Annotated in this window: 46 protein-coding genes, 4 tRNA genes, 1 other RNA gene and 7 pseudogenes (2 of these 58 running past the window's edge); 14 read left to right on the top strand and 44 right to left on the bottom strand. The window is 60.1% G+C overall.

Features of this window, described 5'->3' with window-relative positions; translation table 11 throughout:
• Window positions 1–16, bottom strand: partial view of an MtnX-like HAD-IB family phosphatase gene (locus tag XalbCFBP2523_RS02305; RefSeq protein WP_012916279.1) — the beginning only. The gene continues 677 nt to the left of window position 1, outside the view; 16 of the gene's 693 nt are visible here — the first part of the coding sequence; its start codon is at window positions 14–16; the stop codon falls past the left edge of the window.
• A gap of 199 nt (window positions 17–215) precedes the next feature.
• Here XalbCFBP2523_RS02305 and XalbCFBP2523_RS02300 point away from each other — a divergent pair.
• Together XalbCFBP2523_RS02300 and XalbCFBP2523_RS02295 are read left to right on the top strand one after the other, a co-directional pair.
• Window positions 216–401 (top strand): annotated as a pseudogene (locus XalbCFBP2523_RS02300) (hypothetical protein); the annotation flags it as partial.
• A 948-nt stretch (window positions 402–1,349) separates the two neighbouring features.
• Window positions 1,350–1,425: transfer RNA gene (locus XalbCFBP2523_RS02295), tRNA-Gly, on the top strand.
• Between the two features lie 363 nt (window positions 1,426–1,788).
• On the opposite strand, the gene XalbCFBP2523_RS02290 is transcribed toward XalbCFBP2523_RS02295, so the two are convergent.
• From XalbCFBP2523_RS02290 to XalbCFBP2523_RS02185, 22 genes and pseudogenes are all read right to left on the bottom strand, one after another.
• Window positions 1,789–1,862, bottom strand: a tRNA-Cys gene (locus tag XalbCFBP2523_RS02290).
• Between the two features lie 634 nt (window positions 1,863–2,496).
• Window positions 2,497–2,572 (bottom strand) — tRNA-Gly (locus tag XalbCFBP2523_RS02285).
• A gap of 36 nt (window positions 2,573–2,608) precedes the next feature.
• On the bottom strand, window positions 2,609–3,244 hold the full coding sequence (pgsA, locus tag XalbCFBP2523_RS02280) for a CDP-diacylglycerol--glycerol-3-phosphate 3-phosphatidyltransferase (RefSeq protein ID WP_012916300.1): 636 nt from the start codon (window positions 3,242–3,244) through the stop codon (window positions 2,609–2,611).
• Between the two features lie 9 nt (window positions 3,245–3,253).
• Window positions 3,254–5,113, bottom strand: coding sequence for an excinuclease ABC subunit UvrC (gene uvrC / locus XalbCFBP2523_RS02275; protein WP_045765883.1), 1,860 nt, complete (start codon window positions 5,111–5,113; stop codon window positions 3,254–3,256).
• Window positions 5,110–6,531, bottom strand: a complete 1,422-nt coding sequence (locus XalbCFBP2523_RS02270; RefSeq protein WP_045765884.1) for a nhl repeat protein — start codon at window positions 6,529–6,531, stop codon at window positions 5,110–5,112. The genes uvrC and XalbCFBP2523_RS02270 overlap by 4 nt, the downstream gene beginning before the upstream one ends.
• Window positions 6,528–7,016 carry a low molecular weight protein-tyrosine-phosphatase gene (locus tag XalbCFBP2523_RS02265; RefSeq protein WP_012916303.1) on the bottom strand — a complete coding sequence of 163 codons (489 nt, stop codon included), beginning with the start codon at window positions 7,014–7,016 and terminating at the stop codon, window positions 6,528–6,530. The genes XalbCFBP2523_RS02270 and XalbCFBP2523_RS02265 overlap by 4 nt, the downstream gene beginning before the upstream one ends.
• On the bottom strand, window positions 7,013–7,798 hold the full coding sequence (gene kdsB / locus XalbCFBP2523_RS02260; RefSeq protein ID WP_045765885.1) for a 3-deoxy-manno-octulosonate cytidylyltransferase: 786 nt from the start codon (window positions 7,796–7,798) through the stop codon (window positions 7,013–7,015). Before kdsB ends, XalbCFBP2523_RS02265 begins: the two co-directional genes overlap by 4 nt.
• Window positions 7,799–8,073: 275 nt before the next feature.
• Complete coding sequence (lpxK, locus tag XalbCFBP2523_RS02255; protein WP_045765886.1) at window positions 8,074–9,111, bottom strand: tetraacyldisaccharide 4'-kinase; 1,038 nt, start codon at window positions 9,109–9,111, stop codon at window positions 8,074–8,076.
• Window positions 9,108–10,880: a lipid A export permease/ATP-binding protein MsbA gene (gene msbA / locus XalbCFBP2523_RS02250; RefSeq protein ID WP_045765887.1), complete on the bottom strand. Its 1,773-nt coding sequence runs from the start codon at window positions 10,878–10,880 to the stop codon at window positions 9,108–9,110. The genes lpxK and msbA overlap by 4 nt, the downstream gene beginning before the upstream one ends.
• A complete protein-coding gene (locus XalbCFBP2523_RS02245) occupies window positions 10,877–11,314 on the bottom strand; it encodes an ExbD/TolR family protein (protein WP_045765888.1) in 438 nt (145 codons plus the stop codon). Before XalbCFBP2523_RS02245 ends, msbA begins: the two co-directional genes overlap by 4 nt.
• Window positions 11,315–11,318: 4 nt before the next feature.
• Window positions 11,319–11,990, bottom strand: coding sequence for a MotA/TolQ/ExbB proton channel family protein (locus XalbCFBP2523_RS02240; protein ID WP_045767603.1), 672 nt, complete (start codon window positions 11,988–11,990; stop codon window positions 11,319–11,321).
• Window positions 11,884–14,412, bottom strand: a pseudogene (locus XalbCFBP2523_RS02235) (DNA internalization-related competence protein ComEC/Rec2). Before XalbCFBP2523_RS02235 ends, XalbCFBP2523_RS02240 begins: the two are co-directional and overlap by 107 nt.
• Window positions 14,413–14,691: 279 nt before the next feature.
• On the bottom strand, window positions 14,692–15,417 hold the full coding sequence (gene lolD, locus XalbCFBP2523_RS02230) for a lipoprotein-releasing ABC transporter ATP-binding protein LolD (protein ID WP_045766733.1): 726 nt from the start codon (window positions 15,415–15,417) through the stop codon (window positions 14,692–14,694).
• Between the two features lie 16 nt (window positions 15,418–15,433).
• Entirely contained in the window at window positions 15,434–16,678 is a 1,245-nt protein-coding gene (locus XalbCFBP2523_RS02225; protein WP_045765890.1) for a lipoprotein-releasing ABC transporter permease subunit, read from the bottom strand.
• A 23-nt stretch (window positions 16,679–16,701) separates the two neighbouring features.
• Window positions 16,702–17,154 (bottom strand): hypothetical protein, encoded by a 453-nt coding sequence (locus tag XalbCFBP2523_RS02220; RefSeq protein WP_045765891.1) that lies wholly within the window; start codon window positions 17,152–17,154, stop codon window positions 16,702–16,704.
• Window positions 17,105–17,353, bottom strand: a complete 249-nt coding sequence (locus XalbCFBP2523_RS02215; RefSeq protein ID WP_045766734.1) for an FAD assembly factor SdhE — start codon at window positions 17,351–17,353, stop codon at window positions 17,105–17,107. Before XalbCFBP2523_RS02215 ends, XalbCFBP2523_RS02220 begins: the two co-directional genes overlap by 50 nt.
• Before the next feature lie 133 nt (window positions 17,354–17,486).
• Window positions 17,487–18,269 (bottom strand): succinate dehydrogenase iron-sulfur subunit, encoded by a 783-nt coding sequence (locus tag XalbCFBP2523_RS02210; protein ID WP_045758162.1) that lies wholly within the window; start codon window positions 18,267–18,269, stop codon window positions 17,487–17,489.
• Between the two features lie 16 nt (window positions 18,270–18,285).
• Window positions 18,286–18,483 (bottom strand): hypothetical protein, encoded by a 198-nt coding sequence (locus XalbCFBP2523_RS02205; protein WP_045758163.1) that lies wholly within the window; start codon window positions 18,481–18,483, stop codon window positions 18,286–18,288.
• Window positions 18,484–18,502: 19 nt separating this feature from the next.
• Window positions 18,503–20,293, bottom strand: a complete 1,791-nt coding sequence (gene sdhA / locus XalbCFBP2523_RS02200) for a succinate dehydrogenase flavoprotein subunit (protein ID WP_012916315.1) — start codon at window positions 20,291–20,293, stop codon at window positions 18,503–18,505.
• A 29-nt stretch (window positions 20,294–20,322) separates the two neighbouring features.
• Entirely contained in the window at window positions 20,323–20,709 is a 387-nt protein-coding gene (gene sdhD / locus XalbCFBP2523_RS02195) for a succinate dehydrogenase, hydrophobic membrane anchor protein (RefSeq protein WP_012916316.1), read from the bottom strand.
• Window positions 20,706–21,098: a succinate dehydrogenase, cytochrome b556 subunit gene (sdhC, locus tag XalbCFBP2523_RS02190; protein ID WP_045765892.1), complete on the bottom strand. Its 393-nt coding sequence runs from the start codon at window positions 21,096–21,098 to the stop codon at window positions 20,706–20,708. Before sdhC ends, sdhD begins: the two co-directional genes overlap by 4 nt.
• 60 nt (window positions 21,099–21,158) lie before the next feature.
• Window positions 21,159–21,329 carry a DUF1674 domain-containing protein gene (locus XalbCFBP2523_RS02185; protein ID WP_080928110.1) on the bottom strand — a complete coding sequence of 57 codons (171 nt, stop codon included), beginning with the start codon at window positions 21,327–21,329 and terminating at the stop codon, window positions 21,159–21,161.
• Between the two features lie 39 nt (window positions 21,330–21,368).
• Between XalbCFBP2523_RS02185 and ygfZ the strand changes: the two genes are divergently transcribed.
• Window positions 21,369–22,235 carry a CAF17-like 4Fe-4S cluster assembly/insertion protein YgfZ gene (ygfZ, locus tag XalbCFBP2523_RS02180; protein WP_045765893.1) on the top strand — a complete coding sequence of 289 codons (867 nt, stop codon included), beginning with the start codon at window positions 21,369–21,371 and terminating at the stop codon, window positions 22,233–22,235.
• A gap of 19 nt (window positions 22,236–22,254) precedes the next feature.
• Here ygfZ and XalbCFBP2523_RS02175 read toward each other — a convergent pair whose 3' ends face one another.
• A complete protein-coding gene (locus XalbCFBP2523_RS02175; RefSeq protein ID WP_045765894.1) occupies window positions 22,255–23,343 on the bottom strand; it encodes an ABC transporter ATP-binding protein in 1,089 nt (362 codons plus the stop codon).
• 455 nt (window positions 23,344–23,798) lie between these two features.
• On the opposite strand from XalbCFBP2523_RS02175, the gene zwf reads away from it, so the two are divergent.
• From zwf to XalbCFBP2523_RS02150, 5 genes are all read left to right on the top strand, one after another.
• Complete coding sequence (zwf, locus tag XalbCFBP2523_RS02170; protein ID WP_045757302.1) at window positions 23,799–25,235, top strand: glucose-6-phosphate dehydrogenase; 1,437 nt, start codon at window positions 23,799–23,801, stop codon at window positions 25,233–25,235.
• Window positions 25,232–26,239, top strand: coding sequence for a glucokinase (gene glk / locus XalbCFBP2523_RS02165; RefSeq protein WP_045765895.1), 1,008 nt, complete (start codon window positions 25,232–25,234; stop codon window positions 26,237–26,239). Before zwf ends, glk begins: the two co-directional genes overlap by 4 nt.
• A complete protein-coding gene (gene pgl / locus XalbCFBP2523_RS02160; protein WP_045760792.1) occupies window positions 26,236–26,955 on the top strand; it encodes a 6-phosphogluconolactonase in 720 nt (239 codons plus the stop codon). Before glk ends, pgl begins: the two co-directional genes overlap by 4 nt.
• Before the next feature lie 110 nt (window positions 26,956–27,065).
• Window positions 27,066–28,982, top strand: a complete 1,917-nt coding sequence (gene edd / locus XalbCFBP2523_RS02155) for a phosphogluconate dehydratase (RefSeq protein ID WP_045765896.1) — start codon at window positions 27,066–27,068, stop codon at window positions 28,980–28,982.
• 82 nt (window positions 28,983–29,064) lie between these two features.
• Complete coding sequence (locus XalbCFBP2523_RS02150; protein WP_045760794.1) at window positions 29,065–29,718, top strand: bifunctional 4-hydroxy-2-oxoglutarate aldolase/2-dehydro-3-deoxy-phosphogluconate aldolase; 654 nt, start codon at window positions 29,065–29,067, stop codon at window positions 29,716–29,718.
• 167 nt (window positions 29,719–29,885) lie between these two features.
• Here XalbCFBP2523_RS02150 and XalbCFBP2523_RS02145 read toward each other — a convergent pair whose 3' ends face one another.
• From XalbCFBP2523_RS02145 to XalbCFBP2523_RS02105, 9 genes are all read right to left on the bottom strand, one after another.
• Window positions 29,886–32,357 (bottom strand): VirB4 family type IV secretion/conjugal transfer ATPase, encoded by a 2,472-nt coding sequence (locus tag XalbCFBP2523_RS02145; protein ID WP_045765897.1) that lies wholly within the window; start codon window positions 32,355–32,357, stop codon window positions 29,886–29,888.
• Window positions 32,358–32,525: 168 nt separating this feature from the next.
• Window positions 32,526–32,837 carry a VirB3 family type IV secretion system protein gene (locus tag XalbCFBP2523_RS02140; RefSeq protein ID WP_012916327.1) on the bottom strand — a complete coding sequence of 104 codons (312 nt, stop codon included), beginning with the start codon at window positions 32,835–32,837 and terminating at the stop codon, window positions 32,526–32,528.
• The gene (locus XalbCFBP2523_RS02135; protein WP_049887213.1) at window positions 32,830–33,231 is read right to left on the bottom strand and encodes a TrbC/VirB2 family protein; all 402 of its coding nucleotides are present in this window, start codon (window positions 33,229–33,231) and stop codon (window positions 32,830–32,832) included. The genes XalbCFBP2523_RS02140 and XalbCFBP2523_RS02135 overlap by 8 nt, the downstream gene beginning before the upstream one ends.
• A 73-nt stretch (window positions 33,232–33,304) precedes the next feature.
• Window positions 33,305–34,192 carry a lytic transglycosylase domain-containing protein gene (locus XalbCFBP2523_RS02130; protein ID WP_080928111.1) on the bottom strand — a complete coding sequence of 296 codons (888 nt, stop codon included), beginning with the start codon at window positions 34,190–34,192 and terminating at the stop codon, window positions 33,305–33,307.
• A 111-nt stretch (window positions 34,193–34,303) separates the two neighbouring features.
• Window positions 34,304–35,359 carry a P-type DNA transfer ATPase VirB11 gene (gene virB11, locus XalbCFBP2523_RS02125; RefSeq protein ID WP_045765898.1) on the bottom strand — a complete coding sequence of 352 codons (1,056 nt, stop codon included), beginning with the start codon at window positions 35,357–35,359 and terminating at the stop codon, window positions 34,304–34,306.
• An 18-nt stretch (window positions 35,360–35,377) separates the two neighbouring features.
• Window positions 35,378–36,565, bottom strand: a complete 1,188-nt coding sequence (locus XalbCFBP2523_RS02120) for a TrbI/VirB10 family protein (RefSeq protein WP_045756897.1) — start codon at window positions 36,563–36,565, stop codon at window positions 35,378–35,380.
• Window positions 36,562–37,323, bottom strand: coding sequence for a TrbG/VirB9 family P-type conjugative transfer protein (locus tag XalbCFBP2523_RS02115; RefSeq protein ID WP_012916332.1), 762 nt, complete (start codon window positions 37,321–37,323; stop codon window positions 36,562–36,564). The genes XalbCFBP2523_RS02120 and XalbCFBP2523_RS02115 overlap by 4 nt, the downstream gene beginning before the upstream one ends.
• Entirely contained in the window at window positions 37,320–38,294 is a 975-nt protein-coding gene (locus tag XalbCFBP2523_RS02110) for a VirB8 family type IV secretion system protein (protein ID WP_045765899.1), read from the bottom strand. Before XalbCFBP2523_RS02110 ends, XalbCFBP2523_RS02115 begins: the two co-directional genes overlap by 4 nt.
• Before the next feature lie 58 nt (window positions 38,295–38,352).
• Window positions 38,353–38,796: a hypothetical protein gene (locus XalbCFBP2523_RS02105; protein WP_012916334.1), complete on the bottom strand. Its 444-nt coding sequence runs from the start codon at window positions 38,794–38,796 to the stop codon at window positions 38,353–38,355.
• A gap of 518 nt (window positions 38,797–39,314) precedes the next feature.
• On the opposite strand from XalbCFBP2523_RS02105, the gene XalbCFBP2523_RS02100 reads away from it, so the two are divergent.
• Window positions 39,315–39,390: non-coding RNA, sX9 sRNA (locus XalbCFBP2523_RS02100), on the top strand.
• A 117-nt stretch (window positions 39,391–39,507) separates the two neighbouring features.
• On the opposite strand, the pseudogene XalbCFBP2523_RS02095 reads toward XalbCFBP2523_RS02100, so the two are convergent.
• The 5 genes and pseudogenes from XalbCFBP2523_RS02095 to XalbCFBP2523_RS02075 all read right to left on the bottom strand — a co-directional run.
• Window positions 39,508–40,271: pseudogene (locus XalbCFBP2523_RS02095) on the bottom strand (transposase); the annotation flags it as partial.
• Between the two features lie 165 nt (window positions 40,272–40,436).
• Window positions 40,437–42,974, bottom strand: coding sequence for an amino acid adenylation domain-containing protein (locus tag XalbCFBP2523_RS02090; protein ID WP_080928112.1), 2,538 nt, complete (start codon window positions 42,972–42,974; stop codon window positions 40,437–40,439).
• Window positions 42,971–43,615, bottom strand: coding sequence for an alpha/beta fold hydrolase (locus tag XalbCFBP2523_RS02085; protein ID WP_158250769.1), 645 nt, complete (start codon window positions 43,613–43,615; stop codon window positions 42,971–42,973). The genes XalbCFBP2523_RS02090 and XalbCFBP2523_RS02085 overlap by 4 nt, the downstream gene beginning before the upstream one ends.
• A gap of 266 nt (window positions 43,616–43,881) precedes the next feature.
• On the bottom strand, window positions 43,882–44,709 hold the full coding sequence (locus XalbCFBP2523_RS02080) for an alpha/beta fold hydrolase (protein WP_146084021.1): 828 nt from the start codon (window positions 44,707–44,709) through the stop codon (window positions 43,882–43,884).
• The gene (locus XalbCFBP2523_RS02075) at window positions 44,706–45,965 is read right to left on the bottom strand and encodes a cytochrome P450 (protein WP_146084020.1); all 1,260 of its coding nucleotides are present in this window, start codon (window positions 45,963–45,965) and stop codon (window positions 44,706–44,708) included. Before XalbCFBP2523_RS02075 ends, XalbCFBP2523_RS02080 begins: the two co-directional genes overlap by 4 nt.
• A gap of 461 nt (window positions 45,966–46,426) precedes the next feature.
• On the opposite strand from XalbCFBP2523_RS02075, the pseudogene XalbCFBP2523_RS02070 reads away from it, so the two are divergent.
• Both XalbCFBP2523_RS02070 and XalbCFBP2523_RS02060 read left to right on the top strand, forming a co-directional pair.
• A pseudogene (locus XalbCFBP2523_RS02070) lies at window positions 46,427–46,666 on the top strand (IS3 family transposase); the annotation flags it as partial.
• Between the two features lie 122 nt (window positions 46,667–46,788).
• Window positions 46,789–47,774, top strand: a pseudogene (locus tag XalbCFBP2523_RS02060) (IS3 family transposase).
• Window positions 47,775–48,221: 447 nt separating this feature from the next.
• Here the strand turns inward: XalbCFBP2523_RS02060 and XalbCFBP2523_RS02055 are convergent.
• Both XalbCFBP2523_RS02055 and uvrB read right to left on the bottom strand, forming a co-directional pair.
• Window positions 48,222–48,296, bottom strand: a tRNA-Val gene (locus tag XalbCFBP2523_RS02055).
• A 96-nt stretch (window positions 48,297–48,392) separates the two neighbouring features.
• Complete coding sequence (uvrB, locus tag XalbCFBP2523_RS02050; protein WP_045765904.1) at window positions 48,393–50,411, bottom strand: excinuclease ABC subunit UvrB; 2,019 nt, start codon at window positions 50,409–50,411, stop codon at window positions 48,393–48,395.
• Between the two features lie 147 nt (window positions 50,412–50,558).
• On the opposite strand from uvrB, the gene XalbCFBP2523_RS02045 reads away from it, so the two are divergent.
• On the top strand, window positions 50,559–51,095 hold the full coding sequence (locus XalbCFBP2523_RS02045) for a GspH/FimT family pseudopilin (protein ID WP_012916361.1): 537 nt from the start codon (window positions 50,559–50,561) through the stop codon (window positions 51,093–51,095).
• Window positions 51,077–51,316, top strand: coding sequence for a hypothetical protein (locus XalbCFBP2523_RS16745; RefSeq protein ID WP_162484471.1), 240 nt, complete (start codon window positions 51,077–51,079; stop codon window positions 51,314–51,316). Before XalbCFBP2523_RS02045 ends, XalbCFBP2523_RS16745 begins: the two co-directional genes overlap by 19 nt.
• Before the next feature lie 13 nt (window positions 51,317–51,329).
• Here XalbCFBP2523_RS16745 and XalbCFBP2523_RS02040 read toward each other — a convergent pair.
• Both XalbCFBP2523_RS02040 and hmpA read right to left on the bottom strand, forming a co-directional pair.
• Window positions 51,330–51,737 (bottom strand): annotated as a pseudogene (locus XalbCFBP2523_RS02040) (transposase); the annotation flags it as partial.
• A 212-nt stretch (window positions 51,738–51,949) separates the two neighbouring features.
• On the bottom strand, window positions 51,950–53,143 hold the full coding sequence (hmpA, locus tag XalbCFBP2523_RS02035; RefSeq protein ID WP_045760797.1) for an NO-inducible flavohemoprotein: 1,194 nt from the start codon (window positions 53,141–53,143) through the stop codon (window positions 51,950–51,952).
• Between the two features lie 141 nt (window positions 53,144–53,284).
• On the opposite strand from hmpA, the gene norR reads away from it, so the two are divergent.
• Entirely contained in the window at window positions 53,285–54,835 is a 1,551-nt protein-coding gene (gene norR, locus XalbCFBP2523_RS02030) for a nitric oxide reductase transcriptional regulator NorR (RefSeq protein ID WP_045765905.1), read from the top strand.
• Between the two features lie 124 nt (window positions 54,836–54,959).
• Here the strand turns inward: norR and XalbCFBP2523_RS02025 are convergent.
• Window positions 54,960–55,647 (bottom strand): annotated as a pseudogene (locus XalbCFBP2523_RS02025) (IS3 family transposase); the annotation flags it as partial.
• 156 nt (window positions 55,648–55,803) lie between these two features.
• On the bottom strand, window positions 55,804–57,671 hold the 3' end of the coding sequence (locus XalbCFBP2523_RS02020; RefSeq protein WP_158250768.1) for a YadA-like family protein. The gene runs 2,248 nt beyond the window's last position; only the last 1,868 of its 4,116 coding nucleotides appear in the window; its start codon lies off the right edge, out of view; it ends in the stop codon at window positions 55,804–55,806.

Raw genomic sequence — 57,671 nt, 5'->3', positions numbered from 1 at the left:
TCCACTGGACGTGCAAATCGACTCTCCTGCTAGTGGATGGAGAGCCTAGAGCGACAGTCTTTCACAGTCCTTTCGCAACAATGGAAGTACGTGGAGAAAACTGAACCGCCCCGGTTTACCGTCACGCCCCCCCCAAGCACACATGTCCGCTAGTGCGGCCGGCGAAGCAGACGGCACCAGCCACCGGCATCATCGCAGCGCCCAGCCACAAATAACGGACCAAGCGCCGGATCTACCCGAGCGGAGAAACGGCAAGAACCGATGCGTTCGAACAAATCGAGATGCTCGACAACCCAGTTCGCCGGCATTGTTCCTCTGGCGACTTGTCACCTGCAGAGTTTGAACGACGTGTGCGCACGCGATTAACGCAGAGCCACCTGAAGACGAAGACCGGCAACTGACAGCGTTCGAAGAGGCCGCGGCAACCACGGAAGATGAACAGAAGCCGTCCCTGCAGACACAGGAGCGGCCTCCAAATTGGTGCCCGAGGCCGGAATCGAACCGGCACGCCTTTCGGCGAGGGATTTTCTTACCACTTCGGCTTTCGCCGCCAGCGCATGCGCTGTTCGTGGTCTGGAGCACGCCTTCACCATAGCCTTGCGACCGTAGGTGCCCGCCGTCTGCTCTCTACACCTTCCCAGACGTTGAGTCTGGACTTGGCTCGGCATTGGCTCGGACACCAAGGCATCCAGGGCTTTCGCCGACTTTGACGGGCTTCACTTCGGGCGTTTCCACCCGAAGGCTCAAATTGTTTAAGTCCCTTGTGTCTACCGATTTCACCACTCGGGCAGTACATGGTGCGCTTGTGCACACCATTCCCACTGCTGACTCACGCTTGGCTCCTGCCAAGCCACGAAGCTATATCTTGAATGCTCACAGACCACTGTCAACCCCGGATCTTTTGCATCTACAGCAAAAGCTCGGAAAACTTGACAAAACGGATCTCAAGTCCAATACGTCCACCAAGTTCGCCATCTTGGCCTAGTGACGTTAGCGTGCCTGATCGCGTGCAAATTGAAAACTAGTCCGCGCTCATCCATGGCGTCAAATGCAGCACTCATCACGCAGCCATTGAATAACCCGGTCACGGCGCGCAATCAATGGGGTACGCGACACTGACGCTGTGGACCGGGGCAGCCATCGTTGAGACGTCGTGCCAATCGCCATCGCCGACGGGACAACCGACCATCTGAACCAATGCAAACACGATCGCCGCATCACAGGGCCGAGGACAGGTCACCGCAATGACGTACCATCCTCGCCAACGCCAGCAGACATAGCCGCGACATGTCGTTGCAAAGAGAGCTAGCGCGATGCCTCGGAGGGCTGTAGAATCGATGGCCTAAAATGCGGGAATAGCTCAGTTGGTAGAGCGCAACCTTGCCAAGGTTGAGGTCGCGAGTTCGAGTCTCGTTTCCCGCTCCATATTCAGCCCAATCGACATCCATCGATAGCGGCCAACTTTTCAGATCAAAAACCTTGCTCCTTTTCGCCCCCGCCTAGATCCACTCGGCAATGGCGTTCTACGCATTCAGAACCATATCGACACACGCACCGCTGCTATAGATGCCGAACTAATGGCATCAGGCAATGGATGGGCATGAAAGTGGAGTCTGGCTGCCGCAAGCAATAAGTGCCAACCGGCATGGGCGACAAAAACCAACGATGATCGATCCTCTCACCTGCAAGGCACGATGCAGGCAATCGCCTGCCGCACCAAAGTGACTCCTAATGGAATTGCGGAAAAAATCAGGGACGCAGAAACAGATCTAAGTCGTTGAATCGAGATGGAGGCCTGGGTCGGAATTGAACCGGCGTACGCGGATTTGCAGTCCGCTGCATAACCACTCTGCCACCAGGCCGATGGACTAATAATTTCACGTCGGAGCGCTATCGCCACGCTCGACAAAAACAAAGCCCCGCTGCCGGGGCCTCTGTCGCAGAAGTTCCACACCCTCTGCACTTGCAACCCAAGAACCTGATTCGAAAGAGTTTTTCAAATCGAACCGATATGCAAGGGAATGCATTGTGGACCAAGCTCCACAGGTTGGCAACCCCGCCTTTACCAAGACCGACACCGCTGTCGCACACCGCGAGTTTTACCAGCGACAGCGTTGGCCTGGCATGAGCAAGGTGAATGTGTGTGACACCACCAGAGCAGCGCGATGTTGTCTGGACCGATCCAGGCTAGGTGCATACGTTACGACGCCGCCAAGCATTCGACAGGCCTGTGATCCATACGCAATCATCGCTGCTCAGACCAGCAGGCGCGTCGCGTAGTTACAGGCATTGCGGCACACATCCGAGGGCATCCTCGAAATCCGTCACAGCGCTCCAGATGCGGCATAGACCCTACGCACCGCCGCCCCATTGGACCGTACAACGCCAATGAGCCTCGACGCAACGCTACATATATCGCCAGACACAAAAAAAGGGCTTCCGCCCCTTTTTGTTTTATCGCAACAGGACTTACGGCAACACTATAAATCCTGAATATGGAGCGGGAAACGAGACTCGAACTCGCGACCTCAACCTTGGCAAGGTTGCGCTCTACCAACTGAGCTATTCCCGCTTGAGGCCGCGCATTCTACCCGGAACACAGAAGCTGTCAACCATTGCCTTCGATTTTTTTGGCGCCCTTCTCCGCCATCGCCGCACGCTCGTCGGCACGCAGGCTCGGCCACGCAGCATGCAGGTACTGGATCCCCGACAGCAGGGTCAGGATCGCGGCAATCGCCAGCGTCCAATCACCGACGTGGAAGATGAACAAGCCCATCCACACGCTCTGCGGCGGCGAACCATCGGGCATCACCGAATACAGCAGGCATAACAACGCGACCATCTGTGCGGTGGTCTTGATCTTGCCGATCATCGCCACCCGCACCTTGGCGCGCTGGCCGATTTCGGCCATCCATTCGCGCAACGCCGACACCGCGATCTCACGGCCAACGATCACCGCGGCCCAGAACGCCATCCATGGGGTCGGATGGCCCTGCACGATCAAGAACAGCGCCACTGCCACCATCAGCTTGTCGGCAACCGGGTCGAGAAACGCACCGAATGCCGAATATTGGTGGTAGCGCCGCGCCACCCAGCCGTCCAGCCAATCGGTGAATGCCGCCAGGCCGAAGATCGCTGCGGAAGCGAAGTTGGTCCAGGTGTACGGCAAATAAAACACCAGCACCAAGACAGGGATCATCACGATCCGCAGCAGCGTGAGCCAGGTAGGGATGGTCAACTTCATTGCGCTGCTCTACTCGCCTGCCGGGTCGGGGACCGGCAGTCCATGCAGGTTAGCGTAGATTCGCGCGGCCAGTGCGTCGTTGATGCCGTCCACCCGCGCGATCTCCGCTTCACCGGCGGCCTTGAGTCCAGCCAGTCCTCCAAAATGCTTCAGCAGGCTGGCGCGGCGGCGTGGGCCAATGCCCGGAATGTCTTCGAGTTTGCTGGTCATACGGGCCTTCTGGCGACGACCGCGATGGCCAGTGATGGCGAAGCGATGCGCCTCGTCTCGCACCTGCTGGATGAACTGTAGCGCCGGCGACGCCGCGCCAGGACGCAACTCGCGCCCGTCCGGCATCACCAGGGTCTCGTGACCGGCGCGGCGTTCCACGCCTTTGGCAACGCCGATCAGCCGCACGCCTTCCACGCCCAGCGCGATCAGCGCCGCGCTGGCTTGCGCCAACTGACCGGCACCGCCGTCGATCAGCAGCACATCCGGTAGCACTGGCTCCGTCTTGACCTCGCCTTCCAATGCACGCCGGAAGCGGCGCTCGATCGCCTGACGCATCGCCGCATAGTCGTCGCCCGGCTCAATGCCGCTGATGTTGTACCGCCGATATTGACTTCGCACCGGGCCACTGGCGTCGAAGACCACGCACGACGCCACCGTCGCCTCGCCCATGGTGTGGCTGATGTCGAAACATTCCACGCGTTTGACCGGCTCCTCCAGCTCCAGCATTTCGCGCAACGCCTCGCTGCGAGCATGCTGCGCTTGATGGCTGCTCAGTTCGCTCACCAGCGATGCCTGCGCATTGCGGCTGGCCAGTTCCAGATAGCCGGCACGCTCACCGCGCACGTTCCATTTCAGTTGAATCTTACGCTCGGCAGCCGAACTCAATGCCGCTTCGATCAGGGCGGCGTCGGCAATCTCGCGGTCCAACAACACCTCGCGCGGCGGCGGGTGTTCGGCGTAGTACTGCGACACGAACGCACCCAGCACTTCAGCCGCACTGTCCTCGCCATTGGTCTTGGGAAAAAACGTGCGCGTCCCCAGGTTGCGGCCATCGCGGAAGGCCAACAACAGCACACAGGCATGGGCGCCCTGGGTGGCACAGGCGAGTACATCCAAATCTGCCGCGCGACCATCGACATATTGCCGGGTCTGCATGCTACGCAGCGCGCTGAGCAGATCACGCAAGCGGGCGGCGCGCTCGAACTCAAGCCGCTCGCTGGCCATTTGCATCGCCTGCACCAGCTCCTCGCCGAGCTGGTCGCTGCGCCCATCTAGGAACAGCATCGAGCGGCGCACCGCTTCGGCGTATTCGTCGGCGGCCACCAACGCCACGCATGGCGCGCTGCAACGGCCGATCTGGTATTGCAGACACGGCCGCGAACGATTACGGAATACGCTGTCCTCGCAGCTGCGTAGCTTAAACAGCTTATGCATCAGGTTGAGCGTCTCGCGCACGGCGGTCACGCCGGGATATGGGCCGAAATAGCGCCCGGGCACCGCGCGCGGCCCGCGATGCAAGGCGATCCGCGGCCAGTCCTCGCGGGTCAACAGCACATAGGGATAGCTTTTGTCGTCGCGCAACGACACGTTGTAGCGCGGCGACAACGATTTGATCAGTTGATTTTCCAGCAATAACGCTTCGCCCTCGCTACGGGTGACGGTAACGTCCATGCGCGCCACCTGCGCCAACATGGTCATGGTCCGTGCGTTTTTCGGCGAGCCGCTGAAGTAACTGGATACGCGCTTGCGCAGCGCGCCGGCCTTACCGACGTACAACAACGTGTCGTCGGCGGCATACATGCGATACACACCCGGCGCAGTACTGAGGTTGGCGGCAAACGCCTTACCGTCGAACGCGGGTAATGCCGAGGCGCTCATTCGCTGATCGGCACCTCGCTCAGTTCACCGCTACCGAGGTCGTAACGCAACACGGCATGCGCATCGGCCTCGGCGATCCACACCGCCCCGGCACTGACCGCCAGCCCGGCCGGACCGTGCAGACGCCGCGGCAACGCCACCGTGGACAGTTCACCGCCGCCCAGACGCAGGCTGCGCAGACTGCCGTTGCCGCTATCGGCGATCCACAAATGCAGCGCGTCCGGACTCAGTGCAATCGCTTGCGGGAATTGCAGCCTGGCACGGCTGCGCGGGCCGTCCTCATGACCGAAATCCCATACTCCCTGCCCGCCGAGCAAGGTCTGCACCAAGTCGCCACGCAGCTGCATCGAACGCACCGACGATCCCAAGGCATCGCAGACATACATCACCTGATTCACCACAGCCAGGCTGCACGGTTGCGCGAACGCGGCCAGATGGGCACTGCCGTCACGCAACTCCAACGTGCCCGAACCGGCACACCGACGCAGGCTGCGGCTACCCAGGTTGTAGCTCCAGATGCAGTTGTCGCCGGCCATCGCCAAGTACACTTGATTGTCAGCAACCACCAGATCCTGCGGGTGGTTCAACGACACCAGCAGCGGCTGCTCCACCAGTCCTTCGACCGGCTCGCCAGCACGACCGTTACCGCATAGCGTATCGACCTGGCCAGTCAACAGGTGGATACGGCGCAGTGCGTGGTTGCCGGTGTCGGCGACGTACAGCACGCCACGCTGCAAGGCCAACCCCTGCGGGCGATGGAACGCCGCCTGACCGAGCTCACCGTCGATGAAATCCGCGGTACCGGTGCCGAACTGGCGCAGCAAACGGCCACTGGTGGTGCATTCGAGAATGCGATGGTGACCGCTGTCGGCGATATAGAGGCGATCTTCATCCAAAGCCAAACCTGCCGGGAAACGCAACATCAAGCGCGGCTCGGGCTGAGTCTCAGGAACCTCGGGCAACTCGTCGTCCAGCGACAACGGCTGCTCTGCGCACAACGCGTGCAGCGCCCTGTCCAACTCGGCACCGCCGATCCCGACCAAGCGCTCGCACTCCAAGCCAGCGGCATCGAGCAGCACCAACGTCGGCCAGGATTGGATGTTAAAGCGCTGCCAAATCGCCCAATCCGCATCGAGCACGATCGGCGCCGAAATACCCTGGCGACGCAGCAACTTCAGCGCGCCCTGCGGCGCGCGTTCGTTGTCGAAGCGCGGCACCTGTACCACGATCATCTGCAACCGGCCGGGATTGCGCACCTGCCAGTGGCTCACTTCGGCCAAACGCTGCATGCACCACACCGAGGCAGCGTTGACGAAAGCCAAGACGACAGCGCGCCCCTGCTGTTCGCGCAGCGCGGTCGGCGCCACATTCAGCCAGACACTGGACGACGGCAGTCCCAAATCGACAATGGAATTCATCGGTCAATTATGCCGGAGTCGAGGGTAACGAACAGCCGCGCCAAACTACCGACTGCGGCTTCGTCTACCAAGCGCCAAACACGCTCGAAGTGCGCGCTGCTGCCGGTGTAAGGATCCGGAATTTCCTCACCTGCAGCGACTCCGGCCCAAGGCAACCACAGCGCCATCTGCGCACGCGCCGCGACCGGCGCGCGCCGACGCACGTCTTGCAGATTGCTGGCATCGGCGCACAAGATCCAGTCGAACGCAGCGAAATCGGCATCGCACAGCGACCGCGCACGCAGCCGCGAAATATCCACGCCGTGGCGACGGGCACAAGCGATCGCACGCGGGTCTGGCGGCTCGCCGCGATGCCAATCTCCGGTGCCGGCGGAATCCACCTGTACCTGCGCAGCCAGTGGCGAGTGCTGCAAGTGATGACGCAACACGCCTTCGGCCATTGGCGAGCGGCAGATATTGCCCAGACAGACCATCAACAACTTCATGCCAAGGCCTGCAGACGTGCCTCGGCACGGGCCAGATCTTCCGGGGTATCGACCCCGGGCGGGAACGGAGCCGGCGACAACGCCACCGCGATACGGAAGCCGGCCTCAAGCACACGCAACTGCTCCAACGATTCGATCTGCTCCAGTTGGCCCGGCGACATCGCCGCAAACCTGCGCAAGAAAGCGGCGCGATACGCGTAGATGCCGATATGACGCAGCCATGGACCGGGCAGGGACAGGTGCGTGCGGGAAGTGGTAAACGCCTCGCGGTGCCAGGGAATCGGCGCGCGGCTGAAATACAGCGCGTCGCCCTGCGCGTTGCGCACCAACTTGACGACGTTCGGATCGAACAGGTGGTCGGCCGCGTCCACCGGCGTGCCCAGGGTCGCCATTTCGGCGCCACTGTCGGCCAGTGCCTGCGCCACTGCCACGATGCCTGCGGCAGGCGCGAACGGCTCGTCGCCTTGCAAGTTGACGACCAGGGTCGCATCGTCCCAGCCGGCGATATCGGCGCATTCGGCCAGGCGATCGGTGCCCGAGGCGTGCTCGGCCGAGGTCGCCGCCACATGCACGCCGTGCAGATCCGCCACCGCCTCGGCAATGCGCGCATCGTCGGCCGCCACCCATACCTGCTGCGCGCCAGCGGCCAGCGCGCGGCGCGCCACATGCCGGATCAACGGCTCATCGCCGAGCACGCGCAACGGCTTGCCCGGCAACCGCGAGGCCGCGTAGCGGGCAGGAATGGCGACCACGAACGACGGCGGCGAAACAGCGTCGCTCATACGGCAGCGGTGCCGGCAGCGGCAGGCGAACGCAGGAAATATCGCGATACGAACATCATTGATGGTCTCTCCGCAGGGTTGTCCTGAATGGCCAAATAAGACGCGACCCGGATACACACGCCGCGTGCGATCGCAGCCTCGCGGCGCTGCATACCGCATTGTATCGGCGACAGCCGAAGCACCACCGAGGCTGGCGACACCATGCGTCTACCAGGATTCTATCGCGCTGTGCCAGCGGACACCGCGCAAGTCATATTCCTCTGCACGCGGGCACCTCACTCAGCGACATTGCCGGCACGGCCACGCAGCTTGTCCAGCCGATCCAGCAGGGCAACCCAAAATGCCGCTGGCAATTCGGCGACCAGCGGCACGCTGAAGCACCAATCATCGACAAGCGCGGCACACTTGACCGCATCCTTCTCGGTCATCAACACCGGCAACTCGCTGCCAAAGGCCAGGTCTGCGGCACTGTAACGATGATGGTCGGGAAACGCATGTGGCACCACACCGATGCCATGCGCGCGCAACATGGCGAAGAAGCGCTGCGGATGCGCGATGCCCGCCACGGCATGCACACGCTGGCCGGCAAAACTTTGCAACGACCGCCCGCGACCACCGCGCATGGGCTGCGCACTTTCGATGCGCAACCGCATGGCCCACTCGCCGAAACCGACCTGGACCTCTCCACTGTCGCTGGCCTGGCCCAGGTTGACGACCCGAAAGTCGCATTCGCCGCCGCGTGCGACCGGCTCGCGCAGTGGCCCGGCCGGGAGCAGACGCGCATTGCCGTAACGACGCTGGCCGTCCACCACCTCGATCTCAACGTCGCGCTGCAACCGATAGTGCTGCAATCCATCGTCGCAGACCACGATGTCGCAACCGGCCTGCAGCAGTGCGCGTGCCGCGGCAACGCGGTCGCGATCCACCCGCACCGGCACGCCGGTCTTGTGCGCGATCAGCACCGGCTCATCGCCACCGAGCTCGGCGCCTGTGCCTGGCTCGATCCAGCGCGCGACCTGATCCTGACGACGACCGTAGCCACGCGAAGCCACCCCCGGCGTCCAGCCTGCTTCTTGCAGACGCCGCACCAACGCGATGGTCAACGGTGTTTTGCCGGTGCCGCCAGCGGTGAGATTGCCCACCACCACCACGGGCACAGGGAGACTGTGACGCGCGCGCCAGCCACGACGATACAGGGCGCGGCGCAGCGCGATCACGCCCGCGTACAACGGCATCAGCGCGCGCGCCCACAGCGGCGCGGTGCCGGCGCCGTACCAATAGGCTGGGGTCTGCCGCCCGCGTTCTTCGCTCATTCGAACGGCCTTTCGCGAAATTGCATGCGGTGCAGATGCGCGTAGACGCCGCCCAGCGCCAGCAGTTCGCGATGAGTACCGCGTTCGACGATGCGGCCCTGGTCCATCACCAACACCTGGTCGGCGTGTTCGATGGTGGACAGGCGGTGCGCGATGACCAGCGTGGTGCGCTCGGGCATCAACCGATGCAGCGCGTCCTGCACCAACCGTTCCGATTCGTTGTCCAGCGCTGCGGTAGCCTCATCGAGGATCAAAATCGGGGCATCCTTGAGCATCGCGCGGGCAATCGCCAGACGCTGGCGCTGGCCGCCGGACAAGCGGCTCCCCTTGGCACCGACCTGCGCCTGCATCCCCTCGGGTAACTGCTGAACGAACTCCATGGCATTGGCACTGGCAATGGCATGTCGCAGTTGCGCCGCATCAGCTTCGCGCATCTCGCCGTAGGCAACGTTCTCGGCGATGCTGCCATCGAACAGCATCACCTGCTGCCCGACCAGCGCAATCTGCCGACGCAGATCGGCCAGACGGTAATCTTGCAACGGCTGGCCATCGAGCAGGATCTGGCCGGACTGCGGGTCATAAAAGCGTGGGATCAGCTTGACCAGGCTCGATTTACCACTACCGGAACGACCAACGATGGCGGTCACGGTTCCAGGTGCAGCAACGAAACTGACCTCCGCCAAGGCCGGGCGGACCTGCCCCGGATAGGTGGCCGTCACCTGCCGGAATTCGATCCGCCCCTGCGCACGGTCGATGCGACAGATGCCGCTGTCCTGCTCTTCCGGCGCATCCAACACCATGAACAGCCGCTGCGCCGAGGCCACACCGCGTTGCAGCATGTTCTGTACGTTGGTGAGATTCTTCAATGCCGGGATGATCGCCATCATCGCGGTCATCAGCGAGACGAACTCGCCTGCGGTCAGGCGCCCGGCCAAGGCCTCGTGACCAGCGATCAGCAACAGCGCAGCCAGACCGATCGCACCAAGCAGTTGCACCGCAGCCGAGGAGATGCCACGGGTGGACTCGACCTTCATCGCCAGACGCAGGTTGGTATCGGCCAGATCCTGGTAGCGTTGCATCTCGCTGTTACGCGCGCCGTAGACCTTGACCTCCTGACTGCCGGACAGCGCCTGCTCGGCGGCCTGCATCAATTCCGCATTGCTTTCCTGGATGCGGTGACTGACCCGACGGTAGCGCTTGGCCACCCGATCCATAACCCAGGCCAGCGGCGGCGCCACCAGCAAAATGGTCACCGTCACCGTCCAGCTGTACCACAGCATCACTGCCAACGCGCCGACGATCTGCAGGGTCTGCTGCACCATCACCTTCATCGCATCGACCGCCGCCTGCGCCACCTGGTCGCTGTCCGAGCCCAGCCGCACCAACATCGAGGTCACCGGTTCGGCGTCAAAGCGACTACCCGGCAGGCGCAGATACTTGTCCAGCACGTTGACGCGGAAATCGCGGGCGATGCTGCGCGCCGCGCGCCCCATCGCCATATCGGTGAGGTAACCGGCCAGACCACGCAATACGAATAAGCCGACGATCTGCAGCGGCAGCCACATCGCCACCTCGCGGTTGCGGGCAATGAAGGTCTCGTCGGTGATCGGCTTCATCAGCGCCAGAAAACCGGAGCCGGCCACCGCTTCCAGCAACGCTCCAACCACGGCGATCAATAACAAGCCACGGTAGCCACCGGCATACGATAAGAGACGGCGATAGGTCCGCCAGGGCGAATCCTGGTGGGGCGGGGCGAATGCTGCGTTCACTTGGAGCTTCCGTCCCTGTTGACGTCGGGCGCAGTGGCGATGGCGATGCGGCGGAAACCAAGCTGGCCCAGCGCATCCTGTACGGTGACCACCGCCTGATACGGGGTACGCGCATCGGCGCGCAGCAGTACCGGCTGCATGCGGTCGTCGCCAGCAATCTGGGCGATGCTGCGCTTGACCGATTCCACATCAGTGCGCAGCACTTCTTGATCGTTGACGAAGTAATGGCCATCGGCATTGATCAACACGCTCAGCGTGCGCGGCAGCACCGGTGTGTGCTGGTCGCTGGCGTTGGGTAGCTGCAATTGCAGCGTGGAGCGAGCATCGAAGGTCGTGGTCACGACAAAAAAGATGATCAGCACCAAGATGACGTCGATCAGCGGCACCAGATCGATATGCGGCTCGTCCTGGCCGCGCTCGTCGCGAATCCGCATCGGCTCAGCCCTTGGCCGCAGCGGCGGCACTCTGCGCAGCCGGTCGTGCGGATGCCGCCGGTACGCCAGTACGGCCGTGGCCCTCCAACGCGTCGGTCAACGCGGTGGCCTCCTGCTCCATCTCGATGATGTAGCCAGCGATACGACTTTTGAAATGACGATGGAAGATCAATGCAGGCACCGCGATGATCATGCCGGTCGCCGTGCACACCAGCGCCTTGCCGATACCGCCAGCAAGCTGGTTCACGTCACCGACACCATGGTCGAGGATGCCAAGGAACATCTGGATCATGCCGACCACCGTGCCGAGCAGACCCAACAGCGGTCCGGCCGAGGCCACCGTGCCCAAGGCATTCAGAAAACGTTCCATCCGATGTACGACATGACGGCCCGTATCTTCGATGCGCTCGCGCACGATCTCGCGCGAACGGTGGCGCACATCCAGGCCAGCGGCCAGCAGCGCGCCCAACGGCGAATTGCGCCGCAACGATTCGATGTGGGTCGGATCGAGCTTGCCACGGGTGGCCCAATTGCGCACTTCCTGACCCAGCCCCGGCGGCAAGACTTCACTACGGCGCAGGCTCCAGAACCGCTCCAGGACAATCGCCAGCGCGACCACGCCCAACAGCAGCAATGGCACCATCGGCCAGCCACCGGCCTTGACCAGTTCCAACACGTCGCACCCCTCCGGCACGTTAGGCCGTTCTTTCACAGGCCGATAGGATAGCAGCCGTCCGCGCCCGCTCCGCCGCATCCCACAACCGCGCCCGCCATGCCCGCCGCTGGCGCAGTTGCACGCCGGCATGGCCCAGCCAGACGCGCAACGCGCCTCCCTGGGCGGTGCACGCGACCTGCGCACCGGCGGCTTGCCAACGTGCGACCACCTCCGGCCGCGGATGGCCGAAACGGTTTCCCTCGCCCGCCGAGATCAGCACCAGCCGCGCGCCGGTGGCGGCGATGAAAGCAGGTTGCGAAGCATGCGCACTGCCATGATGCGGGGCCAGCACCACCTCGGCACGCAGGTCTTGTGGTGCCTGACGCAGCAGCCGACGTTCGATCACATCGCTAATATCTCCGGTGAGCAGCACCGCACCATCGCCACTTTCGACGCGCAAGACACAACTCGATTCATTGTCGAGATAGGGAAAGCCGGAAGGTGGATGCAGAAAGCGGAAGCGCACGCCGTCCCACTCCCAGCCGGTTCCCGCCACACATGGCCGATCCACCCGTACCGGCGCACCGGCCGGCGCCTGCGCCAAACCAATCGGCAAGGCAGCGCGGACGGCTTCGAAACCGCCAGCATGATCGTTGTCGCCATGGCTAATCACCACCCGCTGTAACCGCGCCACGCCAAGCGCATGCAGCGCCGGCACCACTGCTCGCTCGCCAGCGTCGTACCCATCCTTGACCGCAGGGCCGGTGTCGTACAGCAATTGATGCCGCGCGGTACGCACCAGCACCGACAATCCCTGCCCCACATCGATCATCACCAATTCCACCTCGCCAGGCGCCGGCAGCTCCAATGGCGGCCAGAACAACGGCAACCACAACAATGCCGCCAACGGCTTGCCCGGCACCGCACGCGGCAACAACAACCAGAACGCACCAAGCAGTGCCAGGGGCAGCGCCCAGTCGCGCGCCTCCGGCAACCACCACAAAGCAAAGCGGCTCTCTCCCAGCATGGTGAACACAGGCCAGGTCAGATCGAAGCAGAACGCTGCCACACGCCACACCCAAATGCCGGCTCCGACGTGAACCGTGTCCAGCGCAGTCCCGAGCAACGCCAACGGCACCACGACCAGACTCCACCATGGGATCGCCAGCAGGTTGGCCAATGGCCCGACCGCCGAAGCCTGGCCGAAGAGCATCGTGCTCAACGGCAATAAACCCAGCGTGGCAACGCCCTGCGCCGACAAGAACTCGCGCAATTTATCGCGCCAACCACTGCCGGCCTTCTGCATACACCAGACCAACCAGGCGACACCGAAGAAACTCAGCCAGAAACCGGCCGACAGTACCGCCAGCGGATCGGCGACCAGCATCACGATCGCCGCCAGCGCCAACGCATCGACCACTCGCACCGGACGCCGCCACAAGCGCGCGACTAACACCACCGCGATCATCAACGCGGTGCGGACCGTGGGCAGCGCCATGCCCGATAGCACGGTATAGCCTGCTGCGCCGAACATCGCCAGCATGGCCGTCGCCTGGTGGCGTGGACATGATCGTCCCAGACGCGGCCACAGCCGCCACAAGCCACCCGCAAGCAAAGCACAGCCACCCGCGACCAACCCAACATGGAAGCCGGAAATGGCGATCAGATGAGTCAGCCCTGCCGCGCGCAGGATGCGCCAGTCACGATCGTCCAGGCGCCGAGTGTCGCCCAAGGCCAACGCCTGCACGTAGCGCGACGATGCGCTCGGCACGGTCGCAGCAATGCGTGCCGACACGCGCTCACGCCAAGCATCAATGCCCTGCCCGGGCGCCAATTGCACTGCGGCGCGCGGCGCGACCACATAGCCGCTGGCCGCGATCCGTTGCGCGAGCGCATATGCCTCGGCATCGAAACCGCCAGGGTTACTGAGACCGCGCGGCGCACGCAGGCGCAAACTCAAGCGCCAGTGCGCACCGGCACGCAAGGCCGTGCGCGGCCCTGGCAACCGCGTACCGAAGTCGTCGTACCAGGCCAGTTGCAGCAGGCGTCCACGCAGCGGTGCCGGTTGTGCCGCATCGGCATCCACCCGGATCAGGAAACGGGTGCGCCGCGGCTGCGCCTGCGGCAACTCAACCACCTGGCCACTGAGGGTGGTCACGCGGTTTTCCCAATCCGGGGGTAACTGCTGTGCCAGTACCCTCCCAGCGATCAATCCCAACCAGCCGGCACCGAACGCAAATGCGCCCAACCAGCGCCAGCGCGGGGATAAACAAAACAGTAGCAGGCCGCCAAATAGCGCCACCAGCGACAGCGGCCATGGCAGCAAACGCGGCAGCCACAGCGCGGCCAGCACGCCTGCGGCGAGACTGACCGCAATGGCGATGCCGAACGGTGCGACCGCCACACCCTGCGGGGCCAGATTCGCTCGCACCGTGATGCGCATGGACTGAAGACAACACGGCATGCGACCGCCCCTCCCTGGCATGGATGCAGACACCGGTGTGGATGCGTCGCCAGCGCACGTCGCTCGATGCCAGGCTCAGCCTCGCGCAGCCGGCACCGCTTGGCTATCGGACAAACACCTCGCAAAGCATCGGAGTTTGCTGGTCGCCGCCTGCGCGACGCCGTGCAGGCGACAACGCGTATACACGGTGCATAGGGCGCCAAGGACAGCAAAGACGCGCCGCGCCGCACGCGATGCCGCAGCATCGGCGGCGGCGAATCAGACCTCGGCGAGCGCGAGTTCGCGCAGCTTGCCCTGGTGCAGTTCCAGCACACGGTCGAGCTTGCGCGCCAGACTGCGATCGTGGGTGACCAGCACCAGGCTGGTCCCATGTGCGCGATTGAGTTCGAGCATCAGCGCGAACACGTTGGCGGCGGTCTTGTCGTCGAGATTGCCGGTGGGCTCGTCGCCGAGCACACAGGCCGGACGGTTGACCAGGGCACGCGCCACCGCGGCACGCTGGCGTTCGCCACCGGACAATTCACCCGGCTTGTGCTCCAGGCGATGCCCCAGACCCACCGATTCCAGCAAGGCGCGCGCGCGCGCATCGGCTTCGTTCACCTGCGCTCCACTCAGCAATACCGGCATCATCACGTTTTCCAACGCGGTGAATTCGGGCAACAAATGATGGAACTGATAGACGAAACCCAGCGAGCGGTTGCGCAGCTGCCCACGTGCCGCGTCGGTCAGCGCCGACATGCGCTGCCCGGCGACGTAGACCTCGCCTGAGGTAGGCACGTCGAGGCCGCCAAGCAGGTGCAACAAAGTACTTTTGCCTGCACCGGAGGCGCCGACGATGGCCACCGTCTCACCCGGGGCCACGCTCAGGTCCAGTGCGTCGAACACCGGCGTGCGCATCTTGCCTTCGGCGTAAGTCTTGGCCAACGCTTCGGCGCGAACGGCCTCCCCGCCCAACGGCGACACCGCAGGTTGACGATTCGCCATCTCCGATTGCGGTTGCTTACTCATAGCGCAGCGCCTCCGCAGGTTGCGTGCGGGCCGCGCGCCACGCCGGATACAGCGTGGCAAGAAAACTCATCAACAACGCGACGACGGTGATCACGACGACGTCGCGCGGTTGCATGTCGGTCGGCAAGCCGGTGATGTAGTACACATCCTCGGGTAGCAACTTGATATTGAACACCGCTTCGATGGCGGCCAGGATCCGCTCCAGGTTCAAGGTCAGCACGACGCCACCGATCACTCCGGCGACGGTGCCGATCACGCCGATCAGCGTGCCCTGCACCATGAACACCTGCATCACCCCGCCGGGACTCAACCCGAGCGTGCGCAGGATCGCGATGTCGGCCTGCTTGTCGGTCACCAGCATCACCTGCGAGGACACCAGGTTGAACGCGCCCATCGCGATGATCAGCGACAACAAGATGCCCATTACGGTCTTTTCCATCTTCAACGATTGATAGAGGTTGGCGTTCTCGCGGGTCCAGTCACTGACCATGTATGGCCCACGCAGCTTCAACGCCAGGTCGCGGGCCACGTTCCAGGCCAGATCCATGTCGTGCAATTTCAGCCGCACGCCGGTGACGCCGTCGCCCATGCGCAGCACCCGCTGCAGATCCGCCATGCTGGTCACCGCCAGACCGCGATCGACCTCGTTGTAGCCGGCCTCGAAGATACCGCTGACGGTGAAGCGCTTGTAACGCGGCACCATGCCCATCGGGCTGGCCTGCGGTTCGCCGAGCATCACCACCACCTTGTCGCCCACGGCCACGCCCAGCCACAACGCCAGTTCCTGGCCAAGCACGATGTTGTAAGAGCCGGGGACCAAGCTGTCGACCGACCCCTGCTTCATCTTCTGCGCCAGCACCGAGACCTTGGCTTCCTGCGCAGGCACAATGCCGCGCACGATCGCCGGCTGGTTACGCAGACCAGTCAACAGCGCCTCTTCCTCGACATAGGGCGCGGCGCCGGCCACGCGCGGATCGCCCATGGCCACGTCCACCGCGTGCCGCCAATCCTGCATCGGCGCGCCCTGCGCGCTGACCGTGGCATGGGCCGCCATTTGCAGGAGTCGGTCGCGTATCTCCTTCTGGAAGCCGCTCATCACCGCCAGCGTGGTGATCAGCACCGTCACACCCAGGGCGATGCCGAGGATCGAGGCCATGGAGATGAAGGAGATGAAGTTGTTGCGGCGTTTGGCACGCAGATAACGCAGGCCGATGGCCACGGGTATAGGTTTGAACATGCGCAGCCACCATCCAGGGAGCGCTATGGTGCCATTTGCGGCGGCGCAGACGAAGCGGCATGGGCCTGTGCGGCCAGACGCAGTTCACGTCGTGCCGGCGCCGGCAGCGTATCCGGCCACCACGCCAGGTGCCGCAACCGCCCTTGCGCATCACGCCAGCGCAAGAATGCCAACGGCCCACGCCAGTGGACCTGCAGCGCGGTCACCGGCGTGCCGTCCACTGTGGCAGTACCAGCCCCTGCCGGGATCAGCACGATGCGAGGCAGACGCCCAGCTTCGCGGCGCAATAGCACCAGCGCATAGAACAAGGCGAGCAGTGCCGCCGACCACGCCACGCCACGCGGCAGGTCCGAACCGAGGATGGACAGCGGCGCCAGAACGCCCAGCAAGCTCAACGCGGCCAGCAGCCAGCGCGAGGGACGCCATTCAAGCCGGCATGGCGCGGATGGTGGCGATGAGATCGGCGGCACGCGCATCGGGACAAGCCTCATACCCCATGAACCAACGCCATAATTTATCGTCCTCGCAATCGAGCAGGGATAGGAAAACCCCGCGTTCGACTGCCGGCGCCTGTGCCCAACGCTGGTCCAGGTATCGGCCAAACAGTTGGTCCAGCTCGCGCATGCCGCGCCGGCAGCGCCAGCGCAGCTTTTTCAGTTCGGTGGTGTCGTCCATCGTATCGCCCCTTGCCTGGTGACGGCGCGCGGCAGCGGTCGCCGCAACGAACGCGGCACCGAATCGCAGCATCGGTGCCGCGCGGTCGGCGGGCAGGCCCGCCGCAGTGAAACCGCTCGCAGAGCCGATCCGATCAGGCGCGACGCGCCATCATCAGCTTCTTGATTTCGGCGATCGCCAGCGCCGGGTTCAGCCCCTTCGGGCAGGTCCGCGCGCAATTCATGATGGTATGGCAGCGATATAGCTTGAACGGGTCTTCCAGATCATCCAGGCGCGCACCGGTGTCCTCGTCGCGCGAATCGATGATCCAGCGATAGGCCTGCAACAGGATGGCCGGCCCCAGATAGCGCTCGCCGTTCCACCAGTAGCTCGGGCAACTGGTCGAGCAGCAGGCGCACAGGATGCATTCGTACAGGCCGTCGAGCTTCTTGCGATCCTCCGGCGATTGCAGTCGCTCGCGATCCGGCGGCGGCGGGGTCTGAGTGCGAATCCAAGGCTTGATCGAAGCGTACTGGGCGTAGAAATGGGTCAGATCGGGGACCAGATCCTTGACCACGCTCATGTGCGGCAGCGGGTAAATCGGCACTTCCCGCTTGCCGCAATCGGCAATCGCCTTGGTGCAGGCCAGCGTATTGGTGCCATCGATATTCATCGCGCACGAACCACAGATTCCCTCGCGGCAAGACCGGCGGAAGGTCAGGGTCGGGTCGATTTCGTTTTTGATCTTGATCAGCGCGTCCAGGACCATCGGACCGCACGCGTCCAGATCCACCTCGTAGGTGTCGGTGCGCGGATTGCTGTCGTCGTCCGGATTCCAGCGGTAGATCTTGAAGGTGCGCACATTCTTCGCGCCCTTGGCGGGATAGTGCTTGCCCTTGCCGATCGTGGAATTCTTGGGGAGGGTGAACTCTGCCATGGCTGTTCTCGTTGGCTCAGGCTTGCATGCGCGGGAAGGAGATCCGCACCGCACGCATGTTTAGGAAAAAAATGTCGCTGACGATAGAGAGGGCGGCGCAGACCAAGGCCCAAGCCCCTCTCTCGGTACGCAGCATCAACCGTTCAAACAGGAGACGCAATGCAAACCGCAGCCCAAGCGCGATCACGGTCAGCGACAGCATGTTGGATTGCATCGCCGATCCTGCCCTCGGATCAATACACGCGCGGCTTCGGCGGCACCACGTCCACGTCATTGCTGAGCGTGTACATATGCACCGGGCGATAGTCGAAGCTGCATCGGCCCTTGTCGTCGACGGTGACCAGGGTGTGCTTCTGCCAGTTGGCGTCGTCGCGGTCCGGGAAATCCTCGTGTGCATGCGCGCCGCGGCTTTCCTTGCGCTGTTCGGCCGAGTTGATCGTCGCCACCGCATTGAGCAGTAGGTTGTTCAATTCGTAGGTCTCGATCAAGTCGGAATTCCACACCAGCGAGCGGTCGGACACCTTCACGTCCTCGAAGCTGGCGAAGATCTCCGCCATCTTGTCCACACCTTCCTTCAGCGTCTTGCTGGTGCGGAATACAGCTGCATCCGACTGCATGGTGCGCTGCATCTTGTCGCGAATCACCGAGGTCGGGGTGCTGCCGTTGGCGTGGCGCAGCTTGTCCAGCATGCCCAGTGCCTTGTCGCAGGCGTCGCCCGGCAGGTCCTTGTGCGGCGCGCCGGTCTTGATTGTCTCGGCACAGCGGTTGGCCACCGCGCGACCGAACACCACCAAGTCCAGCAACGAGTTGGACCCAAGACGATTGGCGCCATGGACCGACACGCAAGCGGCCTCGCCGATGGAGTACAGACCAGGCACCACCGCATCGGGATTGTCGCCGTCCTTGCGCACCACTTCGCCGTGGTAGTTGGTGGGGATACCACCCATGTTGTAATGCACGGTCGGCAGCACCGGAATCGGTTGTTTATGCACATCGACGCCGGCGAAGATGCGCGCGCTCTCGGCGATGCCGGGCAATTTCTCGTCGATCACGCCCGGGCCCAGGTGGGTCAAGTCGAGCAAGATATGGTCCTTGTGTACGCCGACACCGCGACCTTCGCGGATCTCGATGGTCATCGAACGCGACACCACGTCGCGCGAGGCCAGGTCCTTGTAGTGCGGCGCATAGCGCTCCATGAAACGCTCGCCGCTGCTGTTGCGCAGAATGCCACCTTCGCCACGCACGCCCTCGGTAATCAGGCAGCCGGCGCCATAGATACCGGTTGGGTGGAACTGCACAAACTCCATGTCCTGCATCGGCAAGCCGGCGCGCATCACCAAGCCACCGCCATCGCCGGTGCAGGTGTGCGCGGAGGTGGCGCTGAAGTAGGCGCGACCGTAGCCGCCGGTGGCCAACACCACGCCATGGGCGCGGAACAGATGCAACGATCCTTCGGCCATGTCCAGCGCCAGCACGCCACGGCACACGCCCTCTTCGTCGAAGATCAGGTCGAGCGCGAAGTACTCCACCATGAAGCGCGCATTGTGCGCTAGCGACTGCTGGTACAGCGTGTGCAGCATGGCATGGCCGGTGCGGTCGGCGGCAGCGCAGGTGCGCTGCGCCGACGGGCCTTCGCCGTATTTGGTGGTCATGCCGCCGAACGGACGCTGATAGATCTTGCCATCCTCGGTACGGCTGAACGGCACGCCATAGTGTTCGAGCTCGATGATCGCCGGGATCGCCTCGCGGCACATGTACTCGATCGCATCCTGGTCGCCCAGCCAGTCCGACCCCTTGATGGTGTCGTAGAAGTGGTAGCGCCAGTCGTCCTCGCCCATGTTGCCGAGCGCGGCGGAGATGCCGCCCTGCGCGGCCACGGTGTGCGAACGGGTCGGGAAGACCTTGGTCAGGCAAACCGTCTGCAGGCCCTTCTGGGCCAGGCCGAAGGTCGCACGCAAGCCAGCGCCGCCGGCGCCGACGACGACCATGTCGTACTTGTGTTCGGTGATCTTGTAAGCGGACATCGAGTCTGAATTCCTGTTACCGGCGCCGATCAGGCGCTGCCCAGCGCAATGCGGGCGACCGCGAATACACCGACGATTGCGCCGAGCACGGCGATGAACTTCACCGTGGTCTGCAGCGCCAGGGCCAGCAGCGAGTTGTGCACGTAGTCTTCGAGAATCACCTGCAGTCCGATCTGCGCATGCCAGAACATCGCGATCAAAAAGCCGACCAGCAGCACGGCATTCCACGGTTTGGCGACCGCCTGGGTCGCGGTGACATAGTCGGCACCGAGCAAGCTCAGCACCAACGTCAGGAACCAAATGGTCAAGCCGACCAGGGCGGTGGCGGTGAGCCGTTGCAGCACGAAGTGTTCGGTGCCGGACTTGGCCGCGCCCAAGCCGCGGACGTTCTTCAGCGGGGTACGGTAGCGACTCATGCGGCAGCTCCGGTGAGGACGTCCACCCAGATCAGCGCCACGATGACCAGACTGCCGATCACCGACAACCAGCTGCTGCGCAAAAACGCGGGAATGCTGAAGCCGTGACCGAAGTCCTGCACGATGTGGCGCAGGCCGTTGCACAGGTGGTAGGCAAACGCCCAACTCCAGGCGAACAGGAACACCTGGCCGTACCAGGCGCCGGCCAATGCACGGAAGCAGTCCCATGAGGCCTGCCCGCACATCAGCTGCAACAGCGCAGCGACGATGAGCAACGCACCGAACGCCAGCACGATACCGGTGGCGCGGTGGACGATGGACGTGACCATCTGGATCTGCCAGCGATAGACCTGCAGATGGGGGGAGAGAGGACGTTCACGGGTCGCCATGCGCTTGGCTCGTTATCTCGGCTGGGCGGCGTGCTTAAGGCCGCGTTGGCTCACAACTGCTCAGAAATCGATGCAGCGTCCGTTTTTTTCCCAGTCGCCGTAGCGCGTCGGCTCGAGGCCGCCGCGACCGCCGATCTCCGGTGGCGCAGGCGCTGGACGCGGAGGGGTCTCCTCGGCAGGCCGCTGCGTTTCGGGGTCGGACTCGGGTATGGGGGTTGGTTGGACTATCATACGGGTCTCACAACGGCTGAATTTTAGTCCTCCCCTCCCGTGCCTGACAACCTGAATCTGGATTCCGGCGGTTTTTCCGCCCTGCCACACCTGGAATACGTTGCATTGCGCGGTCCGGATGCAGTCGCCTTCGCCCAGGCGCAGTTCGCCAACGACGTGCAAGCGCTGCGAGTGGGCCAGTGGCAGTGGAACGCCTGGCTCAACGTAAAAGGCCGGGTGATCGCCCTGTTCGCGCTGTTACGGCAAGCCGACGACACGCTGCTGGCATTGCTGCCCGATGGCGGCGCCAGCGAACTGGCCGCGGCGCTGGGCCGCTTCGTGTTCAGGCGCAAACTGCGCATCGACGCCGAAGACGACCTGCGCGCCCATGGCCGACTGAGCCTGCCGGCGCAGGCACAAGGCGCGCTGTCGGCAACCGGCAAGGACGGGGCGATCGAGCTGGACATGGGCGGCGACGGCCTGTCGCGCACACTGCGTCTGATGCCGGCGCAGGCCACGCTTGCGGCCGATCCGGGCATGCTGGATGCCTGGCGTGAGGCCGACCTACGCCTGGGTCTGGCCCGGCTGGCCCCGGACCAGCGCGAGCAATGGACCCCGCAGCAACTCGGGCTGGACCGACTGCACGCCTTCAGCGTCAAAAAAGGCTGCTACCCAGGCCAGGAAATCGTCGCCCGCACCCATTTCCTGGGCAAGGCCAAACGTGCGTTGCAATTATTGGAACTGGAGGCCCCGGTCGCGACCGGGGCACCGGTCCTGCGCGAGGGCGAGCCGATCGGCAGCGTCATCAGCATCGCCGGCACGCTGGCGCTGGCGGTACTTCCGCTGGAAGAGACGCCGCCCAGCGGACTACAGGTCGAAACACGCGCGGCGCACTGGCAGCCGCTGCGCGAGGGCTTGGCACGCTGAGCACGCCCCCGATGCGGGGTCAGCCCACCGCCAACCGATTGCCGCTGTCGGCATCGAAAAAATGCAGCGCAGCGCCGCGTACCGCCACCGACAGATGCTCGCCCAGACCGGGCAGCGCGCGCGGCGCCACCCGCATCACCAACGGCTGCGCACCATGGCGAAGGTTGACGAAAATCTCGTTGCCGACCGGCTCCACCACATCAACGACCGCATCGAATCCTCCCTGCGCATCCACGCTCGGCTGCAGATGCTCCGGACGCACGCCGATCGCAATCTGCCGACCAATCCACTGCGACGCGACCTGCGCACCCGGCAGCGGTATCCGGCTGGCGTCGGCCAGTTGCAATTGCAAACCGTCGTCTTCGCACAATTGCCCGCGCAGCACATTCATTGCCGGGCTGCCGAGGAAACCGGCCACGAACAGGTTGGCCGGGCGCTCGTACAGTGCCATCGGCGCGTCGATCTGCTGGATGACGCCATCCTTGAGCACGACGATACGCTGGCCCAGCGTCATCGCCTCGACTTGATCGTGGGTGACGTAAATCATGGTGGTGCCAAGTTTGCGATGCAGCTGCGCGATCTCGGTGCGCACCGTGTGGCGCAGTTTGGCATCCAGGTTGGACAGCGGCTCGTCGAGCAGGAACACCGCCGGCTCGCGCACCAGCGCACGCCCCAGTGCCACGCGCTGACGCTGGCCACCGGACATGGCGCGCGGCAACTTATCCAGCATCGGCGTCAGGCCCAGGGTCTGCGCGGCGGCGGCCACGCGTTGACGGATGACCGCCTTGCTCTCCCCGCGCAGCTTGAGCCCGAATGCCAGGTTCTCGGCCACGGTCATGTGCGGATACAAGGCATAGCTCTGAAACACCATGGCGATGTCGCGATCCTTCGGCGCCACCTCGTTGACCACACGCTCGCCGATACGCAATTGGCCGCTGCTGATCTCTTCCAGCCCGGCAATCATCCGCAACAACGTGGACTTACCGCAGCCCGACGGCCCAACCAGTACCATCAACTCGCCGTCGGCTACGTCGAAACTGGCCCCCTCCACGGCCACCTGACCGTTGTCGTAGACCTTGCGGATGTTGTCCAGTCGTACTTTCGCCATGGTGCGGATCCGGTTTCCGGCAAGAGGAACGGGCTGCCGCCGGTCCCTCCCGAAGGCAGCGCAGAAGGCAGCGCATGTACATGCACATGCGGGTCGCATCGTGCCGGCACACCGGCAACAATGACGCACGATACGGTATTCTGACATGTAACCGTTTCCACGATCCGAGCTTGCGCCGGAGTAGGGCCTGCAATGCGATCCGCTCACCGCCGATCCGATGCGTGTCGCATCTGGATGCTGCTGCTTGAGGCATTAGAGAGGTATCCTCAGAGGTCTTGCAGTCGTATTGCTCTCTCGCACCGTGCGCCCGCGCCTGACGGCCATTCCCCGTCGCGCCTTCGCCCAGGCCGCAGAACAGATACAGTCTGCGTCCGCCACCCGCTTTACCAACGCCACGCAACTAAAACCCGCCACTAGTGATTGACGACATGTCACCCGAAACCGAAATCCGGTCGATGCACGATACCTTCCTGTTGTTCGGCGCCACCGGCGACCTGGCCCAGCGCTACCTGTTTCCATCGCTGCTGCGCATGCTCGACGATGGCTTCCTGCCTGAGGATTTCCGCATCCGCGCGCTGGCATTGTCGCCGCACGATACCGCCAAGTTCCACGCGCTGCTCAAGCCGCGCCTGCACGCGGCGATGCCGCAGATCGGCGAGTCCATCGTCCAGGCACTGCTGGCCCGCATCGACTACCGCTCGGTGGACCTGCGCAACCCCGAATCGGTGGCCGAGGCAGTGCGCGACCTGAGCGCGCGCAAGTGCGTGAGTTACCTGGCGATCCCGCCGGGGCTGTACATCAGCACATGCCAGGGCCTGGCCCTGGGCGGCGCGCTGGCCGCGCCGAACCGGTTGATGCTGGAAAAGCCGATCGGCCACGATTCGGACAGCGCGCATGAGATCCTGCAATCGATCGGCGCGCTGATCGACGAAGACCGCGTGTTCCGCCTGGATCACTACCTGGGCAAGGCGGCGGTGCAGAACCTGATCGCCCTGCGCTTCGGCAACACGCTGCTAGAGGCAGTGTGGAACCGCAACTACATCGAGTCGGTGGATATCCTAGTCGCCGAAAGTGAAGGCGTGGACGGCCGCGACGCCTACTACGCGCGCTCCGGCGCGCTGCGCGACATGGTGCAAAGCCATATCCTACAGTTGTTGTGCCTGGTGGCGATGGAGCCACCGGCCTCGCTGGAAGCGGACCGCATCCGCGACGAGAAGGTCAAGGTACTGCGCGCGTTGCGTCCGCTGCAGGCGGCGCACGCCGCGCGCGACAGCGTGCGCGGGCGCTACACCGCCGGCACCGTCAACGGCCAGCCGGCGCAGGCCTACCAACCGCCGGAAGGTAGCGACGTGGAAACCTTCGTCGCGGTCACCGCCTACATCGACAACTGGCGCTGGGCCGGGGTGCCGTTCCGGCTATGTACCGGCAAACGCCTGGCCGAACGCTCCACCCGCGTGGTGGTCACGCTCAAACCGGTCACTCATTGGCTGTTCGAGCGGCCGGCTGCACAGCAGGTGGCGCCGAACCGACTGACCTTCCAGTTGCAGCCGCAGGAAAATATCGAACTGGACCTGATGAGCAGCCTGGCCGGCCCGGAATGGGGGGCGCTGGAACTGCAGCCGCTGGAACTGGAACTATCGGTACCGACCGGGCTACACCGGCGCATCGCCTACGAACGGCTGATGCTCGACGCACTCAACGGCAACCACGCGCTGTTCGTGCGCGACGACGAAGTGCGCGCCGCCTGGGCCTGGATCGACAGCGTCAGCGAGGCTTGGGCGCAAGCGCGATTGCCGTTGCAACTCTACCCGGCCGGCAGTTGGGGGCCGCAGGAAGCACAAGCTTACGTCTCCGCCACCCCGCCCAACCCAGCGCGGCGAGACACACCATGAGCACACCGCAGCGACCGGTGTTGGTCGCAGACATCGGCGGCACCAACGCCCGCTTCGCCCTCGCCGACCTGGACGCTTCCACCCCGCTGCTCGAAGACAGCACCCAAACCTACGCGGTGGTGGAATTTCCATCGCTAGGCGATGCCGCCCGTCACTATCTGGCACAAACCGGCGTGGACGCGCGCAGCGGCGTGTTCGCGGTGGCCGGGCGGGTGGACGGGGACGAAGCACGAATCACCAACCATCCCTGGGTAATCTCGCGTTCGCGCACCGGCAGCATGCTCGGCTTCGACGTCCTGCACCTGATCAACGACTTCGCCGCGCAGGCGATGGCGATCAACCTGCTGCAACCGCAGGACGTGGTCCAGGTCGGCGGCGCGAGCTGGACCCCGGCGGCAATCGAGGTGCCGCGCAACTACGGCGTGATCGGTCCTGGGACCGGCCTGGGCGTCGGCGGCCTGCTGGTCCGCGGCGGCCGCAGCTATCCGCTGGAAACCGAGGGCGGGCACGTCAGCTTTCCGCCGGGCACGCCAGAAGAAATCCGCATCCTGGAACTGCTCTCGCAGCAGTTTGGCCGCGTCTCCAACGAACGCCTGGTGTGCGGCCCCGGCCTGGTCAACATCCACCGCGCCCTCAGCGAGATGGCCGGCGACGATCCCGGCCCACTGAAACCGGAAGACATCTCCGCGCGCGCCGCCCAGGGCGATTACCGCGCCATGCGCACCATTCAGGTATTTTGCGCGGTCTTCGGCGCCATCGCCGGAGATCTGGTCCTGATGCAGGGCGCCTGGGACGGGGTCTTCCTGACCGGCGGGCTGGTGCCGAGGATGCTCGACGCGATCCAGCACTCCGGCTTCCGCCAGCGCTTCGAGCATAAGGGCCGCTTTTCGTCGATCATGGCGCGGGTACCATCGCTGGCGGTGATCCACCCACGTCCCGGCCTGCTCGGCGCCGCTGCCTATGCAGTGGATGTCGCGCGGCAATCTCCAGGAGCCATGGCATGAGCGCCACGTTGTCCGACCGCATCACCCTGGTCCGCTACGACGATCCAGACGAATGGATCGACGCGGTTGCGGCCGAAATCGGCAACGCATTGGCAGAGGAAATCCAGCGCCGCGGCAGTGCGCGCCTGCTACTGTCCGGGGGCACCACACCAGCGCCGGTGTACCAGGCCCTGGCCGAACTGCCGCTGGACTGGTCCAAACTGGAGGTCGGTCTGGTCGACGAGCGCTGGCTGTCGCCGCAGGACAGCGACAGCAATGCCTATCTGATCCGACACAGTCTGCTGGACCGCGCCGAGGAGGCACGCTTCGAACCGCTGGTGCGGGTCGGCAAGCCGTTGCAGGACTGCGTGCATGCCGCCAACCTGCACGCCCAACACGCGCCGCCCGCATGTATGGCGGTGCTGGGCATGGGCGGCGATGGCCACACGGCCTCACTATTCCCGGGCGCCACCGACCTGAACAAGGCACTGACCACCCCGCTCCCCTACGCCGCGCTCGATGCCACCGGCTGCCCTGGCGCCAATGCCTGGCTGCGACGCATCACCCTGACCCCGGCCGGCCTGGCACCAATCGGTCAGCGCTTGTTGCTGTTGCGCGGCAAGCAGAAACTGCAGGTGCTCGAACATGCGCTGGCGGGCACCGATCCGCACGAATTCCCGATCCGCGTCGCGTTCGATACGCCGGGGGCGCATTTGCGCGTGCACTGGTGCGAGTAGTCGAGCCAGTGCCTGGGACCCGATACCCGTGCCCCGGAACAGCCCTGCTGTGCGACTTCTGCTGCTTTTCCTGGGTCTCCGGACCCCACCCCATACTTAGCCTTTAGCCAATGACCCTGCATCCCAAACTTCATGCGATCACCGAACGTATCCGCGTGCGCAGTGCGCCATCGCGGTACGCCTACCTGGCCGGCATCGACGCCGCACTGCGCGACGGCCCGTTCCGCAGCCGCCTGAGTTGCGGCAACCTCGCCCACGGTTTCGCCGCCTGCGGCCCCACCGACAAGAGTCGCCTCGAAGGCGGGATCACCCCGAACCTCGGCATCATCACCGCCTACAACGACATGCTCTCGGCCCACCAGCCGTTCGAGCACTACCCAGAACTCATCCGCAACACCGCCCGCACGCTCGGCGCCACCGCGCAGGTGGCCGGCGGCGTACCGGCGATGTGCGACGGCGTGACTCAAGGCCGACCGGGCATGGAACTGTCGCTGTTCTCGCGCGACGTGATCGCGCAGGCCACCGCGATCGGCCTGAGCCACGACATGTTCGACACCAGCCTCTATCTGGGCGTGTGCGACAAGATCGTGCCGGGCCTGTTGATTGGCGCACTGGCCTTCGGTCACCTGCCGGCGATATTCGTTCCCGCCGGGCCGATGCCGCCCGGTATTCCCAACAAACAGAAAGCCGAAGTGCGCGAGCGTTACGCCGCCGGCCAGGCCACCCGCGAGGAGTTGCTGGCTGCCGAATCGGCCTCCTACCATGCCCCCGGCACCTGCACCTTCTACGGTACCGCCAACTCCAACCAGGTGCTGCTGGAAGCGATGGGCGTGCAGCTCCCCGGCGCTTCATTCGTCAATCCCGGCACCCCGCTGCGCGAGGCGCTGACCCAGCAGGCGACCGAACGCGCGCTGCGCATCACCGCACTGGGCAAGGACTTCCGCCCGCTTGGCCGGCTCATCGACGAACGTGCCATCGTCAACGCCGTGGTCGCGCTGATGGCTACCGGTGGTTCCACCAACCACACCATCCACTGGCTGGCGGTGGCGCGTGCGGCCGGCATCGTATTGACCTGGGACGACCTGGACGCACTGTCGCAAATGGTGCCGCTGCTGACCCGCGTGTATCCGAACGGCGACGCCGATGTGAACCACTTCGCCGCGGCGGGCGGCATCGGCTTCGTGTTCCGCGAACTGATGGACGCCGGACTGATGCACGACGACCTGCCAACCGTGGTCCCTGGCGGCATGCGCGCCTACGCCGACGAGCCATGCCTGCGGGACGGCGCACTGGCCTACGTGCCGAGTCCGGCCAAGAGCGGCGATGAAACCGTCGTGCGCCCGGCCGCCGCCCCGTTCGAAGCGCAAGGCGGCTTGCGCCTATTACGTGGCAACCTCGGTCGCTCACTGATCAAGTTGTCGGCGGTGAAACCGCAGTTCCGCACCATCGAGGCACCAGCGGTCGTCATCGATGCGCCGCAAGCGCTGAACAAACTGCACGCCGCTGGCGCGCTGCCGCACGATTTCGTGGTCGTGCTGCGCTACCAGGGGCCGCGCGCCAACGGCATGCCCGAACTGCACTCGCTGGCGCCACTGCTGGGCCTGTTGCAGAACCAAGGCCGGCGTGTGGCACTGGTCACCGACGGGCGCCTGTCTGGCGCCTCGGGCAAGTTCCCGGCGGCCATCCACGTCACCCCGGAAGCGGCGCGCGGCGGCCCCATCGCCTGCGTGCGCGAAGGCGATATCGTGCGCCTGGACGGCGAAGCCGGCACCCTGGAAGTGTTAGTGGACACCGCCGAATGGGCCGCACGCACGCCGGCGCCGAACACCGCGCCAGCCGCGCACGACATCGGTCGCAATCTGTTCGGAATCAACCGCCGCGTGGTCGGCCCCGCCGACCAAGGTGCGCTATCGATCTCCTGTGGCCCACCTGCGGCCGACGGCGACCTGTGGAACTACGACGCAGAGTACGAGCTTGGCCACGACCCGGAGGCTGCTTCCGCGCCACACGAGGCCAAGGACGCCTGAGCGGCTTCGTATCGCCCTACCCCACCCTGTCCCAGGCCATTGGCGGCCTGGGCCTTGACCCGCACTTCAACCTGAGGCCCTCATGAGCATCGCCGAACATCAGACCAAGGCCGAGCAATTGCTACGCGCAGCCGGCATCCTGCCCGTCGTCACCGTGCACAGCCTGGAAGAAGCCCGCCGTGTTTCTGCCGCGCTGCTGGAAGGCGGACTGCCTGCAATCGAACTGACACTGCGCACGCCCGTTGCCTTGGAAGCACTCGCAATGCTCAAACGCGAATTGCCGGATATCGTCATCGGCGCCGGCACCATACTCAACGCGAGTCAGTTGCAGCAATCGATCGATGCCGGTGCCGATTTCATCGTGACACCGGGAACCACGCCGATGCTGACCGAGGCATTGGCACGGGCGCCACTACCGGTGGTACCGGGTGCTGGCACCCCGAGCGAACTGATGGCGCTGATGGAGCGTGGCTTCCGCGTGTGTAAGCTATTCCCCGCCTCGGCGGTCGGCGGCCTGGCGATGCTGAAGGGACTGGCCGGTCCACTGGCCGACTTGAAGCTATGCCCCACTGGAGGAATCGGCGAGAACACTGCTGCCGAATATCTGACGCAACCGAACGTGGTCTGCATCGGTGGCTCGTGGATGGTGCCGAAAGAGTGGCTAGCCAACGGCCATTGGGACAAGGTCCGCGAGAGCTCAGCCAAGGCGGCGGCGATCGTTGCCGGAACCCGGTAAAGTCAACAAGCTCGAATCGCAACCGCACTACAGTGCGGAACGGCCAGAATTATATAGACACTCCGTCGCCGCTCTGCATGCGGCGCTGTTCAAACGACGCCCGCACTAATCACTGAGAGCCGACGCCAATCAAGAAAAACTGGCCATCCCAATCTAGATGGGCACCGTCAAGGAAGTGTTGCGGTGCCACGGCTATCCGAAGACGACGACCTCCCGGATGCCGATTTCCCGGATCCCTTACGCCTTGCATAGAATTCGCTCAACCACTGCTCGGGCTTTAAATCGCCCGGGGCCACGCCATGTTCCTGGGCCTTACGATTCAACACATGATGCATGATATCGATGTTGTCGGTCGAAGCGGAAATTACAGATAGCGCATCGTCCATACCGCGTAGGTTGAGCTGGCACACCGACGACCCGTGCCCCTGCTTGACCAGAAAGCAACGCGAACGTTCATCCAGGCCCACGACGACTTGATATTCAGCCTCGGTGAGCTTGAGGCCCTCCATGTAGTCCTCTTTGCTGGCATTTGGATTGGGCAGCAGGATCATGGTCGCAGTCTGCTCGACCAGCGAGGCAGAGATATCACTGGCCAACGCATCCTCCGGGCTCTGAGTCGCGAAGATACCCAGACCGTTCTGCTTACGGATGGTCTTCTGCTTGTTCTTGGCAAATTCTTTCAGCCCCCCCTTCCCGTCGAGGATCTTCCAGAACTCGTCCATCACGTAGATCAACGGCCGGCCATCAATCAATGCCTCCAAACGATGCAATAGATAGTTGATGACCGGGACGCGGACTTCCGGATTGTCGATCACGTCGGTGTAGTCGAAACCGATGATGCTGGCCTTTTCAAAATCGATCGTATCGACCGGATTGTCGAATACCCAGCCATGCGAGTTTCCTGCAGTCCACTTGCGAATGCGCGCATACAAGCCATCATCGCCCATGTTCGGCAAGCTTTTGCGGAAGTTAGTCATACTCCGTAATTTCATGGGTGTATCCAGCATGCCCTCCACTCCACGGAAGATGTCCTCTTCCTCACGCGAGGTGTATTCGGGCTTTCCAGCCAGGACCTTAATCAGATCGGACAAGAACTGAACATTTGCTTCCGTACGTTCGCATTGGAACGGATTGAATCCAGTGGGCTGGCCATTTTTCAGTGCAAGATAGTTACCACCACATGCACGCACGAAAATCTCAGCACCATGATCTTTGTCGAAGAAAAAAATGGTCGGAACGGGATCGAATTTCTGCACTTGGCTGAGCAGGAAGTTGATAAGCGCGGTCTTACCTGTACCTGACTTACCGATAACCATCGTATTGGCAATGGCTTTTTCGCCCAACGAATTCTCCGCCGGATGCGTAGCATGAAAATTGAAATAATAAGGCTGGCCGTTGGTGGCCTGTAGGGTGGTGACACACTGGCCCCACGGATTGTTATCGCGCTTTCCCTGTGCGAAGTTGTGCAAGGGTGAAAGTCCGAGAAAATTCAACGAGCTGAGATTGGCCAATCGCGTCCGGTAGCGCCAATTACCCGGTAACTGCGCATAAAAGGATGAGACAATCGCCAGATCTTCTTTTGTCGAAACGAAACCAGCGTTGGACAGTTCTGCACGCGTTGTGGCGACTTGCTGCGACAACTTCTCCTGGGTATCGGCATAGACAGCGACCGTAAAATGGTACTCACCAAGCACGAAATTGCCCGACGACAACTGATCCATCGCCAAGTCGAGCTCATGAATTTGGCTAACCGCTTTATCACCCGAGGACACCATCATGCCCTTGGTCCGATCCAACACCTTCAGTGCGTCGTGACGCCCCATAGGGCTGAAGGAATGCGTCATGACATATTCGAAATCCAGATATTTTATACCATTAAGAATACCCGGATAAGTACCATCGGCATATTCTTTAATATTCAAAATTGCGCCAAAATGATTAATACCTTCCGGGGTCTTAATCACATAGTCACCCGTCTTATTGGCGAACATGTGTTTGCTGACAGGAAGATAAGCAGATACCGGTGCCTGCAACACTGGCACCGGCTCGTCGATGCGATTGATGAGGTAACCAAAAAACTCAAGTGCTTCGGAGAAAACCACACCATTGCTCGCCTCGTACATGCTCAACCGGTAAGGCGAATAATCCTTGAGAACGGCCTCGACATTGCCCACAAGTTCCAGAAGCTTAGCGATCGCCTGATCCTGTTCGGACTGCAGCTGCACGATGCTAGAGGATTTGTTCATCAATCGCTTACCAGTCACAACCGGGCGATAGATGATGGTCATGTAGAGTTCGTTTTGCATGATCTTTTGCGAAGAAAGCGCACTGTAATACTGATCGGAAAGTTCCTGATTGAAGGCTTGTCGAAACTCGCCACTGGCATTGATTCGACGGCGACGACGCACGTCATGAACCCAGAACGCCACGTTTGCGAAATCCGGTGCACGCAAAGTCTGTAACATCCGATTGAATGTGTTATGACGATGTTCGATCTCCCACTCTTCTCGCCCCACGAACGGCAAGCCACCAAAATGCCAAGTCAACATGAAATCCCCTCCCGTCGTCTTGAGCACGGACGGCGCCACGTGCGTTGAGATGGAAATGAATTCACTGATCGAAGTATCTGGGATGAACATAATAGTGGATAACTCGAAATACGTTTCACATTAAAAATAACCGACTCAAACGAGTCGGGAAAAGTTGAATTCATTACACGAAAGCATCGCACACAAGCAGATAATAAAATAAGGCCAGTGCACGATATAAATGCTCGTGCACTGGATTGAACCTGGCATCAAAGAAATTTAACGCTTTGTACCTGGCGCATCTTTCCGGTATTCGTTGGGAGAGAATACCCACATTCCAGAGTAACGCTGCTGGTTACGCACACGCATTCTGAACATCCAACGCAACCCAAGCATTCTAAAGATCATCTCATCACGCTTAGTCATTTGTTGCATAACAAAAACAATGACCGGAATTAGAAGCAGAAAACGCATGTCGAAATAGACCCCCATCAGGAAGCCACCTCCTGCCCCGATGAAAAACGGAATGTAAGGCACCCCGAAGAACATCGCAGGCCGGGTACAGCCTCGAAAAAGTACGTTCTTATGCATACTGCAGCGCGTGCTGGATGAGGTCGATACTCGCCTGGCAAGCTGTCTGACCTGTTTCGCCGATCAGCATCTTCGCCAACTGTCCGGCCCCACCGATTAGCACGCCCCCCAAGAGAACTGGCGCGACTTCGGAAACACGCTTGTGTGCAAAGGCAATCTGGTAACCCGAAAAGACCGTCGCGATGGTGACGACTACGACCGAGGCCATATTCAGGATGTTGTTCGTCTTACCGAGAAAGCCACAGACTTTCTGATCAGCGCCTGCATAGTCAGCACTTCCGCCCGCCGCCATGGCAACACCGGAAGCAAATACGGCGGCAGTGAAAATCGCAGCCTTCAACGCGGCCATACCAATGGCATTGGCGTTCGATTTGATATGGTTATTATTGAACATCATGGGTATCTCCTTGAATTGAAAAACGGGGTAAATCTTTTAATAATTCACATCTCAGTGCCACTTGAACTGGCTAAAATACGAAAGCTCCATCATCAGAAATCGATGGTGGTGCAGTTGTGCCAGTAACGGTCGCCCCTGTAACAACCGACGATCTATTCGCGGAAGTCTCCGAAGCTGAATTTACTCCACTGCCCGCAGGAACAGCCACTCCTTTGCCGCCACCTGTTGACTGTATTATATAAAGGCCGGCATCTTTTGCTTCTGTGGGCGCGAGCGTGGGTGCAGTCGCGCTAGCCGGTGACTTCCCTTGTTCCGACGTATTCACCGCAGTGCGGTATTGCGTTGAGACTTGCGCCTTCTGGATCAAACCATCGGCCAGTTGATTGTTAGATGCCGCGATGCGACGCGCGATGATTGAATCGACCTCATGCACTACCGCAGCTTTTGCAGTTCCGCTCACGGGGCGGCGTATGCCGACCGGAATTACCGGAATCGCCGCTATCGGAGTTGCAGCCTGCGCGCGCTCTTGATTGATGGACGCATAGATTTTCTGCACATAGCCATACCTGTACCCGGCCTCAAAATTCCCGGAATAGTAGCAACTGAAGGATTTACCCCAATTTCCGCCAGAGCGGCCATAACATTCCGCGAGAATTCTGGAAGCCACCTGAAGATTTGGACAGATCCGAAATGCCTTTTCATAGGAATCCAATCCATACTTCATCAAATTATAGCGATTGACTTGCCCTAGCCCGAGAGAAAAGTTGTAGCCCTTCTGCTCCAACATGCGTGCAGTAGCGACCGCTTCGGAGATATTATTCGGCTGCCGGATCAAACGCCCGCCAACCACACCAATCGCGAGCGGATTTCGTGAAGACTCCACCCGCACAACGTGCTGCATGACTTCGGCCGAAACCGCCATTTCAGGACAACTCAGTAGTTCCATGCCTGGTAACATGCAGCCTTTACTCCGTATGTATAAACTCCATAGCCAAATACCTAGGAGTCACAGATGAGACATCGTTGAAGAAAAATGTAAAGCCAATCAACATTCAAGAAAATTATAGCCTCAATGAAAATCACTCATCCCGCCGGAGAGCGTACGTTCCGGATCGAAATCGATACCAGTGATATAGCGCCGCCCAGCATGCGACTTGATATGCACCACAATGTCGATGGTCATCATCAACAAGCGTTTGATGACCGAGAACTCCAATCCCGAACCTTCGGCCGACGCCTTGACCATCAGAGCCAACTGATCCCAAGTCTGCCCGATGCTACCGGCATGGCAACTGGTGATGGAACCAGGATGGCCTGAAGCGCAATTACGGATGAAATAAAACGATTCGTCACCACGCAACTCAGCCAGAATAATGCGATCCGGCTTCATTCGCAGGCAGGCTTCCATGCAACTCTTCGCCGTCACATTACTCGTACTTTGCCCACCTTTCGAGTAAAGCAAATGCACCGCATTTGGTTGCGTGATAAACAGTTCGCGCGCATCCTCGATCGTTACCAGGCGTTCTTCATTGGGAATGTGATTAACCAGCGACTTCATGAACGTCGTCTTGCCGCTACCGGTAGCACCTGCGACGACAATGTTCTTCTTGAACAAGACAGCTTTCTTGAAGAACTCGGCATAATCGCGCTGGCGCCGCAATTCAAGCAACTCAAGATCCTGTTCGCTGATTCCTACCTGCATTTCCAGGATCTCCTGGAAAAACCCGTCTTGCTGATACTGCTCTAAGGTCTTGGTATGCTTGGACGGAAGACGAATCGTGATCGATATTTTCCCCGCATCACAAGCGGGAGGAATGACGAACTGGGCACGCTGCCCGGTCGGGAAGGTCAGCGACACGACTGGATCTACATCGGTGATGCGCTGACCGGTGTTGCTCTCGTTGACCACCGAAGTGCAGAACTGCCGCGCACGTTCGAAGGTCAACGACGGTATTTCCATTCGCTGCCAGCCACGCAGCGTCTCCAGGTACAACTCACCAGGACGGTTGATGCAGATTTCCGTCACGTCTGGAGAATTGAGATAATCTAGGATTCCCAGCACCGAATACTGGTAATCCAGAAAATCCGTCGAAATCTGTGCGGTCGGAGATTCTTCGAAAGTCACATCAGATTCCTCAGGCGGTCATCGCGGCAACACCGCAGTGAAATCGACATCCTTGGCAACATACACATTGATTACGGTGCCTTGATTGATGGTGACAGTCGCTGGGTGGCGATGATCCAACGCTTGGTCCGCCAGACGTTGTATAGATTGCGCTGTATTACTCTCATAAGGCTGTTGGGTGACGACGCCGGAATTGAGACCGACCGACGTCGTCTTCGGGCCGTGTTCAGCCGCCTCCCATTTGAACGCATCGCTGAGAAGACTGATCATCAGAGCGGACGAGATACGGCTTGGCCAATGTGCGTTGTACTGGCCGGGATGACCTGCACTGCCAAGATTGTCGACACCAGGCCCCACCATAGTGACGTCGATCCCAGTCGGGGTCGTGATGCGATCCCAGACCACCTGCATGCGCGGACCTGTCGGCTCTACTGCACCATACTGACCCAACATCTTGGACCCCTTTGGCAGCAATAGGCGTCTGCCGTTGATGGAATATACGGGCTCGGTGATGATGCAGGATGTGAAGCCCGGGAAGTCGGTAATGATGCGCGTCTCAAGTACACAGCGAATGTAGGTGCCACGCACCAACAATCCGTCCGGATTGGCGATCGGCTTGGCCGAGGTTTCCTGATCCTGTTGCTTTTGCTGGGCTGCGCCCTGTTCTTGCCCAGGCAATAGCCCTGCGGTGCCTTGCTGCTGGCCGCCACCAGCGTCTTGCATACCCGCCATACGGCGCTCCAACAGCGAGGGCCCCCGCTCCTGACGCGAAGGGCGCATATCTTGCGCCACAGTAGCGGGTGGCATGGGGGGCATGAGTGGCAAATTCGGCTGCTCAGCCAACGGGACCGGTTCCGCCTGCGGCGGCGGCGGCGGAGCGGCGGTCTGCGGTAAGGCGGGCGCAACCACTGCTTCCTGGCGTGGCTTGGGCGGCGGTGCTGAATCACGCCCGCCACCGACGATCCAGAAAATCGCCAGGACCAACAGCAATGCAACGCCCCCCAAGAAGACCAATGCTTTGCGATTGAGCTTCTTTAGGTCGCTTGACCTGAGAACTGGCTCATTGGCGTCAAGATCCGGATCGGTGGCCTGTCGATGACGAGCGAAATAGGGATTCTCTCGGTTAGCGTTACCCGATTGCGGAGAACGCGGCTGACCCTGATCATGGCCGTTATTTTCGTCAGAAGGAGGCATGTTCGAATTCACTTTTGCTTATTCCTACGCAGGCCGACAACATTCTTTCCATGACGGATGACCAGAAATGGATAGGTCCCATGAACAATCAAGGTATTGCCTTCGACTGTGGTATTGACCAAAAAATCCTCATCATTTTCCTTCTCTCGACCGAACACGACCGGAAAATTTCCCGTCGGGAAACGTGCCAGATCCATTTTTATGTAAGTGAATTTTCCATCGTCATAAACACTACTTGGTACGATCCACACTTGCTTAGAACGCGTGGAGTAGTCGTAATCGAAATAATAATGACGATCTTTCGTCAGCCGCGTATCCAGCTGCGACTCATCCTTCACTTTCTCACTCGCCGCAGCGAAACTAGTATCCTTCGGATAAGTAAAGGACACCTTGTACTGTACGCCGGCCTGCTTGGCCTGCTCCAGCCGCTGCCAATCTGTGGCGACCACTTTCAATTCCAAAATATAGGAATGGGTGGCAGTCCGGATCATCATATTCGTGTCAACATCGACGTTCTTCGGTTTCAGATAGAAGACGTTCTCGCGACGGCTGAGTTCCCAACCGCTGGTAAAACCAGTGCTGTAATCAAGGATCTTTTCGTTCGGACTCAATTCAACCTGGGTGGTGATGCCAAGGCCGGTACGGATCTGATAGATCTTGTCAGGCTCATACTCGTACTGCTGAACCACCTGAGCTGACGCCAACGGCGCGAACAGCCACAAGGCCAGCAACGCAATATGCACAGAACCAATTTTCGTCAAGAAACTCATCGAACATTCGCTCCATTGCCATTGTTCTGGGGGGCAACATTGGGCGCAGACGGGACAGGAACAGGTTGCGCCGCCGGATAAACAGGTGCACTACCAGGGTTTGCAGCCGGCATCTGCTGCTGGGCAGGAGCCCCCCCACTGCCACCAGGCATAGAAGGCTGTCCGGCTGTCGATCCAGCCGTATGCGACTGCAGCGCGCTCACCGTCGGCGACTGAAAGGACGGCGATGGCGGCACCGGCATCGCCGAGTAATCGTTATCGACTCGATAATCTGTCACCTGGAAACCCAACGGGTTTTGCACGCGAAGATCTTCATTCATCACCAGGTTATTATTATAACGAAAACCCAGGATAGCGAATTTATTATCCAATAAAGTAGACTGCCCACTTTTTTTATCATAGATACTGCGCTGGAAGCGAACATTCGCGCCGTCATACGGCTTTCCACCGCCGCCTTGCAGGGTAATACTCAGGATCGCCACACGAATGGATCGCGTCCTACCGTAAGTATAATATGGCGCCGATGGATTATTTGGCGCATGCAACGCATAGTACTCTTCTCCCACCGAAGTATCTTTTGGCGCCATCGAAAACACTGTCGACCAGTCGTTCAGGGCCATCATCTCGGAGTCATAGGACTCCCTTGCAGCAATGAATCTGGCGACATTACTTCTGGCCAACGCCTCGCTGGTAGTGATGCTCCTAACGTCACCGATATCCCGCAACACCGACACCGTCGAGTTACCGGTATACGCATCTGCCATCACCAGATAGGGAACCTTTTCCTTCAGAGGCAGCATGTAGTAGTAACCGCCACCGAGCAACAAGCACAGGATAATTGCACTGAACGCGACCCACCACGCACGACGCTCGCTGCGCCGTGCCAAATCAGCAATACTGACCTCGTAATTAACCGCCTTCGCAACAGTTTTGTTAACGCTCTCGCTCTCAATGGGATTTTTACCAAACATCAGACTTCACCAGGTTCATAATGTGACTGCGGAAGCACATCCAAGCTCCCGCATGCCGTCACTTTGCGTTTGCTCGGCCGCTGACCGCAGGAGTGCTACTGAGCGACGACGAAGGTTGTACTAAAATACGATTACCAGCAGCAGAGACAGTTACACCCTCCGACTCATAGATCACGCTCAATTCGGCAACTGCTTGCTGGATGCTGACAGTATTGATCTTGGCCACTGGCGCATAGAGCGTGTAATCGGACTGGATGCCGTAGGACAATTCCATATTGGAATCCTTAGACCAACGCTCGAGCATCGTCTTCAACGTGCCATCCACTGGCACAGCCTGATATACGTAAGAGGAGTAGAGCGGAATCTCCATCGTCGATGCGGAGAATCGGTTGACCGGCTTCCAGCTACCACGGAAGTCCGGTGCAGAACTGGTTGCGCAGGCGTTCAACAGCGTAATAGCGCTCAACGTAGCGATCAGCCGAAATATATGCGTTCTTTTCACGCAGGCCTCTGAATTACGGAAACGTTTCTGAATGGAAAAGCAAAATCCAGCCCGCCGCCCGCCTGGTCAAGGAACCTTCCTCCGACCCTGCACAGCACGCGCATCGTTTGATTGAGAAAACCGCGAACGGCTGACGTACACGCAATCGGATGAACACTGGAAATGCCCATGACGCAGCGATAGACGCCTAAAAAAGCAGAATGTGATAGCAAACTTTCCATGTCACCCTTGCGTGCATCGGCTTGAATGCACGTCCCTGTTCCTATTACTAATTACCGAGCAATCAAAAACTACTCGATGGAATTTGCCTCATAGGCATTGCCACGTCAAGTATTTGGCAAAAAAACGTTCAACTACTCGGAAAACGGTAAAATTGCGAGAATTTCATCACAAATCCAAAAGGTTGCGACGGAATGCCGGCGACTGACATGAACCGTTTAGTGAACTGACAGCATTAGATCAGCTAACAAAACTATTGCGCCGCCGCCAGGCGGGCGCGTACGGTGCTCAGAACCCTCACATACCACGAATACACTGCGGTTCCTGCGTACCATCTGCACCCATCTGGCGGCGGCTCGCGACGTTTTGTTAGGGTAATCCCCCCGATTTTAACAATCGCCATAAGTGGAGCTAAGGAATGCCTGAACAAGTCAGGCCTTCGAAATCAGCGACTTTAAGATTCAATGGGTTGCTCGCGCAAAAGACGGGGAAGATGGACTTGTTAAGACCTTCCCCAGGGAACGACAGATCGACCTCGATCCCCCCAGCCCTTCGCGGTTGAGAAGTCGTCCAGCGCGTTGAACAGCCGAAAGCTGCGACCATCGGCCAACTCGTCATGCATGAAATCCATCGACCCGACCTGGTTGATGGTCTGCGGTACGACTAGCGGCTCGGGCTTTTCCCGAACCAGCCACTTCTTCGGCTTGATCCACAGGTTCAACTCCAACTCGCGGTAGATTCGATAGACCCCGCCTGTGGTTCCAGCCCGCCCCTTCACATTGCGCAGGTACAGAAAGCACGGCCACCCCCAGTCGCGATGGGCCGTCTTCAGCCGGACCAGCCAGTCAACGATCTGGGCATTGTCCTCGCTGGCCTTAGCTTTGTACCGGAAGCAGGTCTGGCTCACCGCAAATGTCTGACAGGCGTGTCGGATGGTCGCGCGCCCTTCTACGACCGCTGATTGGGCCATCTCGCGCCGCTGAGATGGCCTTACCATTTTTTGCCAGCGCTTTCTTAAGCGATTCAGTACTGAGTCGGGCCTCGGCGTACATCTTCTTCAGGCGCCGGCTCCCTTCCTCCAGCGCCTTCATGCGCGCAACCATGGATACCTCCATGCCGCCGAACTTGCTACACCACTTGTGGAACGTCGCCGAGCTGATGCCGTACTCGCGGCACAGCTCCGGCACGGGTGTGCCGGCCTCGGCCTACTTGAGCACGGCGATGATCTGGCTGTCGGTGAAACGGGACTTTTTCATGAAACCTTCTCGGGAAAACGTACGAGAAAGTTCCATTCATGGCGTCGGCTAACCTGTGGGGGATTACCTGCCCACCTCATCGCGCTTGTGCTGGCGCGACGCCTCTGCGAACAAGTCAAACTTCAGCGCACTGCGGGGTATGATCATGGCAATACAAGGCAAGGATCAGGCGTTCTCTGCCACAATGGGAGTGGCTGGGTTTTGAGAGGTTCCCAACTGATTCGTGCAGAGAATCTCCCTAGCGGTCGTGTTAGCCAGTCTAAGCATCATCTGAATATGCTTTGCAATCCCTGTCACCGTGTTGCGACCGTCCAAAGCGTGAATGTCGATATCGATATTCCAGGCGATCGCGATCTCCACAAAGAAGAAGGCAAGTCTCAGTGACGATGCCCCCATGGCAAAAAGATCATCGTTTACCGATGCCAGTGGATAATCCGGCATGAGTCTGTGCCAAAGCGCCCACAGTTGTTGCTTGATAGGATCTTGTGGCAATTCTACCGTTTGTATTTGCGTGGCAAAGACCGGAAGAACACGAAGTTTTCCGCGATCGATTTTCCCGTTAGCATTAAGAGGAAACTCATCAATGAAGGTATAATGGCGCGGGATCATTGCTGGCTGCAAATGTTCCTTCAGGTACGACGTAATGCGTCCAAGCGCGGCACGGTCATGTGCCCGGGAGCTTTCTCCCATCTGTAGATGCATCACAAGAACCCCATCCGTCCCGTCCATGTCGTTCCATGTCACGACAGCGTGGCGTACATCCTCGCAAGCACTCAGGCACATCTCGATTTCGTTCAGACCGATCCGAACACCATCAATTTTGATTTGGTCGTCACGACGCCCTACGAAGACGAGATTGCCGTCATCGTCGAAAAACGCTAGGTCGCCAGTTCTGTATATCCGCTCGCCCTCGACTATTCCGGGCAGATTAAGGATTGAAAAACGGCTCGCATTGAGATCTTCCCTCCCTATATAGCCGGGTGACACAATAGGTCCACCGATGCAAAGCTCACCAACGATACCAGCAGCCACCGGCATCATCATTTGGTCGAGCAAATAAGTCCGGACATTGGGCAGGGAACGGCCTATGGGGACATGTCGCTTCGCACTCTTGTTGAAATCGCAAGCATGGGTTGACACGCAGATCGTCGTTTCTGTCGGGCCGTATATGTTAAAGAGGCGCAAAAATTTTGCAGGCCCGGCCGGATAAAATCGACTCGCAATTGCTGCTTCTCCACCAACAATAGCGGTGTGAAGCGTGCGTGGCAAGCAACTCGGGGCGGCTGCGAGTTTCGGCGCCCATTCATGCCAAACTGCTGTCGGTAGACATATAACATTCACCTGATGCTTATCCAGCATGGCGAAATACTCGGTCATCGAAAGCAATTCAGATCGTGAATGGATATAAACAGCACCGCCATGACATAGGCCCATGAAGATTTCGAGCAAGGAAAAATCGAAGGATGCTTCGGTGAATTGTCCTATTCTTGGTACACATTCCTGCAGTCTAAATACCTCCCGCGCAGCAAACATATGATGCGACAACGAGCCGTGGGTAATACGAACACCTTTGGGATGACCTGTACTTCCTGACGTATAAATAACGCAGGCATCGTCATCAAGGCAGACTTCTGGTAGAGTGATGGTTTCGATGTCAGTCGAGACCGGCATTCGATGGAGGTCGACGACAGGACACTGGATGTTGTCCAAACGAGCGCGCTTTGAACTTTCGCACAGAACGACTGCTACTGAACAATCGGCAACGATATAGGCATTGCGTGCGGGTGGATTGCGCATGCTTAACGGTACGTAGACCATGTTTGCCCGAAAAATACCGATGATGACGGCGATCCAGTCTGGTGAGCGCTCCATCAACACGCCAACGCGGCTGCGTGCAGGCAATCCTAATCTTATCAAGCCGTGTGCTATAGCACCTGCTCTGCTCCACAAGGTGCCGTATGTCATCTGCGTTTTATCATCCAGCACGGCCGGTGCCCGAGATTTCTCATACTCTGCATAGCGAGCAACGAGGTCAATCACGGGCACGATGGGGTACGGCCGCCTTGGGCCGAAGCCCGATTCAACGAGCACCTTCAGGTCCGTGTCTGAAACATAATAGAGTTCGTCAATCGCGCGATTAGGCCGCTCCACAATCGTTTCAAGCAAGTGGGATAGATGAGCCGCAAAACGATCTGCCACTGCATGCGGCAAATAATCATCACGATAAGAAAGACGCATCACACTTGACTTGGATAGATCGGAAAAGGCGATTTTGAGGACGCAGCCCGCCACGTCGAGCGATGCCATCTCCAAACTGTCGAACACATGTGCAATGACGGGTGTAAGTGCATCCTGGGTCGGATATGTGCCATTGGCGACACTCAGATGTTCAAGCAGAACAGAAAAGTGTTGCTGGCCAGGTTGATCTATTTGATAGGCTAGTAAAACTGGAACAACTCTCTTGCCGGGATCTTTCGTAGAGATTGCTACCTGAATTTCCAGACGCTCGACGTGTGTATACCGATATAGAAGTGCAGTTGTTGCTGCCGTCAGTACATCTGCTGGGCTTACGGCAAATGCAGCAGACAAGCTATGCACCGCCCTGGCAGCATTCCCGCTCAACGAATGTTCCACGATTCGCACGCGACCGTCACGTTCTCTATCGATACATGAGCGCCTCAAAGCGTCAATAATTTCAGTCATGCTGCTAGTGCCTCAATTAACGGCTTTTCTGCCTGTAACCGCATGAAATTATCCATTGCGACAAGGGCAGGAGTGTCTGCACGGCACGGCAAATAATGGTCTTCACCATCGAGAATGAGTTGTTCGGCCTGACTGAGAAATGCAAGAGGTAAATCGGAACCTTGCGGAGAAGCGATCTTATCTTCAGCGCTTGCGATCAAGAGCGCTGGCGTATCTATTGTAGTGCGGAGGCCCGACAAACCTTCAGCATAGACAGCATGCACGCACATTACATATTTGTAGAATGTTTCAGCATCACGTAGCGCGATGCTCGTGTACTGATAGAACTCCTGATTAACATCGACTTTTGCGGCGAGAATATCTCTTACGGTCGAAGCAACTCGGGGTCGTCCCGCACAGCTTTTGACAAGATCATAGAATTCGCGTTCGTAGGCCGTGCGGCTACTACTTTCAAATGCTCCGTTGCAGCACACCAGCGCAGAAAAACGATTTTCCAGTAACAAGGCCGCACGTACGGCGATCAAAGCACCAGTGCAATATCCGAACAACCCGGCACGAGATAGAGCGAAGTGATCCATAAGCGTAATGAGATCCCGAGCATGAGCAGAGGCGTCGATGGCCTCGTCAGTCAGACTGCTCATCGCACCATCCAGAACGAATCGGCTGTATATTACATAGACGGATGACCATCGACGCAGTTGCCGGATCATCGGCAACAAGGGGTCTGCTGTAACGCCGATTGGCAGTATAATGACATTGGCATAAGAACTATCCGGGTCGAGGCATACGTCGACCCGGATCCGGTGGCCGTCCGCAGCTATGAGCCACTGGCTGGATAGATGGCATGGCATCTCATTGTCGTTCAAAAGTAGTTCAATTGAATTTATCATAGCGATTTTTCTGTTTTTTACTCGGAAAAAGAAGCGAAGAAGTTTTTCACTGCGGTCACCACGTGCGGCATCTTCAAAATATTGGCATGTGAGGTTCCGGAAATTTCCAAATAATCCGCCTCCCGCCAGGCTGCCGCATAGGCTTGACCTTCAGCCAAATTAACCACTTCGTCGTCTCGACCCTGGATGATTAGGCCACGCTGTGGTCGTGGCATATGCGCGATGATGGATGATGGATCCTGCATCGTCAGATCATCACAGCCCTGATGGGAATTCAGCATGACCTTAAGAGTGCTCATCTCTTTATCAGTCAAGCGATGCATGCGTTGAAAATACTCAAACACCATAGAAGCGTGAAAGACACCCGATATCGTGACAAAATTATTGATACGCAACCCGCGGGCGATCGCATACCAAATCCAAAGGTTGCCAATCGAATGGGCCACAACACCGTGCAGCGCCCCTTCCCTGCAGATAATTTCTGCGAAAGCAGCAGCGACATCATCTGTCGAAAGTTTATAACTGTTGCTATTGCTTTCATCGGAAAAATCGATAAGCAAGGTGCGCCAACCTGATTCTGCAAGCGCATGAGCGATCGAGGCGAATTGGCTTCCCCTTCCGCTCACCCCATGGACGAGCAGAATATTCGGGCCCTCTCCCATGCTGCGCAGACCCACCCGCGTAGATTTTAGTGTAAAGCCACGCTCAGGAAGGGTTGACCAGAATCGACTCTCTTCCAGTGGACGTTTCGAGCGATGAAATAGATGCCATCGCTCGAAATATCTATCCATCGCTCTGACGGAACCTGGCTCCCGTTCGGATTTCAATCGGGCAGACTCTTTCATGGTGTCGCCATCGTGGCTGGAAGCGGACATGCAAGACGAGGAGGAAGAATGGCATCAACAGAAACCGTCTTGATCGGCAACTTTGAAAAGCCTCTTAAAACGCTGTTGAGTTGCCGCTCAGGAGGTTCCGATAAGACTATTAGTCTTGCGTGCCTCACCAATGCAGCGATAACCGCGCGGCCTAACCGTCTTGCCAGCCTTTGACCGATGCAGGCATGGACACCGCTGCCGAAACTGAGCGGACGTGACATGGGACGGTCGACACGAAAATCTCGACTGTTATCGAAAACTGCTTCATCATGGTTCGCGGAACCAAAGAGTATCGCGACTTTCGCATCGACTGGAAGGCTATAGCCATCTACCACAAAGGCCCGTTTCGTAGTACGCGCTATGATCTGCGACGGAGAATCGAATCGAAGCGCCTCATTGTAGGCGGCCGGGACTAGTGAAGGATTTGCACGTAGCATTTCCCATTGGTCACGATGGGTTGCTAGGCAATAAATCGCGTTTCCGATCGAATGCACCGTAGTATCGACGCTTGCAACGATTAGCGTCGAAAGCAGTTTGTCGGCTTCGAAGTCGGTAATAACACCTTGCGTGACAGCATCCTTTATCGCCGCACCGACGCTACCGGGTTCGAGCTTGTTGATGAAATAACCGAGAAGGGATTGCCCCTTCTGCATCGCCGCCAATCCGTTATTGACCCGTTCCCTGGCGGTCTTCTCGATAGTATTTGTGAGCGGACCATAGGCATTGAAATGCGCGTCAGTGAAAGCTGCCAACCTATGCCTACCGGTTTGCGGAAGGCCGAGAAGATCGTAGATCGCATTTTGGGTAACGGCTCGCGCCAGATCCGAAATGGCATCAAACTGCTCCTGTTGGACAAGGCTTTTGACCGTCTGATCGGCAATCACATCGATCTTTGACTCTAATATTGATAGCCTCTCAGCCATGAGTGCCGAATGCAGGACCCTTCGCAACCGGTCATGCTCTGGCGGGTCACTTGCCTGTATGGTAACGCCGACCTGGTAGGAATCCATCACGGCATTGAGTGTTACACCTTTTGCGGCTGAGAACGCATCATGATCCTCAAGAGCCTGCTTTGCCACTTGGTAACGGGTAAGAGCAAAGGCATTACAGCAAGACAGAAAGACGACAGGTCCGAGGACTCGCAATATTTCATAGCTATCATACGGGTCGGACAGACAACCTTCTGAAAACAAGTCAATGTCCGAAACGGGCGGCGTTTTTAGCACGGAATACCTCCCGAATTTAATAATAGAATAAATTTCTTTAAAGATGTCGCTTTACGGAGAAACCCCTGTCGCGTCATGAATTTTTCATGCGCCCTTTTATGTCCATTCGCATCGAAATCGTGCGGCCAGCATATTTACGTAGTGGATCCATAGGATGTTCGAAGTAGCAGAGTTAGCCAACCATAATAGCAGTCAAGCAACACAAGCTCAACTTCAAAGTGCAAAAAACCGCACTAACGCAGGATGCCCGCACGGGAAAGCAGTACAGCCATTAAGTCCCGAGGAGCGCCCCGTCCTGCATTGCGTCAGCATCAGATCGATTACCAGACACCTCAGGCACAGTACGTCGACATTATCGCGTGAACTTGGTCACCAGGACGATGCGACGTACGTTGCCAACCTTCCCGCCCATTGAATCGCCCCGGGCTTGAGCAGGCTTCAACTCTTGACAAAATGAAGCCATGAAGAGTTCGAACAAATTCTCACCTGAGGTTCGTGAGAATGTGGTGAGGACGGTGCAGTAGTAGCGTGAGGATTACCCGTCGCTATGAGCGGCCATCGAGTCGATCGCACTCAAGACTGGCTGCGTGCCGCAGACGCTGCACGAATGGGTCAACCGTGTGGAAGTCGATACCGACGTGCGAAACGGCGTCACGGCCAGCGAGGCCCAGCGCATGAAGGACCTGGAGCGCGAGAGTAAGTAAACCTGATTATCCCTGATGCTCAGTTGTGGGAATTGCTCGCCGCACGCAGAACCGTCTGATACGCCCAGAGTTTCCTAGACATCTCATGGCCATGGGAAATGGCAGATTCGGAAGTGTCCATGAGTAGCAAGCGGTATCCGGATGAGTTCAAGGTCGAGACGGTCCGCCAGGTGGTGGCGCACGTCGCCGAGCGGCTAGGCGTCACCACGCACAGCCTGTACGCCTGGCTACGCAGGTTCGGCAAGCCTGGCGTGGTGCAGCGTGCCGAGTTAGACCAGAGCCTGGAGGTTCGGCGCCTGAAGGCCGAGTTGCGCCGTGTGACCCAGGAGCGCGACATTCTAGAAAAGACCGCCGCGCACTTTGCCAAGCGGTAAAGGCAAAGTCCGCTTTTATGCAGGCTCATCGCAGGGAAGGAATTCAGGCTGTGTGCGATGTGCCGCGTGTTGCGCGTCAACCGGGCTGGCTATGACGCCTGGTGACGCTCGCCCAACAGTGAGCGCACCAAACAAGACGAGCGCTTGCTGGGATTGATCGAGCACTACTGGCTTGCCGGCGGTAGTGTCGATGGGCATCGCAAGATCGCCAAGGATCTGCGCGATCTGGGTGAATGTTGCAGTCGCCATCGGGTGCATCGGCTCATGCGCAGGCAGCGGCAAGGTTGGATGTACCTGGCGGTTGTGATCGATCTGTTTTCAAGCCAGGTCGTCGGCTTGGCGATGCGTGACCGGGCCGACGCCGAGCTGGTCGTGCAGGCCCTGTTGTCGGCGGTGTGGCGGCGCAAGCCCACACCGGGTGTCTGGTTCACTCGGACCAAGGGTCGGTCTACACCAGCGATGACTGGCAGAGTTTCCTGGCGCCCCATGGCTTGGTGTGCAGTATGAGCAGGCGCGGCAACTGCCACGAGCGCGAAGCCTGTCCCTGGGGCACAACGCCCCCGTGGAGAGCTTCTTCGGCCTGCTCAAACGCGAGCGGATCAGGCGGCTGCCTATCCCGCCAAGGACGCCGCACCACCGAGGTGTTCGACTGCATCGAGATGTTCTACAACCCCAAACGCCGCCATGGTTCAACTGACGACCTGTCCCCTGTAGAGTGCGAGCGGCGCTAAGCGCAACGAGGGTCATGAGTGTCTAAGAAATCCTGGGTGTATCACAGCAGAAAATCGATACTTCGGCCCAGAAGATTTACGCTGGCTCTCACTCACCGTCAGCATCAAACAGGAATGGTGCCTGATGATGAAATCAGTGTCGCGCGCGCGAGCACGGAGAGAAGCTGCCGCCCAGATCCGCGAACGTCAGCCACATCCGCGACGTGCTCCGCGAGCACCTGGAAACATCGCGGAAAAAGCAGTCGCGAGGTGGGTGTATGCAGGATTGATACGCCAAGTTCGACCCCACTTACCTGGGCGAGGCACGCAAGGCGCTTCAAGAAATCGTGCAAGACCTCGCGCGCGACACCACTCGGCTGTCTGCACTTGGTGTCAGTCCGGGGTCAGCCAATGGCCCATATGGGGAGGACCGATCCACCGAAACCGCTGTGCTGCTTGGGTTTCGAGTGGTGGGCGGTACAGGGTTCGAACCTGTGACCCCTACCATGTCAAGGTAGTGCTCTACCGCTGAGCTAACCGCCCTTCTCTGCAACAGCACACTGTCGCAGGGGCGCGCATTTTAGCCCACCTGACGGGCAAGAACAATAGCCGAGGGCGCGCTGCCGGCCAGACAGAAGACTAACCGACCAGACTGGTATCGCGTAGCTTCTTCATCTGGTCGCGCACGCGCGCGGCATCCTCGAATTCCAGGTCGCGCGCGTGCTGGTACATCTTTTGCTCCAACGCCTTGAGCCGCGCCGCGATTTCCGCCGGTTCAAGCGCGCGGTAGTCGGCCGGCTCTTCGGCCACGCGACGCGCCTTCCCCTTACCTGACTTGGCCTCGGCAGCGGACTCGCGTGCCCCCTCTAGGATATCCACGATCGGCCGCGCCACCGACTTCGGAGTGATGCCATGCGCAAGGTTGTACTCCACCTGCTTTTCGCGGCGCCGACCGGTCTCGTCGATCGCCGCCTGCATCGAGCGCGTCATCTTGTCCGCATACAGAATGGCTTTGCCGCGCAGATTGCGCGCGGCGCGGCCGATCGTCTGGATCAGCGAACCGGTGGAGCGCAAAAACCCCTCCTTGTCCGCATCCAGAATCGCCACCAGCGACACTTCGGGCATGTCCAGACCTTCGCGCAGCAGATTGATACCGACCAGCACATCGAACTTACCCAGGCGCAGATCCCGAATGATCTCCACACGCTCGACAGTATCGATGTCCGAGTGCAAATAGCGTACCTTCACCCCGTGCTCGCCCAGGTACTCGGTGAGGTTCTCGGCCATGCGCTTGGTCAGAGTGGTCACCAGCACCCGGTCTCCATCCGCCACGCGCAAGTTGATCTGCGATAGCAGATCGTCGACCTGGGTGGCGACCGGACGGATCTCCACCTGCGGATCGATCAACCCGGTTGGCCTCACCACCAACTCGGTCACCTCGCCTGCTGACTCGCGCAACTCGTAGGGCCCCGGGGTCGCCGACACATAAATGCTGCGCGGCGAGCGCGCCTCCCACTCTTCGAAGCGCAGCGGCCGGTTGTCCAGCGCCGAGGGCAGACGAAACCCGAACTCGACCAACGTCTCCTTGCGCGAGCGGTCGCCTTTGTACATCGCGCCGATCTGCGGCACGGTGACATGGGACTCGTCCACGACCAGCAAGGCGTCGGGCGGCAGGTAGTCGAACAGGGTCGGTGGCGGCTCGCCCGCCGCCTTGCCGGTCAGGTGCCGCGAGTAGTTCTCGATGCCGTTGCAGTAGCCCACCTCGGCCATCATCTCCAGGTCGAATTGGGTGCGCTGCGCCAACCGCTGTGCCTCCACCAGCTTGTTCTGCGCATATAGCTGTTCGAGCCGTTGCTTAAGCTCCAGCTTGATCGTATCCACCGCGCTGAGCGTGCGCTCGCGGGTGGTCGCATAGTGAGTCTTCGGGTAGATCGTGTAGCGCTGCAACTTGCGCAGGGTCTCGCCGGTCAGCGGATCGAACAGCGCCAACTGTTCGACATCGCCGTCGAACAGTTCGATCCGCAGCGCCTCGCTATCGGACTCGGCCGGGAACACGTCGATGACTTCGCCGCGCACACGGAAGCTGCCGCGATGCAGTTCGTACTCGTTGCGGGTGTATTGCAGATCGGTCAGGTGGCGGATCAATTGACGCTGCTCGATATGCTCGCCGATCGACAGGATCAAACGCAACGACAGATAGTCCTCTGGCGCACCCAGGCCATAGATCGCCGAGACCGTAGCCACCACCAACGCATCGCGGCGCGACAGCAGGGTCTTGGTCGCGGCCAGGCGCATCTGTTCGATGTGTTCGTTGATCGAGCTGTCCTTCTCGATGAAGGTGTCCGAGGACGGCACATACGCTTCTGGCTGGTAATAGTCATAGTAGCTGACGAAGTACTCGACCGCATTGCTCGGGAAAAATGCCTTGAATTCGCCGTAGAGCTGCGCCGCCAGCGTCTTGTTCGGCGCCATCACCAATGTCGGCTTCTGGATCGCCTGGACCACATTGGCGATGGTGTAGGTCTTGCCCGAGCCGGTCACACCCAGCAGGGTCTGCTTGGCCAGGCCGGCCTCGAAGCCAGCGACCAGCTTCTCGATCGCCTGCGGCTGGTCACCCGCTGGAGAATACGGCGATACGAGCTGGAAACGGTCGGACATACGCACACCTCAAAGGTGGGAGACGGCAACGGGTATCGACTGACCTCGCGCCGAGTAAATCTCCTACATGGGAACGCAGCACCCCCTCATTCAAGTCCTGTCACCTGACCATGAGACTGGCAGCCTCTCACTGGGAGAACGGCCATCATGCGGAAAGTCTGTAACAAAGGCTACACACTGCTCGAAGCAATGATCGTGATGGCACTGATCTGCATCGTCACCGGGATCGGCCTGCCTGGGTTCAGAGAATTGCGATCGAGCCATCGGTTGACGGCGACCATCCACCAAATCAGCACCTATTTCGCATTGGCGCGCAACAGCGCCATCAGTTCAGGCATCCCTGTCAGCGTCTGCCCTTCTCGCGGGGACGGCCGCTGTCGGCGCGACAGCGACTGGAGCCAGGGCTGGATGGTGTTCCGCGACCCTGAGCGGCGAGGTCAGCCCGATACGCCCACCAGCATCCTCAGCCAGGAAACCGCACCAGCCATCGGCTCGCTGGTCGTGCTATCCAGTCAGGACAGGTCTGCGATCCGCTTCTTCCCGGACGGGCTCAGCAGTGGCAGCAATCTCACGGTCAGGATATGCGAGCGCGGACGGCTACGCGCCACGGTTGTGGTGAACAACAGCGGCCGGACGCGCTCGGTCAAAGCGAAAGGAGAACGGTCGTGCCTAGCACCGGATTGAAAAGACGAACGCCGCGATTGCTCACGGTTTTCGTAGATACCCAGCAGCGCCTGGTATTGCGCTTCGTCGCTGCTATACCCATCCAGGAAGCGACGCCCAGTCAGTTGTCCGATCTGCTCGCGCACCAGCTTCTGTTCATAGTATCCATCGCCCAGGCGTTGCTGCATGGTGTCGGCGTTGCAGCCCATCTGACGCAATTTGATACGCCCAGGGTTCCGTAAACACCCATGACCCTCGTTGCGCGTAGCACCGCTCGCACTCTACAGGGGACAGGTCGCCAGTTGAACCATGGCGGCGTTTGGGGTTGTAGAACATCTCGATGCAGTCGGACGCGGCGTCCTTGGCGGGATAGGCTCGCCGCCTGATCCGCTCGCGTTTGAGCAGGCCGAAGAAGCTTTCCACGGGGGCGTTGTGCCCCAAGGGCAGGCTTCGCGCTCGTGGCAGTTACCGCGCCGTCTCATACTGCACCCCAAGCCATGGGGCGCCAGGAAACTCTGCCAGTCATCGCTGGTGTAGACCGACCCTTGGTCCGAGTAAACCAGGCACCCGGATGCGGGTTTGCGCCGCCAAACCCGCCGACAACAGGGCCTGCATGACCAACTCGGTATCGGCCCGATCGCGCATCGCCCAGCCGACGACCTGCGCCACTTTGAACCCGCGATCGATCACCTGGCGGAACGCCTCGAACTTGAACTCATCCGGATACCGCTTGCTACTCATGGACACCTCCGAATCTGCCATTTCCCATGGCCATGAGATGTCTAGGAAACTCTGGGCGTACCTCCCTGCGCGAGCGAGTAGCGCGACGATGAAGACCCCGGGGTGGGTCAGATTTAAATCGGCGTTGACAGAAATTACTGCAATGCAGCAGCAGGACCGAAGAATTCATAGCGCACCTGATCGCGGGGAACGCCTACTTCATCAAGCTGCTTTTTTAGCATCCGCATGAAAGGCTTAGGCCCTAAGAAGTAGACATCCACATCACGCACGCCTTCTTGCGCAGGTGGCAACCACGCTTTCAAATGGTCCAGCGTCAAGTAGCCTATCCCGTGCGGCGGCGCGTCCAGTCCTTCATCACGGTCATAGCAGTAGTAGTGCGAAAGCATCGGATGTCGTTTGGCAGCATTTTCGATCTGCTCCTTGAAAGCATGCACTTTGCTGTCTCGCGCGCAATGAATGAAGGTGATGTGTCGGCCAGTGCCAAGAGCCTCTTGGAGCAGCGGCAAAATTGGAGTGACCCCAACTCCCGCACTGATGAAGGCAATTGGCCGTGTCCCCGGCTTCAAGACAAATGCGCCACTTGGCGCGTTGAGTAGCAGCTCGCTCCCTACCTGCACATGGTCATGCAAGTAGTTCGAAACCACCCCACCCGGCTCACGCTTGACGCTGATGCGATAAGTCTTACCGTTTGGATAGGCGGACAGGGAATAATTGCGGCGAAACTCTTCATCATTGATCCAAAGATGGAGCCCAATGTATTGCCCGGGCTTGAAATCCATGACCGGCTTTCCGTCGATTGGAACCAGGTAGAATGAGGTGATCTCTTCACTCTCTTTGACTTTTGCCAAGACAACGAAAGTGCGGTCTCCACGCCATCCACCATGAGCGCGTGCTTGCTCCTCATAGCGCGTGCGCTCGGCGCCGATCAGAATGTCTGCCAGTTGCCCATAAGCTGCCGTCCAAGCATCCAGGACCGCTTGTGTTGCAATGGCCGGTCCCAAAACTTCGGCAATTGCCGCGATCAGGCACTTGCCCACGATACCGTAATGCTCAGGCTGGACTTGTAGTGCCACATGCTTGTTGACGATCTGGGACACCAACGGTCCAAGCGCTTCCAGACGGTTGATGTTCTTGGCATACATGAGCACACCATTGGCCAATGCCCGAGGTTGGTCGCCACTGGCCTGATGCGTGGCGTTGAAGTAAGGGCGCACCTCAGGGTGCTGTGCGAGCATGGTTTGATAGAAGTGGGTGATGAGCGCCTCGCCGCCTTGTTCAAGGAGCGGCACAGTTGAAGCAATAACAGCACGATGGGGGTCAGACAACATGATCGATCTCTCATTGGGTCAGCCACTACCTACGCAGTTACTGTGCCAACACAGCGCTCCAGTGAAATCAATCACTTCAAGGCCATTCGAGTCATAATGACCTCGTCGTCACGGAGTCACTTTGACTCTTAGGTCGTCGAAATGACTCACGCCCACCAACTTGCCGCCCTATTGCCTCTTCTGAGCGACCTCACCCAGGACCTGCCAGATGCCGAGCGGTATCGTCGTCTTCTCCAAGGGCTTCGGGCTCTCTTGCCTTGCGATGCCACAGCCCTGCTTCGCTTGGAAGGTCAGGAGTTGGTGCCGGTGGCCGTCAATGGTCTTAGCCCAGACACACTGGGTCGGCGCTTCCAAGTCACTGAGCACCCGCGTTTGGCTGAACTTCTGAATGCCAAAGGCCCCATTCGCTTTCCTGCCGACAGCCCTTTGCCAGATCCGTATGACGGGCTGGTGGAAGGCATTCATGGGCATTTGCCCGTCCACGATTGCCTTGGATGCGCGCTCACTGTCGAAGGAAGGCCCTGGGGGCTCTTGACCCTCGATGCGCTCGAAACCGAACGCTTCTCCGGTGTCGAACTTGACCTCCTTGAAGCCTTTGCAAGTTTGGCAAGTGCGTCAGTGGCGGCTTCATCCCGCATTCGGGTGCTGGCTGACCAGGCGAAAGCAGCACAAGAGCAAGTAGCCTATGCGCTCGAAAACCATCGTTCAGTGCGACAGCTCATTGGCCAAAGCAAAGCGATCAAGCAACTTCTCAAAGACATCAGTTTAGCCGGCCCCAGTGACCTTTTTGTGCTCATTCAAGGAGAAACAGGGGTTGGCAAAGAGCTGGTCGCGCGAGCGCTTCACGGCGCGTCGATGCGAGCAGACAAACCCATGATCAGCATCAACTGTGCAGCTTTGCCAGACACACTGGTTGAAAGCGAGCTTTTTGGCCATGTCAAAGGCGCCTACACCGGCTCCGTTTCGGATCGGCGCGGGAAATTTGAGCTTGCCCATACCGGCACGCTGTTTTTGGACGAGGTAGGCGAGCTCCCACTTGCCACCCAGGCCAAACTGCTGCGCGTGCTGCAAGAAGGACAGGTGCAGCGCTTAGGTTCAGACCGCGAACACCGCGTGGATGTGCGCGTCATTGCGGCCACCAATCGCGACTTGGCTCTACAGGTGCGCCAAGGCCTGATGCGTGCCGATTTTTATCATCGTCTCAGCGTGTTTCCACTCTTTGTGCCGCCCCTTCGGGATCGAGGCCGCGATGTGCTGACCGTGAGCGGCTTTTTCTTGGAAGAGGCCCGTGCACGCCATCGGCTCGGCGGGCTGCGACTAGATGCCAGTGCCCAGGCGGCACTGTTGTCGTATGACTGGCCTGGCAATGTGCGGGAGTTGGAGCACACCATCGGGCGAGCGGTCATTCGCGCATTGGGCGAACAAGCCACGCGCCCCCGCATCCTATCTCTGAGTGCAAGCGATCTTGGTCTTGCAGTGCATGAACCACTCAGCACTCCACTGCAGGCCACACGCCCACCCTCCATCACAGGCACCTTTCGAGGTGCAGTCGCTGCCTTTGAAGAGAGCCTGATCCGCAACGCCCTCGACCGACACAACTACCGTTGGGCAGCGGCGGCCCGTGAGCTGCACTTGGATCGCGCCAATTTGGCACGCATGGCCAAGCGCATGGGCATCAAGGGCCCCGCCTAGTCCCGGTAAGGCGCATGCTTGACGGGGGAGCTTACGCCTCCACTGACGAGGAGAAACACCACTGTGGGCCTTGAAAGCCCGTGACAGTGCTGCTGATACGCCCAGGGTTCCGTAAACACTCATGACCCTCGACCTGGCTTGAAAACAGATCGATCACAACCGCCAGGTACATCCAACCTTCATGCGTGCGGATGAAGGTGAAATCGCTCGCCCAGGCTGTCACCTCGAACTGCCGATCAAGTAGGTTAGCGGCCGATTTACACTGCGTTCCACCATCGAAGCGCGGTTTGCGACCATCGCCCACCTGGGCACGCAACCCCTGCCTGCGCATGAGCCGATGCACCCGATGGCGATTGCAACGTTCACCCAGATCACGCAGATCCTTGGCGATCTTGCGATGCCCATCGACACTACCGCTGGCAAGCCAGTGGTACTCGATCAATCTCAGCAAGCGCTCGTCTTGCTTGGCGCGCTCACTTTGGGGGAGCGTCACCAGGCGTCATAACCAGCCCGGTTGACGCGCAACACGCGGCACATCGCACACAGCCTGAATTCCTTGCGATGAGCCTACATAAAAGCGGACTTTGCCTTTACCGCTTGGCAAAGTCCGCGGCGGCCTTTTTTAGGATGTCGCGCTCCTCGGTCACACGGTGCAACTCGGCCTTCAGGCGCCGAACCTCCACGCTCTGGTCCAACTCGGCACGCTGCACCACGCCAGGGTTGCCGAACTTGCGCAGCCAGGCGTACAGGCTGTGCGCGGTGACGCCTAGCCGCTCGGCGACCTGCGCCAATTTGAACCCGCGATCGATCACCTGGCGGACCGCCTCAACCTTGAACTCATCCGTATAACGGTCGTAATCCCAGTCGCGAGATTCACGCCCGGATGGTGTCGCATGCTGGAGTGTGTCACTACCCCCATGGCATGCGCTGTCGCGCCTGCCATGGGAGCAATCGCACTGCAAGACCGACTACCAGAACCGTGCCGCACCAATCGACGCACCGGTATCGCCACGGCTGTTGGAACTGGCGCTAAGCCGGTAAACCCAACTGCCGCTTTCGGAAACCGTGGAAAGGCCGATCGCGATACCGCTTTGTCCGTGGTAGCTACTCAATGCCACCGCCATGGCATTCTGATCCGGCTGGTAGGCCTGTGGCAGGCTCGCCATCGCCATCGCAGCCGCCGTGCCGGCATTGGCGCGTTCACTGACTTTGCCGATATTGCTGTCGAGGCTTGCGAAACGTTGATCGGTATAGGTCTTCGACCAATCCTTCGCGGCCTGGACACCCGCATTCAGTTGGCCGACGTTGACCGCATCGGTCGTCGCCGTACCCGCGGCCACGTTATGCACGGTCACCGGAGCACTGACTCCGGCGGGATTGCCACGCCCCAGCGTCAGGCTCTGGTAATTGATGCTGCCATCGGCATTGGTGTCGTAGCCAACCGAACCATTCTGCACCTGTTGCACCTGCGACTGCACACCCTTGAGCTGCGCCACGTTGACCGCATCGCTGTCCTGCGAACCTGCCGCCACCCCATTGATCTGGCGATAGGCACCGTTGGCCGCATTGCCGACCGACACACTCGCCAGCGTGCTGGTGGTGGCGTTGATCGCTGCTGTCTGACTCGCGGTGGCATTGCTGGGCACATACCCCGCCGCACCGGCGGCAGTGGAGGCCACCGCGCCTGCACCCAACGCAACGCCACCTGCCTGGGTGACCTTGCTACCGGCACCAACCGCCACACCTTGCGTGGCCGCCGCCGATGCCGCCGTGCCCAATGCCACCGCATCGGCCAGCTGAACATTCGCGCCCTGCCCAATCGCGATGCCGCCCGGTGCGGTTTGCTGCACGACCGCGCCATTGCCGACACCGATGCCGTTATCGCCATTGACCACGGTCTGCGGCCCCACCGCCACCGATTCGGCGCCCACCGCCAATGCATCGGTCGCGGTGGAGTTGGCATGGAAATACTGGATCGGGGTCACCGCAAAGGATTGCAGCGAGCCGGCCAACTGACGAACGGTCACCGCATCCTGCGCTTGCGTGCCGTCGGCGATGTTGGTGATCTGCCGATAGCTGGTGCTGCTGCCAAGGCTAAGCGCACCGAGCAAAGTGCGGTCCGTGGTGTTGTAACTGATCAGCGAACTTCCCGCAGGAATCGTGCCGGTGGCGGCGGCCACGGCACGATTGGAGACGGCACCGGACCCCAGCGCCACGCTGTTGTCGATGCTGGCCGATGCGCCCAGGCCAGCCGCAAACGCTCCCTGGCCAGAGGCCAGCGCGTTCTTCCCCACCGCCGTCGCATTGCCACCGGTGGCGCCATCGTTTGCGAAATTACTGCCCATCACGCCGTTGTCGTTGGCACTGTAATAATGGATGGTCGTGGTCTGCACCGTGCTGGCCAGGCTTTGCACGGCACTGTTGGTGGCGAACAACTGGCTGCCATTGACGGCGTCCGTGCTGCTGGCACTGACCTGACCCGCCGCCAGATTGGTCAGCGTGCGCTCGTTGCCGGCACTGCCCACGCTGAGCGTGCCGACCGGCACGGTCCCCGCGAAGGAATAGACGGTCCCGTTGATCGTGGTCCCCGTGGTGCCGACCGCCGTAGCGGTCACTCTGCTGCCCTGCCCCAACGCCACGTTGACCCCGGTGACGCCCGCGGTGATGCTCGCGCCGCGGCCGATCACCACGCTGCTGGTGACGCCGTTGTCGCTGGCACCGCTGCCGGCCACCACAGAACCCACACCGTTCGCGGTGGTGGAAAAACCCAGCGCGAGCGCATTTTGTGCACCGGCGGTGGAAGCGTTACCCAGCGCCACCGCACTCTGCGCACTGG

The sequence above is a fragment of the Xanthomonas albilineans genome, assembly GCF_002939705.1.
In the GTDB taxonomy this organism is placed as follows: Bacteria; Pseudomonadota; Gammaproteobacteria; order Xanthomonadales; family Xanthomonadaceae; genus Xanthomonas_A; species Xanthomonas_A albilineans.
Note: the sequence above shows the minus strand (reverse complement) of the source record. Positions and strands in the feature narration are given on the sequence as shown.

What these genes read in the sequence shown, in the direction of transcription:
- XalbCFBP2523_RS02205 (WP_045758163.1), bottom strand. Translation starts at nt 18,483, where the DNA reads ATGCAATCCAACATGCTGTCGCTGACCGTGATCGCGCTTGGGCTGCGG.
- XalbCFBP2523_RS02150 (WP_045760794.1), top strand. Translation starts at nt 29,065, where the DNA reads ATGAGCATCGCCGAACATCAGACCAAGGCCGAGCAATTGCTACGCGCA.
- XalbCFBP2523_RS02045 (WP_012916361.1), top strand. Translation starts at nt 50,559, where the DNA reads ATGCGGAAAGTCTGTAACAAAGGCTACACACTGCTCGAAGCAATGATC.
- glk (WP_045765895.1), top strand. Translation starts at nt 25,232, where the DNA reads ATGAGCACACCGCAGCGACCGGTGTTGGTCGCAGACATCGGCGGCACC.
- kdsB (WP_045765885.1), bottom strand. Translation starts at nt 7,798, where the DNA reads ATGAGCGACGCTGTTTCGCCGCCGTCGTTCGTGGTCGCCATTCCTGCC.
- XalbCFBP2523_RS02085 (WP_158250769.1), bottom strand. Translation starts at nt 43,615, where the DNA reads ATGAGCAGTCTGACTGACGAGGCCATCGACGCCTCTGCTCATGCTCGG.
- norR (WP_045765905.1), top strand. Translation starts at nt 53,285, where the DNA reads ATGACTCACGCCCACCAACTTGCCGCCCTATTGCCTCTTCTGAGCGAC.
- XalbCFBP2523_RS02130 (WP_080928111.1), bottom strand. Translation starts at nt 34,192, where the DNA reads ATGTTACCAGGCATGGAACTACTGAGTTGTCCTGAAATGGCGGTTTCG.
- XalbCFBP2523_RS02265 (WP_012916303.1), bottom strand. Translation starts at nt 7,016, where the DNA reads ATGAAGTTGTTGATGGTCTGTCTGGGCAATATCTGCCGCTCGCCAATG.
- XalbCFBP2523_RS02185 (WP_080928110.1), bottom strand. Translation starts at nt 21,329, where the DNA reads ATGATAGTCCAACCAACCCCCATACCCGAGTCCGACCCCGAAACGCAG.
- sdhD (WP_012916316.1), bottom strand. Translation starts at nt 20,709, where the DNA reads ATGAGTCGCTACCGTACCCCGCTGAAGAACGTCCGCGGCTTGGGCGCG.
- XalbCFBP2523_RS02135 (WP_049887213.1), bottom strand. Translation starts at nt 33,231, where the DNA reads ATGTTCAATAATAACCATATCAAATCGAACGCCAATGCCATTGGTATG.
- XalbCFBP2523_RS02145 (WP_045765897.1), bottom strand. Translation starts at nt 32,357, where the DNA reads ATGTTCATCCCAGATACTTCGATCAGTGAATTCATTTCCATCTCAACG.
- uvrC (WP_045765883.1), bottom strand. Translation starts at nt 5,113, where the DNA reads ATGAGCGCCTCGGCATTACCCGCGTTCGACGGTAAGGCGTTTGCCGCC.
- edd (WP_045765896.1), top strand. Translation starts at nt 27,066, where the DNA reads ATGACCCTGCATCCCAAACTTCATGCGATCACCGAACGTATCCGCGTG.
- XalbCFBP2523_RS02110 (WP_045765899.1), bottom strand. Translation starts at nt 38,294, where the DNA reads ATGTTTGGTAAAAATCCCATTGAGAGCGAGAGCGTTAACAAAACTGTT.
- pgl (WP_045760792.1), top strand. Translation starts at nt 26,236, where the DNA reads ATGAGCGCCACGTTGTCCGACCGCATCACCCTGGTCCGCTACGACGAT.
- XalbCFBP2523_RS02115 (WP_012916332.1), bottom strand. Translation starts at nt 37,323, where the DNA reads ATGAGTTTCTTGACGAAAATTGGTTCTGTGCATATTGCGTTGCTGGCC.
- hmpA (WP_045760797.1), bottom strand. Translation starts at nt 53,143, where the DNA reads ATGTTGTCTGACCCCCATCGTGCTGTTATTGCTTCAACTGTGCCGCTC.
- uvrB (WP_045765904.1), bottom strand. Translation starts at nt 50,411, where the DNA reads ATGTCCGACCGTTTCCAGCTCGTATCGCCGTATTCTCCAGCGGGTGAC.
- XalbCFBP2523_RS02140 (WP_012916327.1), bottom strand. Translation starts at nt 32,837, where the DNA reads ATGCATAAGAACGTACTTTTTCGAGGCTGTACCCGGCCTGCGATGTTC.
- XalbCFBP2523_RS02090 (WP_080928112.1), bottom strand. Translation starts at nt 42,974, where the DNA reads ATGACTGAAATTATTGACGCTTTGAGGCGCTCATGTATCGATAGAGAA.
- lolD (WP_045766733.1), bottom strand. Translation starts at nt 15,417, where the DNA reads ATGGCGAATCGTCAACCTGCGGTGTCGCCGTTGGGCGGGGAGGCCGTT.
- XalbCFBP2523_RS02270 (WP_045765884.1), bottom strand. Translation starts at nt 6,531, where the DNA reads ATGAATTCCATTGTCGATTTGGGACTGCCGTCGTCCAGTGTCTGGCTG.
- lpxK (WP_045765886.1), bottom strand. Translation starts at nt 9,111, where the DNA reads ATGAGCGAAGAACGCGGGCGGCAGACCCCAGCCTATTGGTACGGCGCC.
- XalbCFBP2523_RS02210 (WP_045758162.1), bottom strand. Translation starts at nt 18,269, where the DNA reads ATGGCAGAGTTCACCCTCCCCAAGAATTCCACGATCGGCAAGGGCAAG.
- XalbCFBP2523_RS02245 (WP_045765888.1), bottom strand. Translation starts at nt 11,314, where the DNA reads ATGCGGATTCGCGACGAGCGCGGCCAGGACGAGCCGCATATCGATCTG.
- XalbCFBP2523_RS02220 (WP_045765891.1), bottom strand. Translation starts at nt 17,154, where the DNA reads ATGCGCGTGCCGCCGATCTCATCGCCACCATCCGCGCCATGCCGGCTT.
- XalbCFBP2523_RS02175 (WP_045765894.1), bottom strand. Translation starts at nt 23,343, where the DNA reads ATGGCGAAAGTACGACTGGACAACATCCGCAAGGTCTACGACAACGGT.
- zwf (WP_045757302.1), top strand. Translation starts at nt 23,799, where the DNA reads ATGCACGATACCTTCCTGTTGTTCGGCGCCACCGGCGACCTGGCCCAG.
- sdhC (WP_045765892.1), bottom strand. Translation starts at nt 21,098, where the DNA reads ATGGCGACCCGTGAACGTCCTCTCTCCCCCCATCTGCAGGTCTATCGC.
- XalbCFBP2523_RS02225 (WP_045765890.1), bottom strand. Translation starts at nt 16,678, where the DNA reads ATGTTCAAACCTATACCCGTGGCCATCGGCCTGCGTTATCTGCGTGCC.
- XalbCFBP2523_RS02080 (WP_146084021.1), bottom strand. Translation starts at nt 44,709, where the DNA reads ATGAAAGAGTCTGCCCGATTGAAATCCGAACGGGAGCCAGGTTCCGTC.
- sdhA (WP_012916315.1), bottom strand. Translation starts at nt 20,293, where the DNA reads ATGTCCGCTTACAAGATCACCGAACACAAGTACGACATGGTCGTCGTC.
- pgsA (WP_012916300.1), bottom strand. Translation starts at nt 3,244, where the DNA reads ATGAAGTTGACCATCCCTACCTGGCTCACGCTGCTGCGGATCGTGATG.
- XalbCFBP2523_RS02215 (WP_045766734.1), bottom strand. Translation starts at nt 17,353, where the DNA reads ATGGACGACACCACCGAACTGAAAAAGCTGCGCTGGCGCTGCCGGCGC.